The sequence below is a fragment of the Gammaproteobacteria bacterium genome (assembly GCA_013151035.1).
Classification (GTDB): domain Bacteria; phylum Pseudomonadota; class Gammaproteobacteria; order JAADJB01; family JAADJB01; genus JAADJB01.
Genome location: JAADJB010000040.1, coordinates 1 through 57,671, shown reverse-complemented (window position 1 = coordinate 57,671; position 57,671 = coordinate 1). Strand labels below are relative to the sequence as shown.

At 47.5% G+C, this 57,671-nt stretch carries 53 protein-coding genes and 1 pseudogene (1 of these 54 running past the window's edge); 34 read left to right on the top strand and 20 right to left on the bottom strand.

All coding sequences use genetic code 11. From position 1 onward, the window contains the following. The 6 genes from soxB to GXP22_08795 form a co-directional block, all read right to left on the bottom strand. Positions 1 to 814: the 5' end (the start) of a thiosulfohydrolase SoxB gene (soxB, locus tag GXP22_08820; protein ID NOX09572.1), read on the bottom strand. It extends 926 nt beyond the left edge of the window; 814 of the gene's 1,740 nt are visible here — the first part of the coding sequence; it begins with the start codon at positions 812 to 814; the stop codon falls past the left edge of the window. A gap of 84 nt (positions 815 to 898) precedes the next feature. Further along, positions 899 to 1,765, bottom strand: coding sequence for a sulfur oxidation c-type cytochrome SoxA (gene soxA, locus GXP22_08815; protein NOX09571.1), 867 nt, complete (start codon positions 1,763 to 1,765; stop codon positions 899 to 901). A gap of 30 nt (positions 1,766 to 1,795) precedes the next feature. Continuing rightward, on the bottom strand, positions 1,796 to 2,110 hold the full coding sequence (soxZ, locus tag GXP22_08810) for a thiosulfate oxidation carrier complex protein SoxZ (GenBank protein NOX09570.1): 315 nt from the start codon (positions 2,108 to 2,110) through the stop codon (positions 1,796 to 1,798). 49 nt (positions 2,111 to 2,159) lie between these two features. Continuing rightward, on the bottom strand, positions 2,160 to 2,627 hold the full coding sequence (gene soxY / locus GXP22_08805) for a thiosulfate oxidation carrier protein SoxY (protein NOX09569.1): 468 nt from the start codon (positions 2,625 to 2,627) through the stop codon (positions 2,160 to 2,162). Between the two features lie 45 nt (positions 2,628 to 2,672). Next, positions 2,673 to 3,047, bottom strand: coding sequence for a sulfur oxidation c-type cytochrome SoxX (gene soxX / locus GXP22_08800; GenBank protein NOX09568.1), 375 nt, complete (start codon positions 3,045 to 3,047; stop codon positions 2,673 to 2,675). A gap of 201 nt (positions 3,048 to 3,248) precedes the next feature. Then, a complete protein-coding gene (locus tag GXP22_08795; protein NOX09567.1) occupies positions 3,249 to 4,700 on the bottom strand; it encodes a M48 family metallopeptidase in 1,452 nt (483 codons plus the stop codon). Between the two features lie 204 nt (positions 4,701 to 4,904). Between GXP22_08795 and GXP22_08790 the strand changes: the two genes are divergently transcribed. From GXP22_08790 to GXP22_08760, 7 genes are all read left to right on the top strand, one after another. Then, entirely contained in the window at positions 4,905 to 5,240 is a 336-nt protein-coding gene (locus GXP22_08790; protein NOX09566.1) for a rhodanese-like domain-containing protein, read from the top strand. Positions 5,241 to 5,374: 134 nt separating this feature from the next. Then, complete coding sequence (locus tag GXP22_08785; protein ID NOX09565.1) at positions 5,375 to 5,605, top strand: sulfurtransferase TusA family protein; 231 nt, start codon at positions 5,375 to 5,377, stop codon at positions 5,603 to 5,605. Positions 5,606 to 6,006: 401 nt separating this feature from the next. Then, positions 6,007 to 7,518, top strand: a complete 1,512-nt coding sequence (locus tag GXP22_08780; protein NOX09564.1) for a long-chain fatty acid transporter — start codon at positions 6,007 to 6,009, stop codon at positions 7,516 to 7,518. A gap of 187 nt (positions 7,519 to 7,705) precedes the next feature. Continuing rightward, positions 7,706 to 8,896, top strand: a complete 1,191-nt coding sequence (locus tag GXP22_08775; GenBank protein ID NOX09563.1) for a methyl-accepting chemotaxis protein — start codon at positions 7,706 to 7,708, stop codon at positions 8,894 to 8,896. Between the two features lie 144 nt (positions 8,897 to 9,040). Then, entirely contained in the window at positions 9,041 to 9,952 is a 912-nt protein-coding gene (locus GXP22_08770) for a LysR family transcriptional regulator (GenBank protein NOX09562.1), read from the top strand. A 12-nt stretch (positions 9,953 to 9,964) separates the two neighbouring features. Continuing rightward, positions 9,965 to 10,363: a Crp/Fnr family transcriptional regulator gene (locus GXP22_08765; GenBank protein ID NOX09561.1), complete on the top strand. Its 399-nt coding sequence runs from the start codon at positions 9,965 to 9,967 to the stop codon at positions 10,361 to 10,363. A gap of 2 nt (positions 10,364 to 10,365) precedes the next feature. Then, on the top strand, positions 10,366 to 11,439 hold the full coding sequence (locus GXP22_08760) for an AI-2E family transporter (GenBank protein NOX09560.1): 1,074 nt from the start codon (positions 10,366 to 10,368) through the stop codon (positions 11,437 to 11,439). Between the two features lie 135 nt (positions 11,440 to 11,574). Here the strand turns inward: GXP22_08760 and GXP22_08755 are convergent, their stop codons facing one another. Further along, positions 11,575 to 12,057 (bottom strand): peroxiredoxin, encoded by a 483-nt coding sequence (locus tag GXP22_08755; GenBank protein ID NOX09559.1) that lies wholly within the window; start codon positions 12,055 to 12,057, stop codon positions 11,575 to 11,577. A gap of 16 nt (positions 12,058 to 12,073) precedes the next feature. Next, positions 12,074 to 12,604 (bottom strand): glycine cleavage system protein R, encoded by a 531-nt coding sequence (locus GXP22_08750; GenBank protein NOX09558.1) that lies wholly within the window; start codon positions 12,602 to 12,604, stop codon positions 12,074 to 12,076. A 152-nt stretch (positions 12,605 to 12,756) separates the two neighbouring features. Here GXP22_08750 and GXP22_08745 point away from each other — a divergent pair, with 152 nt between their 5' ends. The 25 genes from GXP22_08745 (at position 12,757) to GXP22_08625 (ending at position 40,963) form a co-directional block, all read left to right on the top strand. Beyond that, complete coding sequence (locus GXP22_08745) at positions 12,757 to 13,638, top strand: 4-hydroxy-tetrahydrodipicolinate synthase (protein NOX09557.1); 882 nt, start codon at positions 12,757 to 12,759, stop codon at positions 13,636 to 13,638. Positions 13,639 to 13,669: 31 nt separating this feature from the next. Further along, positions 13,670 to 14,785, top strand: a complete 1,116-nt coding sequence (bamC, locus tag GXP22_08740; GenBank protein ID NOX09556.1) for an outer membrane protein assembly factor BamC — start codon at positions 13,670 to 13,672, stop codon at positions 14,783 to 14,785. A gap of 6 nt (positions 14,786 to 14,791) precedes the next feature. Then, positions 14,792 to 15,559, top strand: a complete 768-nt coding sequence (locus tag GXP22_08735; GenBank protein ID NOX09555.1) for an MBL fold metallo-hydrolase — start codon at positions 14,792 to 14,794, stop codon at positions 15,557 to 15,559. A gap of 314 nt (positions 15,560 to 15,873) precedes the next feature. Beyond that, entirely contained in the window at positions 15,874 to 19,761 is a 3,888-nt protein-coding gene (gene purL / locus GXP22_08730) for a phosphoribosylformylglycinamidine synthase (protein NOX09554.1), read from the top strand. Positions 19,762 to 19,992: 231 nt separating this feature from the next. Further along, positions 19,993 to 20,286 (top strand): STAS domain-containing protein, encoded by a 294-nt coding sequence (locus tag GXP22_08725; protein NOX09553.1) that lies wholly within the window; start codon positions 19,993 to 19,995, stop codon positions 20,284 to 20,286. 33 nt (positions 20,287 to 20,319) lie between these two features. Further along, a complete protein-coding gene (locus GXP22_08720; protein NOX09552.1) occupies positions 20,320 to 20,682 on the top strand; it encodes a response regulator in 363 nt (120 codons plus the stop codon). A gap of 6 nt (positions 20,683 to 20,688) precedes the next feature. Continuing rightward, positions 20,689 to 22,740 carry a chemotaxis protein CheA gene (locus GXP22_08715; protein NOX09551.1) on the top strand — a complete coding sequence of 684 codons (2,052 nt, stop codon included), beginning with the start codon at positions 20,689 to 20,691 and terminating at the stop codon, positions 22,738 to 22,740. 12 nt (positions 22,741 to 22,752) lie between these two features. Further along, the gene (locus tag GXP22_08710; protein ID NOX09550.1) at positions 22,753 to 23,268 is read left to right on the top strand and encodes a purine-binding chemotaxis protein CheW; all 516 of its coding nucleotides are present in this window, start codon (positions 22,753 to 22,755) and stop codon (positions 23,266 to 23,268) included. A 123-nt stretch (positions 23,269 to 23,391) separates the two neighbouring features. Next, positions 23,392 to 25,758: a PAS domain S-box protein gene (locus GXP22_08705; protein NOX09549.1), complete on the top strand. Its 2,367-nt coding sequence runs from the start codon at positions 23,392 to 23,394 to the stop codon at positions 25,756 to 25,758. Positions 25,759 to 25,857: 99 nt separating this feature from the next. Then, entirely contained in the window at positions 25,858 to 26,673 is an 816-nt protein-coding gene (locus GXP22_08700) for a protein-glutamate O-methyltransferase CheR (protein ID NOX09548.1), read from the top strand. Between the two features lie 7 nt (positions 26,674 to 26,680). After that, positions 26,681 to 27,331, top strand: coding sequence for a chemoreceptor glutamine deamidase CheD (gene cheD / locus GXP22_08695; GenBank protein ID NOX09547.1), 651 nt, complete (start codon positions 26,681 to 26,683; stop codon positions 27,329 to 27,331). Positions 27,332 to 27,344: 13 nt separating this feature from the next. Further along, on the top strand, positions 27,345 to 28,415 hold the full coding sequence (locus tag GXP22_08690) for a chemotaxis response regulator protein-glutamate methylesterase (protein ID NOX09546.1): 1,071 nt from the start codon (positions 27,345 to 27,347) through the stop codon (positions 28,413 to 28,415). Between the two features lie 70 nt (positions 28,416 to 28,485). Beyond that, a complete protein-coding gene (locus GXP22_08685; GenBank protein NOX09545.1) occupies positions 28,486 to 28,791 on the top strand; it encodes an STAS domain-containing protein in 306 nt (101 codons plus the stop codon). A gap of 11 nt (positions 28,792 to 28,802) precedes the next feature. Further along, positions 28,803 to 30,521 (top strand): SpoIIE family protein phosphatase, encoded by a 1,719-nt coding sequence (locus GXP22_08680; GenBank protein ID NOX09544.1) that lies wholly within the window; start codon positions 28,803 to 28,805, stop codon positions 30,519 to 30,521. A 183-nt stretch (positions 30,522 to 30,704) separates the two neighbouring features. After that, a complete protein-coding gene (locus GXP22_08675) occupies positions 30,705 to 31,961 on the top strand; it encodes a serine hydroxymethyltransferase (GenBank protein ID NOX09543.1) in 1,257 nt (418 codons plus the stop codon). Positions 31,962 to 32,018: 57 nt separating this feature from the next. Continuing rightward, entirely contained in the window at positions 32,019 to 32,534 is a 516-nt protein-coding gene (gene nrdR, locus GXP22_08670) for a transcriptional regulator NrdR (protein ID NOX09542.1), read from the top strand. 22 nt (positions 32,535 to 32,556) lie between these two features. Further along, a complete protein-coding gene (ribD, locus tag GXP22_08665; protein NOX09541.1) occupies positions 32,557 to 33,636 on the top strand; it encodes a bifunctional diaminohydroxyphosphoribosylaminopyrimidine deaminase/5-amino-6-(5-phosphoribosylamino)uracil reductase RibD in 1,080 nt (359 codons plus the stop codon). Between the two features lie 15 nt (positions 33,637 to 33,651). Continuing rightward, a complete protein-coding gene (locus GXP22_08660) occupies positions 33,652 to 34,308 on the top strand; it encodes a riboflavin synthase (GenBank protein NOX09540.1) in 657 nt (218 codons plus the stop codon). Positions 34,309 to 34,517: 209 nt separating this feature from the next. Then, the gene (gene ribB / locus GXP22_08655; GenBank protein NOX09539.1) at positions 34,518 to 35,621 is read left to right on the top strand and encodes a 3,4-dihydroxy-2-butanone-4-phosphate synthase; all 1,104 of its coding nucleotides are present in this window, start codon (positions 34,518 to 34,520) and stop codon (positions 35,619 to 35,621) included. Between the two features lie 8 nt (positions 35,622 to 35,629). Next, positions 35,630 to 35,776, top strand: coding sequence for a hypothetical protein (locus tag GXP22_08650; GenBank protein ID NOX09538.1), 147 nt, complete (start codon positions 35,630 to 35,632; stop codon positions 35,774 to 35,776). A 21-nt stretch (positions 35,777 to 35,797) separates the two neighbouring features. Then, positions 35,798 to 36,268, top strand: coding sequence for a 6,7-dimethyl-8-ribityllumazine synthase (gene ribE / locus GXP22_08645; protein ID NOX09537.1), 471 nt, complete (start codon positions 35,798 to 35,800; stop codon positions 36,266 to 36,268). Between the two features lie 5 nt (positions 36,269 to 36,273). Beyond that, a complete protein-coding gene (nusB, locus tag GXP22_08640) occupies positions 36,274 to 36,702 on the top strand; it encodes a transcription antitermination factor NusB (protein NOX09536.1) in 429 nt (142 codons plus the stop codon). Next, positions 36,659 to 37,666: a thiamine-phosphate kinase gene (gene thiL / locus GXP22_08635; GenBank protein ID NOX09535.1), complete on the top strand. Its 1,008-nt coding sequence runs from the start codon at positions 36,659 to 36,661 to the stop codon at positions 37,664 to 37,666. Before nusB ends, thiL begins: the two co-directional genes overlap by 44 nt. 187 nt (positions 37,667 to 37,853) lie before the next feature. Next, positions 37,854 to 38,321, top strand: coding sequence for a phosphatidylglycerophosphatase A (locus GXP22_08630; protein ID NOX09534.1), 468 nt, complete (start codon positions 37,854 to 37,856; stop codon positions 38,319 to 38,321). A gap of 23 nt (positions 38,322 to 38,344) precedes the next feature. Beyond that, positions 38,345 to 40,963 carry a tetratricopeptide repeat protein gene (locus GXP22_08625; protein ID NOX09533.1) on the top strand — a complete coding sequence of 873 codons (2,619 nt, stop codon included), beginning with the start codon at positions 38,345 to 38,347 and terminating at the stop codon, positions 40,961 to 40,963. 39 nt (positions 40,964 to 41,002) lie between these two features. Here the strand turns inward: GXP22_08625 and GXP22_08620 are convergent, their stop codons facing one another. The 11 genes from GXP22_08620 to GXP22_08570 all read right to left on the bottom strand — a co-directional run bounded on the left by GXP22_08620 (position 41,003) and on the right by GXP22_08570 (position 55,183). Then, the gene (locus tag GXP22_08620) at positions 41,003 to 41,800 is read right to left on the bottom strand and encodes a GTP cyclohydrolase I FolE2 (GenBank protein NOX09532.1); all 798 of its coding nucleotides are present in this window, start codon (positions 41,798 to 41,800) and stop codon (positions 41,003 to 41,005) included. A gap of 3 nt (positions 41,801 to 41,803) precedes the next feature. Then, complete coding sequence (gene queD, locus GXP22_08615; GenBank protein ID NOX09531.1) at positions 41,804 to 42,184, bottom strand: 6-carboxytetrahydropterin synthase QueD; 381 nt, start codon at positions 42,182 to 42,184, stop codon at positions 41,804 to 41,806. A gap of 23 nt (positions 42,185 to 42,207) precedes the next feature. Next, complete coding sequence (gene dxs, locus GXP22_08610) at positions 42,208 to 44,094, bottom strand: 1-deoxy-D-xylulose-5-phosphate synthase (protein ID NOX09530.1); 1,887 nt, start codon at positions 44,092 to 44,094, stop codon at positions 42,208 to 42,210. A 77-nt stretch (positions 44,095 to 44,171) separates the two neighbouring features. Beyond that, on the bottom strand, positions 44,172 to 45,416 hold the full coding sequence (locus GXP22_08605) for a hypothetical protein (GenBank protein NOX09529.1): 1,245 nt from the start codon (positions 45,414 to 45,416) through the stop codon (positions 44,172 to 44,174). Positions 45,417 to 45,515: 99 nt separating this feature from the next. Beyond that, the gene (locus GXP22_08600; GenBank protein NOX09528.1) at positions 45,516 to 47,318 is read right to left on the bottom strand and encodes a long-chain fatty acid--CoA ligase; all 1,803 of its coding nucleotides are present in this window, start codon (positions 47,316 to 47,318) and stop codon (positions 45,516 to 45,518) included. Beyond that, positions 47,311 to 49,407, bottom strand: coding sequence for a crotonase (locus tag GXP22_08595; GenBank protein ID NOX09527.1), 2,097 nt, complete (start codon positions 49,405 to 49,407; stop codon positions 47,311 to 47,313). Before GXP22_08595 ends, GXP22_08600 begins: the two co-directional genes overlap by 8 nt. Next, positions 49,404 to 50,714, bottom strand: coding sequence for an acetyl-CoA C-acetyltransferase (locus GXP22_08590; GenBank protein NOX09526.1), 1,311 nt, complete (start codon positions 50,712 to 50,714; stop codon positions 49,404 to 49,406). Before GXP22_08590 ends, GXP22_08595 begins: the two co-directional genes overlap by 4 nt. Before the next feature lie 17 nt (positions 50,715 to 50,731). Next, the gene (locus GXP22_08585) at positions 50,732 to 52,990 is read right to left on the bottom strand and encodes an acyl-CoA dehydrogenase (protein ID NOX09525.1); all 2,259 of its coding nucleotides are present in this window, start codon (positions 52,988 to 52,990) and stop codon (positions 50,732 to 50,734) included. Continuing rightward, positions 52,987 to 53,931, bottom strand: coding sequence for a hypothetical protein (locus GXP22_08580; protein NOX09524.1), 945 nt, complete (start codon positions 53,929 to 53,931; stop codon positions 52,987 to 52,989). The genes GXP22_08585 and GXP22_08580 overlap by 4 nt, the downstream gene beginning before the upstream one ends. Positions 53,932 to 54,035: 104 nt before the next feature. After that, positions 54,036 to 54,935, bottom strand: a complete 900-nt coding sequence (ispA, locus tag GXP22_08575; GenBank protein NOX09523.1) for a (2E,6E)-farnesyl diphosphate synthase — start codon at positions 54,933 to 54,935, stop codon at positions 54,036 to 54,038. Between the two features lie 8 nt (positions 54,936 to 54,943). Then, entirely contained in the window at positions 54,944 to 55,183 is a 240-nt protein-coding gene (locus tag GXP22_08570; GenBank protein NOX09522.1) for an exodeoxyribonuclease VII small subunit, read from the bottom strand. A gap of 190 nt (positions 55,184 to 55,373) precedes the next feature. Between GXP22_08570 and GXP22_08565 the strand changes: the two are divergent. Together GXP22_08565 and GXP22_08560 are read left to right on the top strand one after the other, a co-directional pair. Beyond that, a pseudogene (locus tag GXP22_08565) lies at positions 55,374 to 55,665 on the top strand (hypothetical protein). 396 nt (positions 55,666 to 56,061) lie between these two features. Continuing rightward, positions 56,062 to 57,459, top strand: coding sequence for an Ig-like domain-containing protein (locus tag GXP22_08560; protein ID NOX09521.1), 1,398 nt, complete (start codon positions 56,062 to 56,064; stop codon positions 57,457 to 57,459). A gap of 84 nt (positions 57,460 to 57,543) precedes the next feature. Here the strand turns inward: GXP22_08560 and GXP22_08555 are convergent, their stop codons facing one another. Beyond that, entirely contained in the window at positions 57,544 to 57,636 is a 93-nt protein-coding gene (locus GXP22_08555; GenBank protein ID NOX09520.1) for a hypothetical protein, read from the bottom strand. Between the last annotated feature and the right edge of the window lie 35 nt (positions 57,637 to 57,671).

Sequence of the window (57,671 nt, the reverse complement as noted above, 5' to 3'; positions counted from 1 at the left end):
CTTTGTTAACCATCGCCTGCATATTTTCATCCTGTATACCAAAACTCCAGTCCGGAATCATATAGCGGGGATTGGCAATCGGGGTGTAGGGGAATGCTTGTCCAATAATGGCGGTAGGGATGCCGTTAATATTACGAATAACATAGGGCTTGAATATGGGGTCACCCCAGTTATTATCAACGACATTTTGTGCTACAAAATCGATTTTCCCCTTAAAATCATTATTAATGATTTCCTGCACACGTTCGGCACCAAAGGTCATCTCCCAGTGCGATGTCATTATATCCACGCCGAGTAACAGTTGTGCATCAACCATATCCTGTGCGTTGGTCCATAATGCTGTGGCTGACCCCTGCCAGGTATCACCACCATCCAATAACAGGCTGTTTGGACGTTGTGCGCGAATTTTTTTCACCAGGCTGGATAGATGAGCAAAGCCACCAACCTTACCAAATTTCTTCGATGCCTCAGTGAAATCAATATAAGTCAGGGCATTGGCCTCGGCAGAGCCTGGCCGGATGCCATAGTGTTTGAGCAGGTTTTCTCCCACTAGATGTGGCGGTTGTCCACGCATACTGCCAATGCCCAGATTAATATTGGGTTCACGAAAGTGAATCGGCATTAATTGCGCATGGCAATCGGTGTAATGCATTATCGAGACATTGCCAAATGCGGGTAATTCATACAGATCGGCGGGATTGTTTCCGCTCGTCATAAAACGATTACCATTGTTTGTGCTACAGCCTTCGAGTTGTAAGGTGGATACGCCTGCAACAGCAAGCATCTGGATAAATTCTCGACGTGAAATATTCATAAACTTCTACTTGTTAATTATTGCCCTGTTGAAAAAAAACCCGACTCATAGAGCCGGGTTTTTTATTGCTCGGCATGCTTGTGATTACTGGCGCATACCCGGTCCATTAACCTCAATACCATTACTCATGTAAGTAAGATAATACTCTAAAGCTTTGTATTCATCACTCTGAGCCTTAAGAGGTTTGAATCGAACCTGTTTGTTACAGCCACCAAAGCGACGATGTACGGTACCAAAACCGCCCAGATCACCCTTGCCTTTGGATTCCCATTTTTTACGATAAACAGGGAAATGACTCAGGTTGCCTAGAGCAGGACTTAGCAGATTACCGCGAGCCATGTTACCGGCATTATACATATGGCAATCGGCACAGGACATGTTGAGCTGACCACGTTTGGCAAAGAAATTCTGTTTGCCTCGTTCCAGTATAGCCAATGCCCGAGGGTCGTTAGGCACCTTGATAGCCAGTTTATTACCCCTTGAGGTATAGGACATATAGGCAGAGATCGCGGCTATCTTGTTTTTCTTCCACTTCAGTGGTTTCTCACCATTGTGGCTGCGACAAGCGTTGATATCCTGTTCCAGGGTGCGTACGGTACCGGACTTGGCATCAAAGTAGGGATAGTTTTGACGAATACCAATGCCTCCATTTGGAAAACAGCTGGCATAAGTCTTACCATTAGCGAAAGGCTTTTCGAATAAGTCTTTGCCGATATCCAGCCCGATCTCATAAGGGGCAAACTCCTCGATGGACTCCCATTCAACACGTCTTACCTTATCAATGCCATAGATGCCATTGCTGAAATCCTGGAATGTAGTATCTGGAAAGCGCTGTTGATAATAGGATTGAAAGGCCTTCATTTCAGCCTCGGGTGATGCCTGTAACGCCCCTGAGTTGATGCTCAGAAAGGTTAGTGCGGCTGCAAATAATGCGGTTTTTTTCATGTTCATTGCTCCACTAGAGAGTTGTATGTTTATGATTTAGCGGATTGCAGCTTCTGCTGATGCGCTTTCGCCTTTATTATCCACCCAGCTTAGTTTCAGTATGTCGCCCTTGGCTACATTCTTGAGTTCGAAGGCGAGATAAGGATTCTTGGAGACAGCCGGCCCCCATTGTGCGGTAAAGACGGTATTGCCCTTCACATCACAAACAACTTCCTGGATGAAATGAGCGGGGATCTTCTTACCTGTTTTTTTGTTTTTGCGAAACCCGGTTTCCATCGGGTGACTGATGAGTGCTTTTACCTTGGTGACATCGCCACTCAGTTTTGCACGAATCTTGATTGATTTTGCCATGTTGTACTTCCTCTAGAATTAATGTAAACGATCAGCTTGTGTTGCGAGACTAACCGCCACAACCACCAATCGTTACCTTGACCTCTTTCTGAGTGCTATATAGCTTGCCATTCGACTTAACCACAGCAATCACATTTGAGGTCTTACCCAATTTGATACGGGTGGCTACAAAAGGATTTGAGTGCTCAGTCAGTTGAAAGGATGCCGCCATTGGGTTGACATTCTTTTCAGCAATAATACTGATGGCATCGACGTGGTGATCCATATCAGCAGAGACGGTGATCTGCACGACGGCACCATTTTCAGCAATGTCCGGAGCCTTGAGGTGGATCTTGCTACTGCTGTCACGTTTGTCTGTGGCATACATGGCATTTAAGGCATCACCAACTGAGGTGGCACTAAAGGCACTTTTAGGCCAGGCAGCCAATACGCTGCGTGGGGTGAGTAATCCTGCGCTGATACCTGTGCCAATAACACCCATGGCCAGTGTACCTTTCAAAATTGTTCTACGTTTCATGCTAGTCACATGTATTCTCCTGGGAAATCTCTTTAGTTCTTCAGTTTATAGCGAGTATATGTAGGCGGTAATCTTGTCGATATCGCTATTACTCAGAATTTTATGCCGTCCAAATGGAGGCATCATACTGTTGGGGTTGTTGGCCGTTGAATCCCAGATCTGGGCACGAAGCCTGGATTTATCAGGGTAACGATCTTTCATTGCAATTAATGCGGGACCAATATTACCCGGTAATTTTCCACCAGCAATGGCATGACAGGCCAGACAGTTTCCTTTTTTTCGATTAAAGGCCAGTTTCTTGCCTTCAGCAATGACTGACGCTTCTGATGCTGAGGCAACGCTTACTGGGATCATTGTAAGGCCGGTGAGTATACTGGCTATTGATATAGCAGTAATGGTTTTAAACGCGGATTTCCGCATTGCACTCTCCTTAAAAATCTAAAGTTCGTAGTAGTGTTAAAACGATAACATCATCCCTGAATATCACAAGCATTTTAATGTGGTATTAGTCTCAATCCAGATTTGATGACCTAGACTATAACTCCGAGTTTTTGTTTCGTCAAAGGGGAATTGATATATGCATGCTACATTAGTATATTAGAGTTTTCTGTGACTTGGTTTTTATTCATTGCTATGAGGGCGATTTCTTTTTAGCTCAGAAAGTCGAGCGGTAATTCGCTCCCGGTCAGTGATGTGTAAATTACTGGATTCCAGTGCCTGTTTTAGTTGACCGATTGCAGCTGCAACGTTTCCACTGAGTAAAAAATATTCAGCCATGGACTCTTTGGCGATGGCGGTATTACCGGATTGATATAACGTATCAGCAAACAGGTACCAGGCATCAGATTGATAAGCGGATGTCTGTTGAGTTAATGGCTTCAATAAGGACAATGCTTTGGTGAATTGTCTTTGTTGTGATAGCAGGCGACTATAATCAAGGATCAACACAGGGTTGTTAAAAAAGGTGTCGTATGCGGCCTGATAATAAGCAAGAGCTTGTTGGGAGTTGCTGGCATCATTTTCTACACGCGCTAATGCCAGTATGAATTGTATCTCGTCCGGATGTTTTTTGACCAATGAAGATAAGATGTTACGTGCTTGTGAATAGCGCCCCGTTTTTTGTAGGATCAGGGCCTGGCCGTAACGGGCTGCATCTTTAACCAACGGGTTATTACTATCTTGCTTGCTGAGTTGAAATAGGGTTTGTTGTGGGTCTGTGGTGTAGCGGGTTAGTAATTTAATTCGAGCAAGGTGGAAACCTAATGAATCCCGTCGCCCCTGCCCCTTTTGATGTCGGTTTCGATCCTGGGCATTGGCGATACGTTCATCGGTAACAGGATGGGTGCTCAGGAAAGGTGGGATTTGATTTCCGGAATAACGGCTTTGTTGTTGCAGGCGGAGAAAGAAATCAGACATGCCGGTGGCATCAATGTTGGCTTGATGCAAGATTTGCATGCCGATAGAATCGGCTTCGCGTTCATGGCTACGGGAATAATTTAACTGGTTTTGTATTGAACCGGCTTGCACACCAATGATGGCTGCCTGCGCTGCTGCCGGGCTTTGGCTGCCGATTAATATGGCTGCCAGCATGGCTGCCGCTGTGGGCAGGCTGAGTTTTTGTGCCAAGGCATAATTGCGTGCCGCATGGCGTTGGGATATGTGCGCCATCTCATGTGCCACCACGCTGGCAAGTTCACTTTCAGTTTGGCTGGCGAGAATAAGTCCGGTATGTAAGGCAATAATGCCACCGGGTGCGGCAAAGGCATTGATTGAGGGATCATCAATAATGTAGAAGGACAAAGGGTAGGGGGTTTTTACCCAGCCGAGTAGTTGGTTAGTGAGTGAGTCCAGATAACTGCGCAGATCGGGGTCTTGTACTAATAGTCCGTTGTGCTGCAGGTAGGCAACTAGTGCCTGACCCATTTCTCTTTCTTGTTGTAGTGGTAGTGCCTGTTGTGAGGGATCGCCGAGTTCAGGCAATGTACTCAGTTCATTGCGTTCGTCATTGGCATCGCCTGGGTTTGAAATTAATAATCCGATGCTTATTAGTAGGGGGGTAAAGAAGGTTTTCATGTGCTGTTGTTATTTCCACGTTTTGCGCGTTCCACGTTTTGCATGCCATCCTCGCGCATGCGGGGATCTGGTTTTGGTAGGGTGCGTATTACGCACCTTTCATACTCGACCACTGTAGAATAAAAAGGTTTCCCGCGCCATTGAATAATTTTGTGCGCCAGTATATAATTAAATGCTTATATACGATAGGGTTTAAGATGAGCAATGGATGCGGTTAAAGATATTAGTGTCAATGATCTGGCTGATCTACTGAAGACCTCTGAGGTTCCTGTGCAGTTACTGGATGTTCGTACGGTTGCTGAAATGTCACAGGGTATTATTCCCGGCGCTTTATTGGCATCACCGGCTAACATGGGGTTAGCAATAGAATATACGGGTATTACCGTTATTTACTGCCGTTCGGGTATTCGCTCTGCACATGTTTGCCGCTTATTGACGCAGCAGGGGTGCGGTCATGTGCTGAATTTACGACATGGTATTATCGCCTGGGCAGGTGCAGGTTTATCTATTACGAGACCCGATGAAGGTTTTTTTTCCTGATTTATATGCTATTTTTTTGCACAAAACTTGCCTTTTCACTGTATTTGCCTTATAAAGTGGGTCTCGGGATTGTGGCTCTTTAGGTTCCATGACCGTTTAACCCAGAATTATTTTAAGATTGAGGAATTTAAGCAATGGCTAATTTTGATGACGAACTGGATGCATCCGGTTTAAACTGTCCCCTACCAATCCTGCGTGCCAAGAAGTCTTTGTCGGCACTGGAATCAGGTAAGGTTCTGCATATTATCGCTACTGATCCGGGTTCTATTAAGGATTTTGAGGCCTTTGCCAAGCAGACCGGCAATGAGCTGATTGAATCTCGTGAAGAGGGTGGTAAATACCACTATCTGATCAAAAAATCTTGATTAAATATTAATGAGACCTTTACACGATAGATTCACAAGTAAAAATGGCTTAAATTTCGCTGCTTTTCGTTAGAAAACTTGTCAATATCTAGATATTAACTGCGTTTCCTGCCTCAATCAGAAAAATTTTAGCATATTTTTCTTTTGCGCCTCTATCGTGCAAAGGTCTCATAATTAAGATTGATGAAAAGCCCCGGTTTACCGGGGCTTTTTTGTGCGCGTGGTAAAAAAACAGCAAAAAGTTCATTTATTTTCTAAAGTAATTTGATATCGGGGCGATAGTAATCCGAATTTATTAAAAAATGCAGAAAAATCAGCAAGTACGCTGGTATTGATGATAATCAACAAAACGTGTTGCATTTTAACAACAAATATAGATCCTGCTGGAGGAGATAAATAGTATGAAATACTCATTTAAATTGAGCTTGGCTACCGTGGCTGTCAGTGCATTACTGACTGCACCTGTTGTACAGGCAACTAATGGTTACTTTTCGATTGGTTACGGTGCTAAGGCGCGTGGCATGGGTGGTGTGGGTGTTGCTCTGCCACAGGATGCTATCGCAGGTGCAACTAATCCGGCGGGTATTGCCTTTACCGGTAATCGTATTGATGTGGGTCTTGAATTATTTCAACCCTTTCGTAGTTCGACTCTGGATGCCAGAGGCTTGGATGTGAATGCCGCAACTGCGGGTGCGGTTCCTGGTCAGGGTATGCGCTCTACCGTTAAGAGTGGAGCGAATCTATTTGCGGTACCTAACTTTGGTGCAGTAATGAGGGCTGGTAAGGTGTTGACCTTTGGTTTGAGTGCTGTGGGTGCAGGTGGTATGAACACGCGTTATTCAACCAATCCTTACTCGTCTGCTCTGGCTCCCGTTATTGGTGATACCAGCAGTAATAATTTCGGAGTGGGTGGGCAATCTGGTTTTGCTGGTATGTATGAGCTTATGGGCGGGAATGTTGCTGCGATAGATGCTAATCTTGCTATGTTGTATAACGATCCTACGGTTGGTTCAACCGCAGGTGTGAATCTGGCGCAGTTGATTGTGGCACCAACCGTTGCCTACAGTATCAACAAGAAGAATAGTGTTGGTGCTTCACTGCTATTGGGTTATCAGCGTTTCCGTGCCTATGGTCTGGGTCTGTTCCGTGCCTTTTCTGCTGATCAGGCCAATCTGACTAACGTCGGTGATGATCAGGCCTTTGGTTTAGGTGTTCGTGTGGGTTGGACGGGTAAGGTCACCAATGAACTGACCTTGGGTGCAACGGCTGCTTCCAAAATCTATATGCAGAAGTTCAAGAAGTATTCGGGTCTGTTTGCCGAGGGTGGTGCTTTTGATATCCCGGCTAACTTTGCTCTGGGTCTGGCTTATAAGGCAAGTGATAAAGTGACACTGGCCTTTGATGTGGAGCGTATCCTGTACACCGGTGTGGCCGCTATTTCTAATCCTGGTCCAACGGCTGATGAGTTTTTTAATGGTTTAACAGGTGCGTTGACGGGGCCAAGTTCATGTGGTGCGGGAGGTAATGAAGCCTGTGTTACTAAAGGCATGGGTAACTCCAATGGCTTTGGTTTTGGCTGGGATGATATGACGGTCTACAAGCTGGGTGTGGATTATGTCTACAGCAAACAGTGGACCTTCCGTGGCGGCTTTAACTACGGTAAGAGCCCGATTGCTAATAAAGAAAACCTGTTTAATATTCTTGCCCCTGGTGTTGTAGAGAGACAGATGACTCTGGGCTTTACTTATAGTCCAAGTCGGAATAACGAGATCACTGTGGGTTATATGCATGCCTTCCGTAAGGATCAGTCAAATGTATACGCAGGCACAGGCGGTTTTACTGGGTTTAATTACCAGGCTGACATCGGTATGTCACAGAACTCCCTTGATGTCAGTTACGCATGGAAGTTTTAATATCTGAGCAAGGCTTGTATCAAGTATTGTAATGAAATAAACAGGCTGCATCTTTAATAGGTGTGGCTTGTTTTATTTGCATGTTACCTTAATAAGTAGTGTGAATATACTCGCAACGGCGATCAAGTTTCCGAGCACTTGGTCGACTTAATGAGACGCGCATCACAGTATGGATGAATAAATTATTATGAATAAAATTAGTTTCAAACCCAGTATTACACGAACCCTGCTTATGGCCTCTGTTGTATTCTGGATTGTGGCAGGTTTTGTATTCCCTGTGTTTGCTGAGCTTTATATGAGTTGGCAGCCCGGTATTTTAGTCTGGGGTGTTATCTGTATCGTTTTGGGCGCTGCCTTGGGTTTTACTAATTACTTGATGGTGGATGTTATTCTGCTACAGAAGTTGAAGGTAATCTCCATTATGGCGCAGGCGATGAGTGAGAATGATATCAATCAACACTGTGACCTGAAGAGTGATGACCTTATTGGTGAAATTGCAGACGGGTTTAATCACATGGCGGATAATCTGCGTAATATTGTCGGTGAGATCAGTGGTGCGACCAGCCAGTTGGCATCGGCTGCGGAAGAGATGTCTGCCATTACCGATGAGGCGGGTAATTCTGTTGCACATCAGCAAAGTGAGATTGAGCATGTGGCGACATCGATGAATGAGATGATGTCGACAGTGCATGAAGTGGCCAAACATGCGACTGAGGCAGCGGCCTCGGCACAACAGGCGGATGCGGCGGCGAGTTCGGGTGCCTTGGTGGCAGTGAATGCTATGGGTGGTATTGATGCGCTAGCCAATCAGGTGGAAGAAGCGGCACAGGTGATTCATAAGTTGGAACAAGAATCTGAGAGCATTGGTATGGTGCTGGATGTGATTCGTGGCATTGCCGAGCAGACCAATCTGTTGGCACTGAATGCCGCCATTGAGGCGGCGCGTGCGGGTGAGCAGGGCCGTGGTTTTGCTGTGGTGGCTGATGAGGTGCGTACCCTGGCTAGCAGAACGCAGGCATCGACTGAGGAGATTCAGAAGATGATTCAGCGTCTACAAATAGGGGCCGGTAATGCGGTACAGGTGATGGATGCCGCACGTACCAGTGCTAAGGATGGTATGGAACAGGTTGAGCAGGCAGCTGAGGCATTAGGTGAGATTGCCGGTGAAGTGGCCGCAATTACCGATATGAATACACAGATTGCCAGTGCGGCTGAAGAACAGAGTGCCGTTACCGAAGAGATTAATCAGAATGTAGCCAATATCAAGGAAGTGGCTGATCAGACCTCGGCAGGTGCACAACAAACCGCCTCTGCCAGTGCTGAATTGGCACGTCTATCGGCTCAGTTACAGAGCTTGATGGGACAGTTCAAGATGTAGTGTGTTAGAGCATTGCGGTTATATAACCCCGCCCTTGTGGCGGGTTTTTTATTGGTGCGTACCACGCACCATAAAATTTTATTTGTATATTAAGCTGATTAATAGGTACTATTAGTTAAATGAATCTCCTTTGAGAATATAAATATGGCAGATCGTAGATTACAGGTGTTTTATACCGTGGCTCAGATGTTGAGTTTTACCAAGGCAGCGGATAACTTGCATATGACGCAGCCTGCAGTAACTTTTCAGGTGCGGCAACTGGAAGAATATTTTAATACGCGTTTATTTGATCGTACTCACAACCGGATTAGTTTGACGGATGCAGGGAAACGGGTTTTTGAGTACGGAGAACAGATATTCACCTTGTATGCGGAGATGGAAAACGCAGTGCGTGAAGTTACCGGTGACGTTAGTGGTGCCCTGATTATTGGTGCCAGCACCACCATTGCTGAGTATATGCTGCCATCCCTGTTGGGGGATTTTAAGCACAAGTACCCGGAGGTTAACTTGCAACTCAAGGTGTCGAATACCGATGGTATTGTCTCTATGGTGGAGAATAATGTGATTGATCTGGGGGTGGTCGAGGCTCCGGTGATGAACAAAAATCTGGTGGTAGAGGTCTGTCGTAATGACAAATTGGTCGCCATTGTATCGCCTAATCACCCGTTGGCAGGTGAGGTTGAGGTGGATATCGCACGTTTGCTTGAGTATCCGTATATTTGCCGTGAAGAGGGCTCGGGTACGCGCGAGGTTATCAATGAGTATATGAATGCAGCTAATGTGGATCTAAGCGGTTTGCATATCTCGATGGAATTAGGGAGTCCGGAGGCGGTTAAGGGCACCGTTGAGGCGGGTATGGGGGTGTCGATTGTATCCGGTGCAACGATTAATAAAGAGCTGGAGTTAGGCACCCTAGTGGCGCTAAATTTAAATCCACCGCTGGAAAGGCCATTTTCCTTTGTGCATCAAAAACAGAAGTTCAGGCATCGGGTAATGGATGAATTGCTGGAATTTGCGCGTAACCACTGTAAGGAACACCTGAATGATGAAATTTAATAAACAGGAGAAATGTTTGTGACGGCATGGGAAGAAGGGTTATTGAAGATTTGTAGCACTCTATCGGTACAAGATCGTGGCACCTTGTTGTCATTTGCTGGTTTTCTGGTACAGCAGGGTCGGGGTGTCGATATGGAACTACCATCGGCTTTGCCTGTTGTGCAGGAAAAACCCGTATTGGCTAAGCCGGAGAATATAGCAAGACCTGATGATGAGTCGACAGTTGCTGCACTCAAGCGTCTGTCGGCAATCTATCCGATGTTGGATAAGAATATCCTGCTGGATCAGACTTCTTCGTTGATGATTAGTCACATTATGCAGGGTAAGGATAAGAAAGGGGTTATTGATGAACTGGAGCAGATATTCAAGGATGAGTATGCGCGGTTAGAAGAACAGATGGAAAGCGAGTAGATATGAACGTGTTGCGTGCCTGGTTTGATCGTTATTTTTCTGATCCACAGGTGGTTATACTGAGTTCGGTATTGCTATTTGGTCTGTTTGTCGTGTTGATTATGGGCAATATGCTGGCACCGGTGCTGGCGGCAATCGTGATCGCCTATTTATTAGGCGGCCTGGTTAATATTCTGGTGCGTAAGGGGATGCCAAATTTGTTTGCTGTCATCCTGGTATTTGTTTTGTTTCTGTTTTTTTTGTTATTTGCCTTCTTTGGTTTGATACCTAGCCTTTCCAATCAGATTACACAGTTGATTCAGCAGTTTCCTGCTATGGTGGGCAAGGGGCATGAGGTGATGACACGCTTACTGGAGACCTATCCAAACGCTGTGTCCGAACAGCAGTTGAATGAGTTGATGACGGGTATTCGTGCCGAAATCGCTTCCTTTGGACAACGTATGCTGAGCCTGTCACTGGCCTCTATTATGGGGTTGGTTACCCTGTTGGTGTATCTTCTGCTGGTTCCTTTATTGGTGTTTTTCTTTCTCAAGGACAAGAGATTGATTATTGAATGGTGTGCTAGTTTTTTACCGAAGGAACGTGGGCTGTCTACTCAAGTCTGGTCTGATGTGAATCAACAGATTGGCAATTATGTCCGTGGCAAGGCATGGGAAGTGGTGATTGTTGGTCTGGTGACCTATGTTGCCTTTTACTGGATGGGTTTGGAATACGCCGTGTTATTGTCTACCCTGGTGGGGCTTTCCGTTATTGTGCCTTATATTGGCGCGGCAGTTGTTACCATTCCGGTCTTTGTTATTGCTTATTTTCAGTGGGGCTGGGAAGCCGATCTAGCTTATCTGATGTTGATTCATGGTGTGATTCAAGCCGTGGATGGCAACGTGTTGGTACCTTTATTATTTTCCGAGGTGGTTAATCTGCATCCGGTTGCCATTATTGTTGCAGTATTGGTCTTTGGCGGTCTGTGGGGGTTTTGGGGCGTGTTCTTTGCGATTCCATTGGCAACCCTGGTGCAGGCGGTGTTGAAGGCGTGGCCTTGTAGTCGTTCTGATTCAGAGGCGGTAGAGGGTTCTTGAGTCAGGGTATGCGTTCCCACGCAGAGCATGGGAACGAGAGCTATTACGCATGTGTCTGGTTCCCACGCAGAGCATGGGAACGAGAGCTATTACGCATGTGTCTGGTTCCCATGCTCCTGCGTGGGAACGGGGTGGTCACTCTCCATTTCGATTGATCTCACGAATACGTTGCAGAACTTCGTCGATATGTCCCTTGACCTTAACCTTGCGCCATTCTTCCCGTAAGATACCTTTTTGATCGATAAGAAAGGTGCTGCGTTCAATACCCATGACCTTCTTTCCATACATATTCTTTTCCTTGATGACATCATACAAGCCACATAGAACTTCATCCTGATCGGACAGAAGTTCGAAGGGAAAGCCCTGTTTTTCCTTGAAACGCTGATGGGAGGTAACGCTATCTCTGGAAACGCCAAACACCACGGTCTTGTTACGCTTGAATTTATTGTATTGATCGCGAAAGTCCTGCCCTTCCTGGGTACAGCCTGGCGTGTTGTCTCTGGGGTAAAAATATAACACAATGTTTTTACCAATATAGTCGGACAGGGTGATATTCTGCTCGCCCGTGGCGGCAATGGTGAAGTCCGGTGCTTTTTTGTTGAGTGTTGGTGTGCTCATGGTCAAAATAGTCCTGTTAGTCTTTGATCGGTTCAATCACTGCATCCAGGTTGAGTTGGTCACAGAACTCCATGAACTCTTCACGTAGACTGGCGATGCGGATATCGGCAGGGATGTTGACGGTAATATGGGCAGAAAACATGGGTGACCCGGTGTGTGCGGCAGCATAGGCGGTGGTTGACAGTTCCTGGATATTAATCTCGCGCGAGGAGAAAAAACTGGCAAGATTATGCACGATGCCGGGGTGATCCAGGGCAATGACATCAACACCATAGGACAAGGTGTGAGCGACATATTGGGGCGGCTCGGTAGCCTTGACTGTGATGCGCATATTCAGCTGTTCTTCCAATGCGGGAAGCTGGCCTTCCAGTTTAGCAATAGTGTTCCATGCACCGGATACCAGCAGGATAATGGCGAATTCCCCGCCAAGTACGATCATGCGGCTATCCTCGATATTGCATCCACTTTCCAGTATGTGCTGTGATAGCTCATTAACAATACCGGATCGATCACTGCTAAGTGCCGAGATTACGAGTTTTTTATCCATGATGTCCTTTCTTGCATAGTAATACCGTACATAATAGCAAGATCACCTGTTTATGTGGATAATTTATTGAATTAACGTGACTATGACTTGTCAGTTTGAGGGGGGCGAAGTAGTATACTGCGATTAAATAGGGTTCCCTGCGGAGGGTAGATATGTTTCACGGTAGTATAGTTGCATTAGTTACGCCGATGCAGGATGACGGTGCGCTGGATGAGGCTGCTTTACAGTCATTGCTGGAGTTTCACATCGATCATGGAACAGATGCGATTGTGACCATGGGTACCACAGGAGAATCGGCTACACTGGATGAGAAAGAGCATTGTTATGTGATTCGCCGGGTGGTTGAAATGGTGGCAGCAAGAATCCCGGTGATTGCCGGTACTGGCGCTAACTCGACCACGGAGGCGGTACGTCTGACACAGTGTGCGCTGGATGCCGGGGCTGATGCCGCCTTGTTAGTGACGCCCTATTACAATAAGCCGGGCCAGGAAGGTCTGTATCAACATTACAAGGCAGTGGCTGCTGCCGTGCCTATTCCGCAGATACTCTACAATGTGCCGGGGCGTACGGCCTGTGACCTGTTGCCGGAGACGGTAGAGCGATTGTCGACAATATCCAATATTATCGGGATTAAGGAAGCAACGGGTGATCTGGGTCGTGTTGTTGATATTAGGCGGCGTTGTGGTGAGGGTTTTGCCTTATACAGTGGTGATGATGCCAGTTCGATGGAGTTTATGCGTTTGGGTGGTCATGGCGTTATCTCGGTAACAGCTAATGTGGCGCCTGGAATGATGCATGATCTTTGTGCTGCGGTGCGTGCCGGTGATCTGGAACAGGCAGGCAGGATTAATAGTGAACTGGATGCTTTGCATAACGATTTGTTTGTTGAGGCTAATCCTATTCCAGTGAAATGGGCGTTGTGTGAGATGGGTTTGATTGGTAAGGGGATTCGTTTACCGCTGACCTGGTTGGCGGATGAAAATCATGCGCGGGTGCGGCAGGCATTGAGTCAGGTTGGGCTGGTTTCCAGCTAAGTAAATTTTAGAATAATTCAGGATTGGTGTAATGCAATTAAACAGGTTATTTTCACACGTTTTTACCTATGTACTGCTGGTTGTTTTGGCAGGCTGTAGCACTCTAGATAAAATAATGCCGCAGGAGAAGGCTGATTATCGAAAGAGTACAACTTTGCCACAGTTGGAGGTGCCGCCAGGTATGTCATCGCCTACATTGGCGGGTGGGCAGGCGCTTCCTGTCAGTACCACCAGTTATAGTGAATATATACAGGATAAAGAAAGTAAGGTTTCAACATCCTCTCAGGTATTACCCGCTGTTGATGGTATTGTGGTCAGGGGTGAAGGCGATAAACGCTGGTTGCTTGTTAATATTCAACTGGATGATCTATGGGATAAGGTGCGTTCATTCTGGCTGCAGTCCGGGTTTGAATTAGTGATGGAGAATCCGGCGTTGGGTATTATGGAGACCGATTGGGCCGAGAATCGCGCTGATATTGCCGATGGTCCGGTACGTCGATTATTTGGTTCGGTTATGGATGGCATGTATTCGGCGGCTACTCGGGATAGTTTCCGTGTACGCCTGGATTTTAATCGTGATAATAATCAAACCGAGATATTTATCGTTCATCGTGGTATGGAAGAGGTCGTTGAAGGGCCTGCGGATGAAACAACAGGCACCAAGTGGCGTCAACGTGATAATGATCCTGAGTTAGAGATTGAGATGCTCAGACGTTTAATGGTTTATCTGGGTGCGGGTGAGAAGCAGGCGCAGAGCAGTCTGGCTCAGAAACAAGAGTCAACAATTCATGCCCAGTTGATACATAAGGAAGGACAGTTGAGTCTGGTGGTTGCGGATACCTTTGCACGTACCTGGCGACGTACCGGGATTGCACTGGATCGCATAGGCTTTGCGGTCGAGGATCGGGATCGAAGTAAAGGAAGCTATTTTGTTCGTTATATGGATCCATTCAAGGATACCAATAAAGGCTTCCTTGATAAATGGTTGCCATGGCGTGATGAAAAGGAAGGCAAACAACATTATCAGATTCGTTTGCTAACCGGAACCAATAACACGCACATTGAGATATTGAATAAACAGGGTCAGGTTGATTATTCGGGTACTGCTGTCAGAATCCTGAAGCTGCTGGAAGAACAGCTTCGATAAGTAGTGATGCGTTTTGCCTCGTTAGGTAGTGGTAGTCGTGGTAATGCCACCTTGATTGAGAGTGGCGATACCCTGCTTATTCTGGATTGTGGCTTCTCGGTTAAGGAGACGCAACGCCGTCTGGCGCGACTGGATATCGAGCTGGATCAGTTAACAGCTATCCTGGTTACCCATGAGCATGGGGATCATATCAACGGGGTTGCTCGTCTAGCGCGTAAGTGTCAGATCCCGGTGTGGGTGAGTAGTGGTACCCGTGTCTGCCTGCCTGATCAAAATATACCTATTATTCGTGAGTTTAATAGCCATGAGTCCTTTGTTATCGGGGGCTTGCAGATCCAGCCCTTTCCAGTACCGCATGATGCGCGTGAACCCTGTCAGTTTGTCTTTAGTGATGATGTCCTGCGCTTGGGGGTGTTGACGGATGTGGGTGAGATTACCCGTCATATCTGTGATTGTCTGGACGGTTGTCATGGTTTGCTGCTGGAGTGTAATTATGACCCCGAGATGTTGCGTACTGGAGAGTATCCGCCCAGTCTGAAAAAGCGAGTGGCGGGTCGATTCGGGCATCTGAGTAATGAACAGGCAGCGGGCCTATTGCAGCAGATTGACCTGCAACAGTTGCAACATCTGGTTATTGCTCATATTAGTGAAAAGAATAATACCCCGGAGTTGGCACATCAGGCACTGGAGTCAATGATGACGGGTATGCTGGAGAAGATTACCGTAATTCATCAGGATGAGGGCCTGGGCTGGCATCAGTTAAGTCGAGGGTGATGTTTTCTGGTAAGTTCGAGGCATGAATTGCTCTTCTTTATCAGAGACACGCCGTGAATACGTCCATGTAGGCTCGATGCCCGCATCCCTGCGGGCAACGGTCTCCGCTAAAGAAGAGCGATCCCTGTCTCTTGAGTGAATTTCTACGGCACAGGCCGGGGACATAGCAGGCTTTATCTGCTGTGTCCCCTCGAAGAGTTCCACGAGCCTCAACTGCGACAAACCCCCATCATAAATAGAATAATACGCTTGAAGATAGTAGAATCCCCTTCCATATAACACATTCCTTAAATTAACAATTCCAGGATCAATCAATGCTCTATCTACGCGGTCAATCTGCTCTATCTTCATTTCGTAATGAAAAGTTATTGTCGAGGCTACAGGCCATTGATCCGGCGATTAAACGACTCTCGGCAGACTATATATTCTTTGTTGATATCGAATCGAATCTGGACGAGTACAATCGGGATGTATTGCAGCAATTGCTCGATGCGAAGCTGACGGATGTGGGTTTTTATCAACCAGATCGTATGCTTACGGTGGTTCCTCGCATGGGTACTATATCGCCCTGGTCGAGTAAGGCGACGGATATTGTGCATCTGTGTGGTCTACAAGTGGTGCACAGGGTTGAACGCGGGGTGATCTATACCCTGGATCGGGATTTGACTGATGAGCTCAGGCAATCACTGGAAGAGGCCTTGCATGATCGTATGACCGAGAGTGTGCTGGAGGACGTGCAGGAGGCTGTTGCCTTATTTAGTCACATGACCCCTGTGCCCTTGAGTGTGGTGGATATTATACAAGGTGGACGTGCGGCACTGAAATTGGCGAATAAGTCGCTGGGTTTGGCCTTGTCGGAAGATGAACTGGACTATCTGGTTGAGAATTTTACTGCTCTACAACGTAACCCCACCGATGTCGAATTGATGATGTTTGCCCAGGCCAATTCGGAACACTGTCGTCACAAGATATTCAATGCCAGTTGGCATATTGATAATGAGGCTAGGGATAAGTCACTGTTTGATATGATTCGAGACAGTTACAAGGCGAATCCTGATGGGATACTGTCGGCCTATTCGGATAATTCTTCGGTGATCGAGGGCAGTAATGGCCATCGCTTTTTTCCGGTGGCAGGGAGTGCTGAGTATCAGGAACATGAAGAACCTATTCATATCCTGATGAAGGTTGAGACCCATAATCATCCGACTGCGATCTCTCCTTTTCCTGGGGCAGCAACGGGTTCAGGTGGTGAGATTCGTGATGAGGGAGCCACCGGGCGTGGTAGTAAACCCAAGGCAGGTCTATGTGGTTTTTCTGTCTCCAATCTACGCATCCCTGGTTTTGAACAGCCCTGGGAGACGGATTTTGGTCGTCCTGAGCGTATTGTCTCGGCATTGGATATTATGGTGGAGGGGCCTTTAGGTGCTGCTGCCTTTAATAATGAATTTGGTCGTCCTAATCTGTGTGGTTATTTCCGTACCTATGAAGAGAAGGTGCCGGGTCCTGATGGTGATGAGCTGCGTGGTTATCACAAGCCAATCATGATTGCGGGTGGTTTGGGTAATATCCGTGCCGGGCACGTCGAGAAGGGTGATATCCCGCCCGGTTCACAGATTATTGTGCTGGGTGGTCCAGCGATGTTGATTGGTTTGGGTGGAGGGGCTGCCTCTTCGGTCTCCAGTGGTAGTAGTGATGCGGAACTGGATTTCGCTTCGGTACAGCGCGGTAATCCGGAGATGGAACGTCGTGCGCAGGAGGTTATTGATCGCTGTTGGGCGATGGGTGAAGATAATCCTGTACTGTCGATACATGATGTCGGTGCCGGTGGTTTATCTAATGCCCTACCCGAACTGGTTAATGATTGTGGACGTGGTGCGCGTTTTGAGATTCGTGCGGTACCGAATGATGAGCCGGGGATGTCGCCCATGCAAATTTGGTCGAATGAGTCGCAGGAACGTTATGTGCTGGCGGTGGCACCGGAACGGTTGGAAGAATTTCAGGCGATTTGTGATCGTGAGCGTTGTCTCTATGCCGTATTGGGTGAGGCGCTGGAAGAACAGCAATTATTGTTGGGTGATGCCGAACTGGGGGCAACGCCGGTTGATTTGTCGATGTCTTTATTGTTGGATAAGCCACCCAAGATGTTGCGTGATGTGCATCATAGAACCTTTACCAAGCCCGAATTTTCCACTGTAGACATTGATATCAATGAGGCTGTTATGCGGGTATTGCGCCTGCCAGCAGTGGCATCGAAGAAATTCCTGATTACCATTGGTGATCGTTCGGTGACGGGCATGGTTGCACGCGATCAAATGGTGGGGCGTTGGCAGGTGCCGGTGGCGGATGTTGCCGTTTCCTGCAGTGATTATGTTTCACATAGCGGTGAAGCGATGGCGATGGGTGAGCGTAGTCCGATTGCATTGGTGAATGCCGTCGCCTCCGGGCGTATGGCAGTCGGTGAGGCGATTACCAATATTGCTGCCTCCAGTATTCGTAACTTGAAGCAGATTCGATTATCGGCTAACTGGATGGCAGCAGCCGGGCATGAGGGTGAGGATGCCGCCTTGTTTGATACCGTGCGTGCGGTGGGTGAACAATTATGTCCTGCCCTGGGTATTGCTATTCCGGTGGGTAAGGATTCCCTGTCAATGAAGAGTATTTGGCAGGAGGATGGTGAAGACAGGGCGATGACCTCACCGTTATCACTGGTTATTACAGCCTTTGCTCCGGTGCTGGATGTGCGCCGTACCCTTACTCCTGAATTAAGACTGGATCAGGGTGATAGTGATTTGATCCTGATTGATCTGGGTAAAGGTGAAAATCGTCTGGCGGCCTCGGCACTGGCACAGGTTTACAAGCAAGTGGGACATCATACCCCGGATCTAGATGATCCCGCCCTGTTACGTTCATTCTTTGAGGTGATTCAGTCATTGAATCAGGATAATCTGTTACTGGCCTACCATGATCGTGCCGATGGTGGTCTATTGGCACTGATCTGTGAGATGGCCTTTGCTGCTCACTGTGGTGTCGATGTTGTGCTGGATGATTTAGGTGATGATGTCTTAGCCGCGTTGTTTAGTGAAGAACTGGGTGCTGTGATACAGGTGCGCCATTGTGATACGGATACCGTGTTGGAGATATTGCGTGGAGCCGGACTGGCCCAGGTCTCGCATGTGATTGCGGCACCGAATGAAACGGATCAGTTACGCTTCAGTTATCAGAACAAGAATATTATTGTTGAGGATCGTGCTGTATTGCATCAGGTCTGGGCTGAGACCAGTTATCGTATGCAGGCATTAAGGGATAACCCGGACTGTGCGCAACAGGAATTTGATGCCTTGCAGAATAATGAGGACAGTGGCCTGTTTGTTCGTTTGGATTTTGATGAACAGGAGGATATTGCGGCACCTTATATTAGTAAGGGTGTACGCCCTCGAATCGCTGTCCTGCGGGAACAGGGTGTGAATGGTCAGACCGAGATGGCGGCGGCATTTCATCGTGCCGGTTTTAGTTGTCAGGATGTCCATATGAGCGATATTCTGGCAGGACGGGTGACGCTTGATGATTTCAAGGGGTTGGTCGCCTGTGGCGGTTTCTCCTACGGTGATGTGTTGGGTGCAGGGGAGGGTTGGGCGAAGACGATTCTGTTCCAGCAGCGTGCGCGTGATGAATTTGAACGTTTCTTTAATCGTCAGGATAGCTTTGCCCTGGGGGTTTGTAATGGCTGTCAGATGTTGTCGAATCTGGCAGAATTAATCCCGGGAGCCGAATACTGGCCACATTTTGAAGGTAATCTCTCTGAACAGTTTGAGGCACGTTTCTCCCAGGTGGAAATTGTTGAGTCTGCCTCTATTCTGTTGTCAGGCATGCAGGGTTCCAGTATGCCAATTGCCGTGGCTCATGGTGAGGGTCGTGCGGTCTTTGCTAGTGAGGAAGGCAGGCAACAAGCTGTTGATCAGGGTTTATTAGCCATGCGTTATGTGGATTATAAGGGGCAGCCGACGACGGCTTATCCGGCTAATCCTAATGGTTCGGTTGAAGGTATTACCGGTCTATGTAACCAGGATGGTCGCGTTACCATTATGATGCCGCATCCTGAACGTGTGTTTCGTACATTACAGAACTCCTGGTATCCCGATGAATGGGCTGAGGATGCTCCCTGGATGCGTATGTTCCGAAATGCCCGTCACTGGCTGGGCTAAACACAAAACCAGGGTGCGTGGTACGCACCCTACCCTTGTCATTTCCGTACAGGGGGATCTAAAAACATAGGTAAGGTGGGTTTTTTATCGCTCAAAGCGAATATAAAAGCACATGCATATCAGTTTGTTACAAGTATTTTTCTATATTCTTGTTTTTTTTCTAAAGTTTCCTCATAAATTGCCGAATGGCTGAACTAGATTAATAAGCTAAAAAGGTATTGAGGAGTATCTGTGACAACAGTCTCAAAGGAAGAGGGTCGAGTCGATCTGGGTGCCGATTGTGGCATGCCCAATGTAGCCTTACTTTACCATCAACTCAGTGATTTATTGACGGGTGATCAAGCGGTAACGATTGATGCCAGTCGGGTTACGCGTGTTGATGCCTCTATTATTCAACTTTTGTGTTCTTTTATTAAGGCGATGGTCGATGCTGACAAGGCTTTTTGCTGGGGCGATGTCTCGGATGCCTTTCGTGATGCTGTTGTTCAGTTGGGTCTGCAGGAAGCAATGGGCTTACCCGCGTAATTATATTAATTATTTTGTTGGAGAGAGTTTGATATGCAAACGATTTTAGCTGTTGATGATTCGGCATCAATGCGTCAGATGGTGACCTTTACCTTAAAGGGTGCGGGTTATGAGGTGATTGATGCCGTGGATGGTGTTGATGCCCTGGAGAAGGCGAAAAAGGCAACAGTGGATCTGGTGTTGTCGGATATTAATATGCCCAATATGGATGGCATTAGTCTGATCAAGGAGCTACGTGCTTTGCCTGCCTACAAGTTTGTGCCTATGCTGATGTTAACCACCGAGAGTGATACCAGTAAGAAGCAGGAGGGTAAGGCCGCGGGTGCGACGGGCTGGATCGTCAAACCCTTTAACCCGGAACAGCTGTTATCCACCATCAAACGCGTATTGGGGTAGTCTGCCATGAGCATCGATATTAGCCAGTTTCATCAAATCTTTTTTGAAGAAAGTTTTGAAGGGCTGGAGGGTATGGAAAATGCCTTGTTGGCAGTCAATGATGGTGATGATGATCCTGAATTAATTAATACTATTTTTCGTGCCGCCCATTCTATCAAGGGCGGTAGCGCAACCTTCGGTTTTACCCAGGTGGCAGGTTTTACTCATGTCATGGAGACCTTGCTGGATCAGGTGCGCGAGGGTGAACGTGAGATTACCTCACAGGCGATTGATCTGTTTCTGGCATCGGTCGATCTGTTGCGTGAGATGTTGGCTTCGGCTCAGGATGGCGAGGATCTTGAGCAGGAACGTGTGTCTGCGGTTCAGGGGCAATTGGAACAAATGATGGGTGAGGATGGTTCTCCATCTGAGGCTGTGGCCAGTGTTGTGGCTGTGGACGACAATGAGGTCACAGTAACCGGTTGGAAGGTTGGTTTTAAGCCGCATCTGGATATGATGCGTACCGGTAACGATCCGGTCAGGATATTGCGTGAGGTATCGAGTCTGGGCGAGGTTAAGGTGCAGGTTGATATCGAGAAGCTTCCCGTTTTTATAGACCTTGATCCAGAGGAGTGTTACCTGGCCTGGGAACTAGAGGTACGGGGTGATGTCTCGCATCAGCAGATTGAAGAGATCTTCGAGTGGGTTGATGAAGATTGTGATCTACAGATTGAAGCATTAGCCGCTGCTGTTGATGCACCTGTACAGGAGGTTTCTTATCCTGATGAAAAGAGAGAAGATAAAAAGGATAGACGGCAATCAACGGATCGTCGTTCAGTGGGTGTGGATCGCCGGGGTAAAAAGGCAGCGGTAGAGAGTACCTCTATTCGTGTGGATACTGACAAGATTGATGCCTTGATCAATATGGTGGGTGAGCTGGTAATTACTCAGTCCATGTTGGGGCAGATTGGTGAGTCGATGGATGATTATGATCCTGCTCATCTTGAAAAACTACGCACAGGACTGGCTAGTCTGGAACGCAATACCCGTGAGATGCAGGAAAGCGTCATGCGTATTCGTATGTTACCCATCAGTTTTGTATTTAACCGTTTCCCCCGATTGGTTCATGATCTGAGTGCCAAACTGGGTAAGGAGATCGACCTGCAGATTACCGGTGAGCAGACCGAGCTGGATAAGACAGTGATGGAAAAGATCGGTGATCCGCTGGTGCATATTGTGCGCAACTCCCTTGATCATGGTATTGAATCAGTTGAAGATCGAGTGGCAGCAGGTAAGTCTGAGATGGGTACGGTTAACCTTGATGCCTATCATCAGGGTGGCAATATTGTGATTCGAATTGCCGATGATGGACGTGGTCTGAATAAAGAGAAGCTGCTGGAGAAGGCGATTGAACGCAGTTTGATCAGTGAAGATGACAGCCTTGATGATAGCGAGGTTTATGCGCTGATCTTTCATGCCGGTTTCTCTACTGCAGAGTCGGTTAGTGATCTGTCCGGGCGTGGTGTAGGAATGGATGTGGTACGTCGTAACATTGAAGAGCTGGGTGGTTCGGTTCAGATACAGTCTGAGTTAGGTGTGGGGACGACGATTATTATTCGTCTGCCACTGACGTTGGCAATCTTGGATGGGCAGTTGGTGCGGGTTGGTAAAGAGATTTATATTGTGCCACTGATTGCTATTATTGAATCTCTACAAGTGGGTAAGGATCAATTAAGCAAGATTGCAGGTGATGATGAACTCTATCAGTTGCGGAGTGAATATATCCCTGTGATTCGGGTTGACAGGATGTTGGGTACGGAACCTGATCCTGTTAAAAACTCGGATAATATCCTGGTGGTGGTTGAGGATCAGGGCAAGAAGAGTGCGTTGGCAGTGGATGAATTGCTGGGTCAGCAGCAGGTAGTTATTAAAAATCTCAAAGTTAATTATCAATCGGTAGAAGGTGTGTCAGGTGCCACTATTCTGGGTACCGGCGAGGTTGCGCTGATCCTGGATATTACCGGTATTGTACGTCTCAGTCGCAGTGGTCTGGCGACCAAACTGCGGGTTGCAGGCTAAGGAGTTCGAACAATGAGTCTATCTCAAGATGTAGTAGAAAATGTAGCTAATGGGGATGATGTTGATACCAATCAGTATCTGACCTTTATTCTGGCTGATGAAGAATATGGTGTTGATATCCTGCGTGTGCAGGAGATTAAGGGCTATGACAAGGTAACGGATATACCGAATACCCCTGATTATATGATGGGTGTAATTAATCTGCGTGGCACTATAGTACCGATTATTGACCTGCGACGACGTTTCACTTTGGATCTGCTTGAGTATGGCCCGACCACGGTTGTTATTGTAATGAAGGTGGTAACGGATAACGGTTCTCGTGTTATGGGCATTGTTGTTGATGCCGTATCCGATGTGTATAACGTGGCACAGGATGATCTGCAGCCACCGCCGGATTTTGGTACCGGTATATCGGTCGATTTTGTTCGTGGCCTGGCAACGGTGGGTGACAATATGGTGATCATATTGGATATTGACCGCTTGTTGAGTGACGATGAATTAAAGTCAATGGATCTATTGAGTAAGTAGACTGTTCATAAGATGTCATCCTCGCGGATGCGGGGATCTACTAATAATGAATTGGTGAAAGAGCAGCAGCTTGAATATTTTTTAAGTTAAAGAAGTTTAGATAGAATATCTGGAGAGAGACAAATGAAGACGAATTTACCTGTTACGGATAACGAAGTGCTGTTTGATGATAGCCAGATGATTGTTTCCAAGACGGATCTGAAGGGTATTCTTACCTATATTAATCCGTATTTTATTGAGATTAGTGGGTTTACCAAGGCTGAACTCATTGGTAAGAATCACAATATGGTGCGTCACCCGGATATGCCGCCGGAGGCCTTTGATGATCTATGGGACACAGTAAAGCGAGAGGAACCCTGGGTTGGTCTTGTCAAAAATCGCTGCAAGAATGGTGATTATTACTGGGTGGTCGCCAATGTAACACCGCTACGTGAAAATGGCCGCGTGGCTGAGTATATGTCGGTGCGAACCAAGCCAACACGCGCACAGATTGAAGAGGCTGATGCGCTTTATAAAGAGATCAATGCGGGTCGGGCATCGCTGGCACCTAAAGGTCTTAAGAAGATTGCGGTCTGGTTTGATTCATTAACCATTGGTAAGCGTTTGTTGGGTGTTAGCCTGATTGGTACCCTTTTATTCCTGGTTTCTGCCTTTATGAGCTATGGCGAGATGGTTGCAATGGCGGGTGATATTGATGGCTTTGAGGCCATGTTATTATCAGAGTTGGGTGTTAACGCACTGGTGTTGTTGGCTATATTTGGCGGCATGGCATGGTTGATCAAGAGCAGTGTCCTTAATCCTATGTATGACACTGTTCATCAATTACGACGATTGGGTGAGGGTGATTATAAACAGGATATTAATATCAGACGTGGTGGTGAAGTGGGTGATGTCTTGCGTGCGGTGAAATCAACACAGATCAAACTGGGTTTTGATATTAATGATTCACGCCAACAGGCAAATGCCTCCAAGCGTATTGAGGTGGCACTCGATAATGTCAGTGGCAATATTATGATGGCAGATAATGAGGCGAATATTATCTATCTGAACAAGGCCGTTGTGAATATGATGAAGAATGCAGAGGATGATATTAAGAAACAGTTGCCAAACTTTAATGCCAATGAATTACTGGGTGCCAATATTGATATATTTCATGCCAAGCCGGAGCACCAGCGTCAGATGTTAAAGGCGTTAACCGGGACACATAATGCGCGTATCAAGGTGGGTCCAAGAACCTTTAATCTATCAGCTAACCCTGTGATTAATGATGATGGTCGTCGTCTGGGTACGGTGGTTGAGTGGGCTGATGTAACCGAGCAACTGGATGCCGAGCGTCAGGTGGAAAGTATTATTGCCAACGCGGTGGATGGTGTATTGGATCAACGTATTGATACCTCATCCTATGAGGGCTTTATGCTCAGTATTGGTGATGGTATGAATCGTATTCTGGATACGGTGGTGCGGCCGATTAATGTTGTCAATGAGGTGTTACAAGGTCTTGCCAATGGTGATTTGACCGGGACTATGGAGGGTGATTACTCCGGTGATTTTGCTTCTCTACAGGTATCGATCAATGAATCCTTGAGTAAGTTACAGGAGATGGTTGGCAAGATTCGGACTACCTCGGGTACGATTTCAACCGGAGCCAGTGAGATTGCGCAAGGCAATACCAATCTAAGCCAACGTACTGAAGAGCAGGCGGCCTCTCTGCAAGAAACCGCTTCCAGTATGGAAGAAATGACCTCAACGGTTAAACAGAATGCAGATAATGCCCATCAGGCCAGTCAGCTTGCCATGAGTGCGCGTGAACAGGCTGAGAAGGGGGGGGGTATTGTTAGTAAGGCCATTACAGCAATGGCCGATATTAATAGTTCCAGTAAACAGATTGCAGAGATTATCGGGGTGATTGATGAGATTGCCTTCCAGACTAACTTGTTGGCATTGAATGCAGCGGTTGAGGCGGCACGCGCAGGTGAACAGGGTCGCGGTTTTGCTGTGGTGGCATCCGAAGTGCGTAATCTGGCACAACGCAGTGCCGGTGCTGCCAAGGAGATCAAGGATCTGATTAAGGACAGTGTGGAGAAGGTTGAGCATGGTTCAAGTTTAGTCGATGGATCAGGTAAGGCGCTGGAAGAGATTGTAACCGGGGTTAAGAAGGTGAGCGATATTGTTGCCGAGATTGCCGCAGCTAGTCAGGAGCAGTCATCGGGTATCGAACAGGTCAATCAGGCCATTATGCAGATGGATGATGTGACTCAGCAGAATGCCGCTCTGGTGGAAGAGGCAGCAGCAGCGGGTAATTCATTGGATGAGCAGGCTGCGGGTCTGCGTGAATTAATGAACTTCTTTACCGTTAGTGATATGGGTGACGGCCTGTCACAGGCATCGGTAATGAATACGCGGCGTTCGGCAGCACCTGTTAGACCATCGAAAAAGGTTAATAAGGTCACGGCATCGACAGATAATGATTCTGAGTGGGAAGAATTTTAATGGATTATAATTGTTATTCCCGCGTAGGCGGGAATCTAATGAGCCATTGATACATGGTTGTTGGTCTTGTGTGATGATTAGGTTTGATGAGGTTGTGTAGTGAGCGGACGTGAAAAAGAATTTTATTTTGATGACAGGGACTTTAACCGTATCCGCAAACTGGTTAAGGACAATGCCGGAATTAATCTTAGTGATACAAAGAAGGATATGGTTTATGGACGTCTGGTCAGACGTCTGCGACAATTAAGAATTGCTACGTTTTCAGAATATTGTCAATATCTTGAACAACATAAAGATCAAGAATTTGAATCTTTTATTAATTCAATTACCACTAATCTGACGGCTTTTTTTCGTGAGGCGCATCACTTTGAATATCTTGCCAAGGTATTGAATGAATTTCAGGGTAGAGATATTCGTATCTGGTCAGCCGGTTGTTCAACGGGTGAAGAACCTTATTCTCTGGCGATGACCGTATTGGATACCCTGGGTGCTAATCATCGGGTGCATATTACCGCAACTGATCTGGATACAGCGGTGTTAACAACAGCTGCTAGCGGGGTTTATGCCGAGAGTAGAATTAATGGCATCTCTTCATCCCGTATGAAGAAGTATTTTATGCGCGGTAAAGGTGATCGCTCGGGTTTTGTTAAGGTAAAGCCGGAGTTGGGGCGAATGATCTCATTTCATCAATTAAACCTGATGGAAGAATGGCCCATGCGAGAGCACTTTGATATTATTTTTTGTCGCAATGTGGTGATTTATTTTGATAAAGAGACCCAAGCGGTATTGTTTGATCGTTATGCCAATCAGTTAAATGCAGATGCCTATTTGTTTATTGGTCATTCAGAATCGCTGAACCAGGTGACTGAACGTTTCCAGTTAATCGGTAATACGGTCTATAGAAGATTAAAGTGATAAGTTGATGTCAGTCATTTATTCAAATACCTCAAATGTAGAAATTGAACCCGCCTTGTCCGGTTTTGATGCTATCAAGCGTTATTGGGATCGGCATCAAAATGCTATCGTGGCACGTATCCTGCCCGGTGAGTTTTATGTCACAAAGCATGATGAGGCGGTGACGACAGTACTGGGCTCTTGTGTCTCTGCCTGTGTTCGTGATCGTATCTATAAGATTGGTGGCATGAATCATTTCATGTTGCCAGTGAGTCTGCGTAAGGAAGGTGATAGTTCACCCCGGGGGCCAAGTAATTCTGCCATTTATGGTAACTATGCGATGGAATCTCTAATTAATGCCATTTTGACCAATGGTGGGCGACGCGAAAATCTTGAGGTGAAACTGGTCGGCGGTGGTCGTGTCCTGACCGAGATGAATAATATTGGACGTTTGAATATTGCCTTTATCAGAGATTATGTAGAGACCGAACATCTAAAACTGTTGGCAGAGGATCTGGGGAGTACCTTTCCGCGTAAGGTGGCCTATTTCCCAGCAACGGGTCGGTTACGGGTCAAGAAGATGGCAGGAATGCATCATAAAGAGGTTGTTACACGTGAAGAGACATACAAACATACTATTGAGAAACAGGATGTTAAAACGGATATTGAATTATTTTAAGGTTAGAAACTAAATGACAGTACGTGTTTTAATTGTGGATGATTCAGCACTGGTGCGAGAGATGTTGAGTCGTATTCTGAATGAGGCAGAGGATATCGAGGTTGTCGGTACAGCCCCTGACCCTTTTATTGCCAGAGACAAGATTAAGCGCTTGAATCCGGATGTGTTGACCCTGGATGTTGAGATGCCAAAGATGGATGGTATTACCTTCCTCGGTAATTTGATGCGTCTGCGCCCGATGCCAGTAGTGATGATATCCAGTCTGACTGAGAAAGGGGCGAGTATTACCCTGCAGGCTATGGAATTGGGTGCGGTTGATTTTGTTCCCAAGCCCAAGCTGGATGTTTCCAGGGGGCTGGAAGATTATGCTGAGTTGATTATTGAAAAGGTCAGGGTGGCATCAAAGGCCAGGGTGCGTGCCCTGAGTAGCAGACCGAAGATACAAAAGGCACTGACGGCTGATGCCATATTGGGCAAGACAAACCTGGGTAAACATTACCGGACTACCGATCAGCTGATTGCTGTTGGTGCATCAACGGGTGGTACTGAAGCTATTCGCGAGTTTATGGAAGTGATGCCGCCAAATGCACCGGGTATTGTGATTACACAACATATCCCCGAAGCATTTAGTGCATCCTTTGCCGAGCGTGTGAATAACGCCTGTGCTATGACAGTACAAGAGGCCGTTAATGGTCAGCAGATCTTGCCGGGACATGCTTATATTGCACCGGGTAGTCATCATCTGATGGTGGTGCGTAACGGTGCGCGTTATGAATGTAAGCTAAGTGATGGCCCGCCAGTTAATCGGCATCGACCCAGTGTCGATGTCATGTTTCGCTCGATGGCTACGAATGTGGGTCCAAACGGGATTGCGGTGTTGTTGACCGGCATGGGTGAGGATGGTGCTGCGGGTATGGAAGAGATGAGGGAATCCGGTGCTTATACCTTTGCCCAGGATGAGCAAAGTAGTGTGGTATGGGGTATGCCGGGGGCAGCAGTAGCGCGAGGTTGTGTTGATGAAGAGGTGTCGCTGGATAAGATGGCTGTATCAGTACTAAAGACAGTTAATACAAGGGCGAATTAGGACGTGTGGGGGCAGACCTTAGGTCTGTCCCCTTCCGAGTAATATTATATTAATGGGTTGGAGATGCCTTATGGCAGTTAAATCAAGTATAAGTGATGATGGCAAGATGGTGCTTATTCAGGTGGATGGGAAATTTGATTTTTCATTGCATCGGGATTTTCGTGAGGCGTTTAATGAAACAGTAGGGGCTGGGGTTGTCTATATTGTTGATCTGAGAGCAACGGAATACCTGGATAGTTCAGCATTGGGTATGTTGTTGCTATTGAAGGAGCATGCGGGTGGTGGTGCGGGTAATGTAACGATCAAGAATTGTAATTCAGATGTGTTGAGCATACTTAAGACGGCTAATTTCGACAAGTTATTTGATATTAGCTGACCGGTTGAATAATGAAGAATAAGCCTGATAAGTTGCGTCCATGCCTCTTGATTGCAGATGATGATGCGGCTAGTCGCTTGATGCTAAAGGCTATTCTGGAGCAGGAAGGGTATCGTGTTGTTGCTGTTGAGGATGGAAAAGAGGCCGTTGAGGCTTATCAGCAGATACATCCGGATATGATCCTGTTAGATGTCATGATGCCGGTTATGGATGGGCATGAGGCGGCACGAAGAATCAAACGATTAATGGGCGACAGGTTTGAGCCCATATTATTTTTAACCGCTACTGATAAGGAAACATCTCTCGTTGCCTGTATTGATGCAGGGGGAGATGATTTTGTTACCAAGCCCTATAGTCGCGTTCTGCTGAAGGCAAAGATTGATTCCTTGTTGCGGATGCGAGCCTTGTATTCCACCGTGTTGACGCAACGTGATGAATTGGAATATCACCGGGTTTCTATGGCGCAGGAACATGATACTGCTTGTGCTATTTTTGATAATATTGTCGGGACAGCGGTCAGGGATTATGTTGGCGTTCAGGTCAAGTTAACCCCGAGTGCTCAATTTAGTGGCGATGTGGTGTTATCGGCACGTAGTCCAATCGGTGCGCTGTATCTTTTATTGGGCGATTTTACCGGGCATGGGCTGACAGCGGCAGTGGGTACAGTGCCGGTGGCTGAGATATTTCATTCCATGGTACAAAAGGGATTTTCCATGTCGAATATTCTTTCCGAGGTTAATCAGAAGCTGGCGGGGATGTTGCCTACAGGGTTGTTTTGTGCTGCGGGTGCTGTGGTGGTTGAACCGAGTGGTAATCAATTAATGATCTGGAATGGTGGTTTGCCTGATGCCTTTATCTACAACCAGAATAAGGGAGGCATAAGATACCGTATACCCTCATCACATTTGCCTTTATCGGTATTACCCAGTGATAGTATGAATAGCCACATGACGATGATTGATATAGAGCAGGGTGACAGGCTTTATCTCTATTCCGATGGTGTTATTGAGGCAAATAATACAGCAGGTGAGATGTTTGGTAGCGCTCGTTTGCTGGCATGTATGAATGACTCGGCTCAGGATTCCTGTTTTGATGGTATCAATGATGCGCTGAATCAGTTTTTAGGTGATGAGGTTGCTGATGATGATGTGACTCTGGTTGAGGTTGATCTGGATGTGCAGCGTGAGTTTAAGCAGGATGAAAATTATAAGGCACAGGCAAGCAAGCGAACTGCCAGTTGGCGGTTTTCTATCAATCTGGATGTCAATGTGATTCGTCAGACCGATATTACCCCGCTGGTTTTACAGGCAATATCAGAACTACAGGGTCTACAGGACTTCCGTGGTCAATTATCCATTATCCTGGGGGAGTTAATTAATAATTCGATTGATTATGGCGTGTTGGCGATGGATTCGGGTATGCGGGATACGGCAGATGGTTATATGCAATATTATACCTTGCGTGAAGAACGTATGAATGCCTTGGGTTTTGGTGCTATCCAGATCGATTGTGAGCATACCCCCGCCGACAGTGGTGATGGCGGGGAGCTACGAGTGCGTATTGAGGATAGTGGAGCGGGTTTTGATAGTATCTTGTTGTCGAAACATGCAGCCGATTCACCTGCTTTTCATGGTCGTGGTGTTTATTTAGTGCGTTCTTTAGTTAAATCCCTGGAATATCAATCAGGTGGCAAGGTCGTTGAGTTTGTCTATCAGTGGTCGAATGGCTAAAAATCAAGGGGTCAGAGCTCTTAAACAATTCAAGGGGTCAGAGCTCTTGAAAAGTTGATTAGAGTTGATTAGGGGGCAGACTTAAAGTCGACCCTTTTTTTCAAGAGCTCTGACCCCTTGAATTGATAGCAAAATGCGGTATCATTCCCTGCTTTATGAATGAGTCACAGGGGTGTACTGGATATGTTCGGCAACGATATGACTATTGCTGGTTTTGATGATGAATTATGGGCTGCTATTCAGGGTGAAGAGCAGCGTCAGGAAGATCATATAGAACTAATTGCTTCGGAGAATTATGCCAGTCCACGGGTAATGGAGGCACAGGGCTCGGTGCTGACCAATAAATATGCCGAGGGTTATCCATCCAAGCGCTACTATGGTGGCTGTGAATTCGTTGATATTGCAGAACAATTAGCAATTGATCGTGCCTGTGAGTTGTTTGGTGTGGAGTATGCTAATGTGCAGCCGCACTCGGGTTCACAGGCCAATGCGGCGGTGTATCTTGCTCTGTTGACCCCCGGTGATACCATTCTGGGTATGAGTCTGGCAGATGGTGGACACCTGACTCATGGTTCAAAGGTTAATTTTTCGGGTAAGATATTTAATGCCATTCAGTATGGTCTGGATAATGAGACTGGAGAGATTGATTATGCCCAGGTGGAAGCCCTGGCGAAGGAACATCAGCCAAAGCTGATTGTAGCCGGTTTTTCTGCCTACTCCCGTGTTGTTGACTGGCAGCGATTTCGTGATATTGCCGATAGTATCGGTGCTTACCTGTTTGTTGATATGGCGCATGTGGCTGGTCTGATTGCAACCGGTTTATATCCTAGCCCAGTACAGATTGCCGATGTGACCACCACTACCACGCATAAGACACTGCGTGGCCCGCGTGGTGGTTTGATTCTTGCGCGTCCCAATCCAGAGATTGAAAAGAAGTTGAATTCATTGGTGTTTCCGGGTACCCAGGGTGGCCCCTTGATGCATGTGATTGCTGCCAAGGCGGTTGCTTTTAAAGAGGCCCTACAACCGGATTTCAAAGATTATCAGCAGCGTGTATTGGATAATTCCCGCGCAATGGCTGCAGTGATTATGGAACGGGGTTATAACATTGTATCGGGTGGCAGTGATGACCATCTGTTCCTGGTTGATTTGATTGATAAGGGCATGACGGGTAAGACGGCTGATGCAGCACTGGGTGCCGCTAATATTACAGTGAACAAGAATGCCGTGCCGAATGATCCACAATCGCCTTTTGTTACCAGCGGTATTCGTATTGGTACTCCCGCTGTGACAACGCGTGGTTTTGATGAAAATGATGTGCGTGAACTGGCAGGCTGGATCTGTGACATCCTGGATGATCCTGAGAATCAGCAAGTAATTGCTGAGGTGAAACAAAAGGTTGGGGTTGTTTGTAAACGTCTGCCGGTTTATGAGAAATAACTTAGTCATTCCCGCTTGCGCGAGGATGACATGACCTGAACGTAATGGGATTTTAATATGTATTGTCCTTTTTGTTTGGCAGAAGATACCAAGGTGATTGACTCGCGTCTGGCTGGGGATGGGATGCAGGTGCGCCGTCGACGTGAATGCCTGAGTTGTGGTGAGCGCTTTACTACCTTTGAATTTGCTGAACTGGTGATGCCGCGGATTATTAAGGGTGATAGTGCGCGTGAACCTTATAATGAAGATAAGCTGCGTGCCGGTATGTTGCGCGCGCTGGAAAAAAGACCGGTTGCAACGGAGGCGATTGAGGCGGCGATACAACGGATTCAGAAAAAACTGCGTTCTTGTGGAGAGCATGAGATATCCTCACGCAATCTGGGTGAATGGGTGATGGATGAGTTGCGTGACCTGGATCAGGTGGCCTACGTGCGTTTTGCCTCGGTCTATCGAAGTTTTCAGGATGTGAATGCCTTTCGTGAAGAGATTGAACGACTGGAAAAAAGACCAACAACCCAGCAGAAAAAACAGCCGATTCCCCTGGTTCCGGAAACGGATTCAGGCAAAGGCTAGTGCAGTGACTGATTCACAGTATATGTTACGCGCATTGCAGTTGGCACGGCAGGGGCTTTATCGTTGCCGGCCTAATCCGCAGGTGGGTTGTGTGCTGGTGAAGGAGGGTGAAATTATTGCTGAGGGTTGGCATCAGCGTGCGGGTGAAGGACATGCTGAGGTCAATGCCTTGCAACAGGCGGGTGTTCGGGCAAGAGGTGCGACGGCCTATGTGACACTGGAACCCTGTTGTCATTATGGTCGTACGTCACCTTGTAGTGAGGCATTGATTAATGCGGGTGTTGTGCGTGTGGTGGTGGCAATGCAGGATCCTAATCCTGTGGTAGCCGGTAAAGGTATACAATCTTTGCGTGAGGCGGGGATTGAGGTGAGTGATGGTCTGTTGCAGGATGAAGCTGAGCAACTGAACGAAGGTTTTATTAAACGTATGCGCACAGGGCGACCCTTTGTGCGTGCCAAGCTGGCAATGAGTCTGGATGGACGCAGCGCAATGGCATCCGGTGAAAGCCAGTGGATTACGGGGGGTGCTGCACGGCAGGATGTGCAGCGGCTACGAGCGCGTAGTGGTGCTATTGTCACGGGTATAGGTACGGTGCTTGCGGATGATCCATCCCTGAATGTGCGTGCCGATGATCTATGTGAGCAGATTCCGAATCAGCCGCTACGGGTGGTGATGGATTCAAATCTGCGCATGCCAACAACGGCAAAGATGTTGAGCTTGCCCGGGGATACTTTGGTGGTATCGGCAGTGACAGATATAACGCGTAGTACGGCCTTGCAACAGGCGGGTGCGGAGATTAAAGACTGTGCCTCTACACAGAGTCACGTTGATCTTGAATCAATGCTTGCGTATTTGTCAACGCTGGAGGTCAATGAGGTCTTGTTGGAGGCGGGTGCGATATTGAATGGTGCGATGTTGCAACAGGGCCTGGTTGATGAACTGGTAATTTATATGGCACCACATATTATGGGTGCCAATGCGCGCGGTCTGTTCTTGATATCGGGGCTGGATCTGATGCAGGATCGTATTGCACTGGATATCAAGGATATTCGAGCCGTTGGTGAGGACTGGCGGATCACGGTGCGGCCGCGCTTTAATTAGTGGTAAAGTAGCTATATGTTTACAGGTATTATTGAATCATTAGGCAAGGTGCTTGCTTGCGAACCTCGTGACGGTGATATGCGTTTGCGTATCCACACGGGTAAACTGGACATGGCTGATGTCATACTCGGTGATAGTATTGCTGTTAATGGCGTATGCCTGACGGTAGTTGAGTTACCGGGCGATGGTTTCTGGGCAGATGTATCGGGTGAGACCTTGGCGCATACGATATTGGTTGATATCGTAGCGGGTGCGGAGGTCAATCTGGAGAAGGCACTGACTCCAACGACACGTCTAGGTGGTCATCTAGTGAGTGGGCATGTGGATGGGGTTGGCTCGGTGATTGAACGACACAGTGATGCGCGTTCTGAACAGTTCAGGATCAAGGTGCCAGATTCATTAGCAAGATATATTGCTAAAAAAGGTTCGGTTTGTGTGGATGGTGTGAGTTTGACGGTCAATGCGGTTGATGGTGCTGTGTTTAGCCTGAATATTGTGCCGCATACCCTGCAGGAGACAACGATTGGTAGTTGGCAGGTAGGTCGCAAGGTGAATATTGAGGTGGATGTGATTGCGCGTTATTTGGAACGTTTGGTAATGGGTGATGAAGCGGCTGTTGCGAGTAGTGGTGGTGTGACGGAAGGCTTGTTAAAGGAACATGGGTTTATATGATTGAATAGAGGTTTTTCTGGTAAGGTCGAGACAAGAATTGCTCCTCTTTAGCAGAGACACGCCGTAAATATGTCCATGCGGCTGACGGTCTCTGCTAAAGAGGAACAATTCTTCTCTCTTGAGTTAACAGGACGCGAGTGATGGTGGGAACAATCCCTGTCTCTGGTTATGAGTAGGGTGGTAGTGATAATTAATCAGGATTTAGGTGTATGTCGTTAAATAGTGTAGAAGAGATTATTGAAGACTTGCGTAATGGCAAGATGGTTATCCTGATGGATGATGAGGATCGGGAGAATGAGGGCGATCTCATTATGGCTGCCTCGGAGGTGCGTCCGGAAGATATTAATTTCATGGCTAGTCATGGTCGTGGTTTAATCTGTCTGACCCTGACCAGGGAGCGTTGTAAACAACTGAAGTTGCCTTTGATGGTGAATGATAATGAGGCACAGTTCTCGACTAATTTCACGGTCTCGATTGAGGCGGCTGAGGGTGTTACCACGGGTATCTCGGCCTATGATCGGGCGCATACGGTACGCACAGCAGTGACTCCCTCAGCCAGTCCAAAGGATATCGTGCAGCCGGGTCATATCTTTCCTTTGATGGCGCAATCGGGTGGTGTGTTGGCGCGTGCTGGACATACGGAAGCGGGTTGTGATCTGGCGCGTCTGGCGGGGTTGGAACCGGCAGCGGTTATTGTTGAGATCCTGAACGAGGATGGCAGTATGGCTCGGCGTCCGGATCTTGAGATCTATGCTAAGAAGCATAATCTGAAGATGGGTACCATTGCTGATCTTATTCACTATCGTATCGAGAATGAAAAGAGTGTGGAACGTATTGCAGAATCCGAGGTGATGACGGAGTTTGGTGAGTTCCATCTGGTTGCCTTTGAGGATAGCTTTGATCACGACCTGCATTTTGCCTTTGTGCGTGGTGAAATTGATCCTGAAGACACGACGCTGGTGCGTGTACACATGAAAAATGTGCTGGGTGACCTGATTAATACCCCGATGGAAGGAATGAGTGTGCCCTTGCGTTCTGCCTTGAAGTGTATTGCTGATGAAGGTAAGGGGATTGTAGTTGTGTTGCGTCGACCGGAGTCTAATCGTGATATTGTTGATCGTCTCAAGAACTACTCGGAACACTATAAGGAAGAGATGCATCGAGAGGAAGGCGGCGATCTGCGTACTTATGGTATTGGCGCACAGATTCTGACGGATCTTGGGGTCAGGCGTATGCGGGTGTTGGGTTCGGCGCGTAAGATTCATGCGATTAAGGGGTTTGATCTTGAGGTGGTGGAGTATGTTCATTGTTAGAGTGAGACATGGATTGGTGGCTTTTATCAAAGACACGCTGTGAATACATCCCTGTAAGCTCGACAGCCGCGTCCATGCGGCTGACGGTCTTTGATAAAAGCCACCAACCCATGTCCTTTATGATTGGTGGGATGGCATATAATGTTAGTGAGTGAGTTGAGAGAGTTAATAGTATTATGAGTAAAATTATTGAAGGTGGTCTGGTGGTTCGTGGTGCACGTTTTGCTTTGTTGGTGGCGCGTTTTAACAGCTTTGTGGTGGATAGTCTGCTGGAGGGTGCGAAGGATACACTGTTACGGCATGGTGCTGAGGACAAGAATCTGCATGTCATCAAGGTGCCGGGTGCCTTTGAGATGCCACTAGTGGCGCAGCGTCTGGCTAAGAGTGGTGAGTATGATGCTATTATCGCTTTAGGTGCTGTTATTCGTGGTGGCACGCCTCATTTTGAATATGTTGCGGGTGAATGCACCAAGGGGTTGGCGACGGTCGGTATGCAGCATGATATCCCGGTCTCCTTTGGCGTGCTGACGGTAGATAGCATCGAACAGGCGATTGAACGTGCGGGTACCAAGGCCGGCAATAAAGGTGATGAAGCGGCTTTGTCTGCGATTGAGATGGTTAATTTATTAAACCAGTTGGGTCAATAAAACAGATGATCACAGCTCCGATCTCATTACATGCGCGATCAAGAGCCAGACGGCTTGCGTTACAGGCCTTGTATCAATGGCAATTAACAGCTCTGGATAATGATGAGCTGGTCAGACAATTTCAGGATGCAGAAGGTTTTGACAGGGTTGATCAGGAGTATTTTTATGAACTGCTGAGCCAAACCGTTAATCATATTGAGCCGATTGATGAAGCCTTGGCACCTTGCTTGAGCCGTGTCATTGAGCTGGTCGATCCGGTTGAAAGGGCTATCTTGCGAATGGCAACTTACGAATTGTTGTACCGGCAGGACATTCCGTTCAAGGTGGTTCTGAATGAGGCGGTTACCTTAACTAAGAAGTTTGGTGCGGAAAAGGCGCATGCCTTTGTTAATGGGGTGCTGGATAAGCTTGCACACAAGGTTCGTGCTGACTGAATTTTCGATCATTGAGCAATACTTCAAGGGTGCTACTGGTAAGCGCGATGATGTACGCGTGGGCATTGGTGATGATGGTGCGGTGATGCGAGTTCCTGCCGGCATGGAGCTGGTGGTGGTAATGGATACGCTGGTCTCTGGTATTCATTTCTTTGAGGATTGTAACCCTGCTGATATCGCCTACAAGTCACTGGCGGTTAATCTTAGTGATCTTGCTGCGATGGGTGCACAGCCTGCTTGGGCAACTTTATCTTTAACTCGTCCCACTCTGGATGATATCTGGTTACAATCATTTGTTCATGGGTTTTCATCGCTGGCTAATGAATATAATATTCAGTTAATCGGTGGTGATCTTAGTCGCGGACCGTTGTCGGTCACTGTGCAGATGCATGGTTTTGTGCCGCAAGGTCAGGCTCTGTTGCGTAGTGGTGCAGCGGTGGGGGATGCTGTTTTTGTCACCGGGAGTCTGGGCGATGCAGGGTTAGCTCTGCGACTGATGAAAAATGATAGGTTGGATAAAAAAAACGGGCATCATGTTTATTTGCAACACCGTCTGCAACGGCCAACCGCACAGGTTGATGCCGGAATGGCTCTGCGTCAGATAGCCAGTTCAATGATTGATATATCGGATGGTTTGGTGGCAGACCTTGGGCATGTATTGAGAGCCAGTGCTGTGGGTGCAAGGGTGGATGTTGATTTGCTCCCTGTCTCTATGTCCTATGAAGCTGTTGTGAGTGAATTGTCGGGTACGATAGATCAATATCAGTTGGCATTGAGTGCCGGTGATGATTATGAGCTTTGCTTTACCGTGGCTGAGGATAGGATTGAAGCCCTGGTGCAGTTTTTTTCCGGGGCAGGACTGAGTTATCATCGAATTGGTGTAGTTGAGGAGGGTGATGATCTGCGGTTGTTGTTGCAGGGTAATGATTATGTACTGGAGCATCAAGGATTTCGGCATTTTTAGCTTACAGGATCGTTGGTGCGCAATGCGCACCCTACCCTTGTCATCCTCGCGTATGCGGGGATCCAGACTTGATTGGTGGGGGTAGGGTGCGTACTACGCACCAGGATTTTGATGGGTTCCCGCCTGCGCAGGAATGGTAAGGTTGAGGAAATGCAAATGAGTGAAAATACTTGTGACTAATCAATCTCTGGGATTTGTTGCCTTATTAAAGAATCCAGTGCATCTATTCGCTTTTGGTTTGGGTAGTGGTCTGGCACCTTATGCGCCGGGGACGGCGGGAACGGTAGCTGCGGTGCTGATCTATGCCTTGTTGCCTGAGTTTTCTTTAGAGATCAATCTACTGATTATTTTCGCCAGCTTTTTATTAGGTGTCTATTTATGCGGTAAAACGGCGGTGGATCTTGGTGTGCATGATCATTCGGGTATTGTCTGGGATGAATGGGTGGGTTACTTTATTACGGTAATATGGTTTCCCAAGCAGTGGCCGTGGCTAGTAGCGGGTTTTATATTGTTCCGTTTCTTTGATATTGTTAAACCTTGGCCTATTAGCTGGCTGGATCGCCAGGTTGATGGTGGTTTGGGTATTATGTTGGATGATGTGCTGGCGGGCATATTTGCCGCGCTCGTGTTGCTTTTTATTTCACCCTACTTATAGATATAACAAGACGGGAGTTTGTGTTGAGTATAAAAAATGAATATCGAATTATATCTGTTCGTCGATCAGGGCAACATGCCGTTATAAATTGGCTTTGCCGACAATTGAATGGAAACACCCGGTTTTTTAATGATGTCGATCCTGGGGTGCGATTAGTGGATTTGCTTCAGCGTGAGTCCTCTTTTGACAAGTGCTTTCTGGATGGGGTTGAGTTGGATAGTCAAGTGGGTGACGATAGAATTGATAATCTTGTCTATAACCATGAGGATGTATTGCTGGATGAGATCGGTGATATAGACGGTGCGTTTTTATCGGGGTGTTGTAACGAATCATTTTCAGGTACAACGATTATTGTTGTGCGCGATTTTGCTAATGTTTTTGCCAGTCGCTACTTCTTTGAAATGCAAATGCCGGGTAATGCGAAAAGATGGAAATGGGATGATGTTGATCTATGGATGAACCATGCATCGATGATGAGTAAGTTACAGCAGAAATCCGGTTCTGTTGTAGTGATTAATATGCAGAACTGGACATATAATACAGATTATAGAAAGAAGATTGCTGACCAATTAAGTATTAATTTTACTGATGCGGGATACAATGAAGTAGGACATATAGGCAGTACATTTGATGGCGATGCGCAATCCATGAGGCTTGATGAGCGATGGAAAAAGGTCATTGAAATGCCGGGTTATAGAAGTCTGTTCGATAATGTTGGTGCTGTTAAGCTTAATGATTCAATATTTGGAGTCACGCCCGCTGTTCAATATATTGGCGAGGTGTCTTGTTCGAATAAGGTGGTATGCAAGGAAGACCTGGGTTTATTGTTACAGAATAAAAGATTTCAGGAGGCGCGTAATATCGGTGTGCAACTGATTCATGAAACTCCTGGTGATGGTGAAGTTTGGTTTATGTTGGCTGCAATCAATGCCAGTATGGAGCTTTTTGATGATACGATAGCCTGTTGTAAACGTGTGTTAGAGATATATCCTGCTCATTTCCAGTCAATGTATAATCTTGCGATTGCCCTTCAATACGTGAATGGATATAGTGAGGCGTTGTTTTACTGGGAGAAGTTACGGGAAATAACGCCGCAGGACCCCAATGTTCTGGCAAGTATTACTTTGTGTCTCAATAAGGTTGATCGTTTTGATGAGGCGATTGCTTTGTGTGCTGATGCACTGAAGATCTATCCTCAACACTATCATTTAAACAATAATCTTGGCCTTGCTTTTTTTTCGATAAAATCTTTTTCTTCCGCGATTAAATGTTTTAATCAAGCGGTGTCATCCGGACAGGATAATGGTCAGGCATTATCTAATATAGGATTGTGTCATATTGAGGAAGAGGATTATGAAAGCGCATCCGCTTGTTTTAAATCTGCTCTGAAAAAAAATGCTGATCTACTGGATTCGCGGCTTGGTTTGATCCGTTCTTTTAAGTTTTCTGGTGATTACACAACGGCTAAGAAATACGCGCTTGAATTATTGCATGATAAACCTGATCTGGCTGAAGTGCATGAGGAGCTAGGCATTATACTTGTTGAGATGGACGATCTATTCGGTGCGATTCATTCCTTTCAGAAGGCATTATCACTTGCGCCGGGAAATGTACAATATCTTTCTCATTTGGGAAACACCTTGTTTTTTTCAGGGCAGCATGATCAATCCAGAGAGTGTTATGAGCAAGCCATTTGCTTGTCACCTGAATATGCGCAAGCACATTGGCATTATTCCTGGGTGTTATTGTTGAACGGTGAGTATGAAAAGGGCTGGTGTGAATATGAATGGCGATTTGAGGCGGGTGTTGCACATAGATATCAGCTTACTCAGCCAGAATGGAATGGCGAGGTTATGGAAGGCGGACGTATTTTGCTTTACTGTGAGCAAGGGTTTGGTGATGCTATTCAATTTGTGCGTTATGCTCGACTGGTTAAGGAGAAAGGCTTTTATATTATAATTGAGTGCAGAAAAGAACTGCTTCGCATTTTCGAGAACTGTTCATTTATTGATGAGGTATTGATTGAGGGTGGTGCTCCGCCCTGTTTTGATGTGCATTACCCATTGCTTAGCTTGCCTGCTCTGTTGAAACTTAATGCGCCAGCACAATTGACTTCATCACCCTATATCAGTTGTATCAATTCTCCCTGTATTTTGCCAAAAGTGAAAAATAAAGAGGTTAATTTGCGTATAGGGATAACCTGGCAAGGAAACCCGGGCTTTAAATGGAATCACTGGCGTTCTTGTTCATTGGATATGTTTAAACCCATTATTGAGAATGACCTGGTTCAAACCTACAGTTTGCAGAAAGGGGTGGCAGTAGAACAGTTGCCCGATCATGATTGGGTAGATCAACTCATTGATCTTGGATCAGGTTTTAATGATTTTGCGGATACTGCTGCGGCAATGCAGGCACTTGATATTATTATAACTACGGATACAAGTGTTGCTCATTTAGCGGGTGCATTAGGGTGTGAAACCTGGATCTTACTTTCCACAGTACCGGACTGGCGTTGGTTGAAGACGGGTGAATCTTCTATATGGTACCCTAATGTTCGTTTATTCAGGCAGACGAATGAGGGTGATTGGGATTCTGTGATGCAGGCTGTTTATACGGCTATTCAGGAAAGAATCTATCGCTAACCCAGCCCGCCTATAATCCGATAATCCCTTGTTTACTGACTAGTTCTTGTTACCAATCACCATGGCATAGGCGGAGTGATTATGAATGGATTCAAAATTCTCTGATTCCACTACGTAGGATTTAATGCGTGGGTCGGCATTGAGTCGGGCTGCGACATCACGCACCATATCTTCAACAAACTTGGGGTTGTTATAGGCCCGCTCGGTGACATGTTTTTCATCCGGGCGTTTTAACAGGCCATAGAGTTCGCAGGATGCCTCTTTTTCAACCAGGTCAATGATCTCTTCGATCCAGATGAAATCATTGGTGCGTACATTGACAGTAACGTGAGAGCGTTGGTTGTGTGCGCCGTAAGCAGAGATCTTTTTAGAGCATGGGCACAGGCTGGTAACGGGTACAACTACCTTGATATTGGTATCAATGCCTTGTTTGCCTAGTTCGCCAATTAGAGTGACATCATAATCCATCAGGCTTTGTACACCGGATACTGGTGCCTTTTTATTGATGAAATAGGGGAACTGCATCTCAATGTGCCCGGCCTCGGCCTCCAATACTTCGGTCATCTCCTGTAACATGTCCTTGAAGGATTCCACCGAGATCTCTTTATCGTTGTGATTCAGAATTTCAACGAAGCGGGACATGTGAGTGCCCTTGAAATTATGTGGCAGGTTTACATACATATTGAAATTGGCAATGGTATGTTGAGTACCATCGGAACGATCCCGAACTCCGACAGGATGGCGGATATCCTTGATGCCAACCTTGTCGATAGGGATACATCGGGTATCTTCACTGCTTTGTACGTCAGCAATGGTGTCGTTCTGTGACTTGCTCATTTATTATTCCTCGGTGTAACGAACGCAGGATCGGTCAGTTTCCCAGATAGCGATTGCACTGACCCGGATTCTGGAGTCGTTAACAAGTTGGGATAGTTCCCTATAGATATAGGTCGCCAGATTTTCTGCGGTTGGATTGATTGTTGTAAAGGGTTCCAGGGCATTGATATCCTGATGGTCAAGGCGCTGAATAATTCTGTTGGCGGCCTCTTTGACATCCTTGAAGTCCATTGCCATGCCGATTTTATTTAATGCATTGGCCTGCACCTCAATTTCGACTTTCCAGTTGTGACCATGGACACGCGCACAATCACCGACATAATCACGGAGATGATGTGCGGCGGAGAATTCAGTTAATACCTTAACGGTATATGTGGGTGACATGCGATATACCTGATGCTATGTGCTTAAGTGTCTGGATTTAGTCTGGAAAGACGTTCTTCAATACTACGTATAATACCATTAGTGTCTAGTCCACACTCAATTAATTGCTGTTCCCTGCTCGCGTGTTCAACGAAGATGTCGGGTAAACCGAGGTTTAAAACGGGTATGTTTAGCTGTTTTTTCGCTAGCAACTCGTTGACAGCACTACCTGCCCCTCCAGCGATAACATTATCCTCTAGTGTGACCAGTATTTCATACTCAGTTGCTATGGAAATTAGCAAAGTCTCATCCAGTGGTTTGATAAAACGCATATTGACCACAGTCAAATCCAGCTTATCGGCAGCATCCAGAGCGTTATTAAGTAAACTACCAAAGCTTAGAATAGCGATCTTGCTGTTGCCCTGACGGGTAATAATAGCCTTGCCGATATCGATGTCCTGTAGCTCATCAATAATCTCTGTGCCGGGCCCTTGACCACGAGGGTAACGTACCGCAGCCGGGCCATCCCAGTGATGGGCTGTGGTCAACATCTGGCGACATTCATTCTCATTGGCTGGTGCCATGATTAACAGGTTGGGCACGCAGCGTAGGAAACTAAGATCAAAACTACCGGCATGGGTAGGGCCATCGGCACCGACCAGACCCCCTCGATCAATGGCTAATGTAACAGGCAGGTTGGGCAGGGCAATATCGTGGATGAGCTGATCATAGGCACGCTGCAAAAAGGTTGAGTAGATGGCAACGACTGGACGCATCCCCTCACAGGCCATGCCGGCAGCCATGGTTAGACAATGTTGTTCAGCGATACCCACGTCAAAGTAGCGTTCAGGAAATTGTTCAGAGAAGTTAACCAGGCCCGACCCCTCTCGCATCGCCGGGGTGATGGCTATGAGGTTTTCGTCCTGTTGCCCCTGATCACAGATCCAGTCACTGAAGACCTGGGTATAAGTCAGGCTGGAACAGGGGGCCTGTTTATTTTTGCCGGTTGCCTGGTTGAATGATGCAACCCCGTGAAAGCGGCAGGGATCCTGCTCGGCATGGTGATAGCCCTTACCCTTGCGCGTGATGATATGCAGGAGTTGAGGGCCATTGAGTGAACGTAGGTTACGCAGGGTATTGACCAGGGTATCTATATCATGACCATCAATCGGGCCGATATAGTTAAAACCCATTTCTTCAAACAGGGTGCCAGGGCCGGGTATGACCATGCCCTTCATGTGTTCTTCGGCGCGCCGAGCCAGTTCATGCACCGTAGGGATCGTCTTGAGTACGTTCTTACTGCTTTGACGCATGGCGGTATAGGTCCGGCTGGACAAAATTCTGGCCAGATAATTGGACATGGCACCGACATTGGGTGAGATCGACATATCATTATCATTGAGGATAACCAGTAAATTTCTGTGTAGATCACCGGCATGATTGAGTGCCTCAAAGGCCTGTCCTGCTGTCATAGCACCATCACCAATAATGGCAATCGCTTTATTATTACGATGTTGTTGGGCGGTAGCAATCGCCATCCCCAGGGCGGCACTAATCGATGTACTGGAGTGCCCAACGGTAAAGGCATCGTAGGGGCTTTCTTCTCTCTTCGGGAAACCGGCAAGCCCACCCGCTTGACGTAGGGTATGCATTTGTTGGCGTCGCCCGGTCAGGATCTTGTGCGGATAGCTTTGGTGACCAACATCCCATATCAGTTTATCGGCCGGGGTATTAAAGACATAGTGCAAGGCAATGGTTAACTCAATGGTACCCAGGCCAGAGGCAAGATGACCGCCAGTATCACTAATGCAATCAATAAGATAGGCGCGCAACTCTGTTGCAAGAAGCCTTAGTTCAGGCACAGCTAACTTGCGTAGGTCTGCCGGCAGGTTGATCTTTTCCAGCAGTGAGTAAGGTGTATCTGTTGTCATTGCGAAGTCATCATGGATAAGGGGGGAATTATCCCCTTCGCAAGGACTTGTTGCAAGAAAATGTTAAATCTTCTTTCTTATGTTTTTTTAATTCGGGCCACCCCGATAAGACCGAATAACCCGGATATAAACAACCAGATGGCTGCGGGTATGGGGACAACACTGGATGGGCCAAAGACCTGACCCCATTGGCTGACATCATCAAATGTAAGCCCTGTGAAGTTTGTTGTCAGGTTAAAGTCATCAACTTGTCCACCACCCAGAAGTACGGCATCGATGCGTTGTTCTTTGGCGTATTTGCTTTGTGCTGAAAAAAGGATGTTTCCACCCCAACCAGCTTCCTGAATAACAAAGGTATGTATGTTATCGATATGAGCATCCGTGTGTGTAATATCAGGTTTACTGCCTCCAAAAATGGTGTAATCGAAGTTTTCAAGACCTGCAAAATCCAGTCTGATATACGGGTTTAGTGATCCCCCTGGTTTGATTGATATTCGATAATCCCATTGACCGAGGGGGTTGCTGGCCTGGTCGCCATGATGCGCCTTAGTATCACGTCCATTATCTGTATTCCAGCTTGTTGCCAAATCGCCGGACACTATTTGATTAAACTCGCTACCCCATAACCAGGTAAGCCCCGCAATTTCATCATCATCAATTATTGACTGGGATGGCATGGTGTAATCAGTGCCGGTATAAAGATTTTCATGCATAACATTATCCTGGAGGCCCTTGGCATCACGTTGAGGAATGTTATTGCCATCGAGAGAATGATCGATAAATTCCTCAGTGTAGGTGAACGGGACATACAAATCGTCGAGCCCAAGTGCATGCCCAAGTTCATGTGTTAAGATCCACTGAAAATTATCAGCATTCCATGCTACATTTGCATCGGGCTGCCCACCAAAAACCATGTTAGTAAAACCTGGATTACTTGTTGCACCATAACCAGTGGTTTCTGCACCTGTTTGGGAGTTGTTAAAATTGAGTCGAATCAGACCTGTATTTGCGGCACCTGAGGTATTGCCAAAGCTTATGTTTGCCCAGGATGCCCACATATTTGTTGCATTCATAAGTCCATTATTGACGATTGCAGTGGTGAGTCCTGTAGGCAGTGAACTGGATGATACGCCAATGTCACCAAAATTATAAATGGATGCAGGGCTACCACCGATTGATTGTGCCGGATACATAATACCCTGAAGATCATAATCAACCGCAAAGTCAGCACGACCATTACCGTATTTATAAAAACCGTATGCGAATGTAAATGATGACCAAAAAGTGAATGTTAGTGATACAAGAACAATAAAGCCCCTCATTTCTATCTCCTCAATATTTTTTATGCTTACACGTTATTGCAACGTGCGATTTATAGCGTTTAAGTGTAGATCTTTTTTTCAAAAAGTCCAGGCTAGTCGTTAATGCCCACTATATAGCGTAGCGATACTGTCCTGATAATGATCTTCAATCGCTTGACGTCTAGACTTCATGGTTGGGGTCATCATGCCATTTTCAATCGTCCAGGGATCTAATATAGCCTTGATGGTGTAGATTTTGGCATAGCCAGGGAAGTGATCCAGTTTTGCCGTGATATGTTGCAGTAATTCCTGTTGAACGCGCTCATCATCAAGGCTGATGGTTTGTTCCGGATCCAGGGCAAGGTGAATTACTAGTTTCCTCCATTTTTCTTTATTCAGAACCACAATGGCAGATAGGAAGGGTCGACCCTCACCGATGATGATGATCTGCTCGAACAGGGGGTCTGTACTAATGGCGAGTTCCATATCAGCAGGTGGAACCTTTTCACCATTGGAGAGTACAATGATGTCCTTGATGCGGCCAGTAATATAGATGCGTCCGCTATGAATCTCGGCGATATCACCAGTATGTAACCAGCCCTCTGCATCAATAATCTCACCAGTGGAAATCTCATCCTGGTAGTAGCCCAGCATTACACCGGGGCCACGCACCAGTAATTCACCGTTATCATCAATGTGAGTTTCCACCTCGGGCAGGGGTTGACCGACGCTGAACGGGTCATTGTCATCCAGTCGATTAGTGGAGACTACCGGGCTGAGTTCGGTCATGCCATAGCCCTGACTGATGGTGATGCCAAGACCAATGAAGGTGCGGGCAATAGCGTTGGATAAGGGGGCGCCACCGCTAACTGCCAGACGCAGTTGTCCACCCAGTTTGGCACGAATTTTTTTTGCCACCAGGGTGTTGAGCAAAGGCCATAGTAATTGAGATGCTGACCAACTCGCTCTGCCCTGTGAGATCAGAAATCGTCTCCAGCCCACGTTTACTGTTTGCTCGAATAGTCTGCGGGCAAACGGCGGTTTTTCGGTTAGTTGTAATTGAATCTTGTTATAGATCCGTTCAAAGATACGTGGCACGGTGACCAGGATGGTTGGACGAATGATCAGTATGTCTTCGGCAAGTTGTTCGATAGAACGGGAAAAGGATACGCTGGCGCCCACCAGCATAGGCAGGTAATAACCGGCGGTACGCTCAAACATGTGCGATAAGGGCAGGAAGGAGAGAAACATATCGTTGCTATAGAAATGATCGCAGCGTTGGGCGCTATCGGCATTCCACAGGATATTGGCATGACTGAGCATTACGCCCTTGGGGTTACCTGTGGTGCCGGAGGTATAGACGATGGAGGCCAGGGTATCATTGGGTACATTCAGTCGTTCCAGTGCCGCACCATTAGTGGGTAGCCAGTTGGCAAGATCTTTCAGACGTGTGTCGTGTGCGTTATCAATGGGTGTGAGGGTTACGATGCGTTGAATCGTTTGCATACTATTGTAGACAGCGCATAGACATTGCCAGTGTTTATTATGTTCGATCAACAACACTTTGATCCTGGCGTTTTGCAGTATATAGCTGATATTGTCGGGACGGTCATTGGTATACAGAGGCACTACTACCAGTTGCAGAGACAAGGCAGCCTGTTCGAACATGATCCACTGGGGACTGTTACGCACCATGATGGCAACGCGATCGCCGATCTGTAAATTCTCTGCGGCCAGTGCGTTCTTCCAACGGGTAAGCTCGTTGGCAAGCTGTTGCCAACTCAGCTCGCACCATTGATTGTCCTGGCTGTTAAAATAACGATAGGCGAGGCTATCGGGGCTACGTTGTACGCGTTCCAGTAATAGGTTGTGCAGGTTGCCAATACCTTTGGGTGCAATGATATCCTGCTGTGGATTAGTCATTACCGTTTTCCCGGTCTTGTTCAAGTTGACTTTGGTGCGCAGTGCGCACCCTACCGGATAAATATTGCTGCCAACCGCTGGCAGGGGCAAAGCGTTGACCGTGGCGCTGTTGCAGTTGTTGCAGTTCTTCATAGACCGACTGGGCACCACGTTCCTGTAGATAGTGCATGGGGCCGCCACGGAAGGGGGCAAAACCAGTACCAAAGATGATCCCGGCATCAGCCAGATCGGCATCTTCCACGATGCCATCATGCAGGCAGGCAATAAGCTCGTTGATCATGCGCAGGATGAGTCGATCCTGGAGATCGTCAGGTGGGGTATAGCCTTTGTCCGTAGATGGCTTGACCATCTTTCCTTGTTTGAATGTATAGAATCCCTGACCTATTTTTTTACCCAGCTGACCACGTTCAACCCGTGTTCTGAGTATGTCGGGTACTTCGATATTCATATCTTGCGCAAGAATATCGGCTACCTTCAGACAAATATCGAGGCCAACAGTATCGGCCAGTTCAATTGGGCCCATCGGCATACCAAAGTCAGTCGCGGCATCATCAATGACCTTCAATGGGACACCCTCTTCAGCGAGCATCACGGCCTCAATCAAGTAAGGCATCAGTACGCGATTGACCAGAAAGCCGGGGCTGCTAGTGACGGGCAGGGGCAAGCGACTGAGTGATTTGGCAAAGCTGTTGGTACGTTGCAGATTCTCATCGCTGCTATTACTACCACGCACAATCTCAATCAAAGGCATTTTGGCAACCGGGTTAAAGAAGTGTAGACCCACTAACCGTTCCGGTTTTTCCAGTGCCTCGGCCAGTGTCTCTAGCGGGATACTGGAGGTATTAGTGCATAGCAGTGCATCGGCTTTCATCTGCGGTTCGATCTGGCGGAATAATTCACGTTTGACCTCAGCATCCTCAAAGATAGCCTCGATGACTATATCGGCGCGTGCCAGTGCATGTCCGTGTGGGTCGGGCATCAATCGATCCAGCGTACTTGAGATTAAACGCGATATTTTCAAACGTCTTTTATAAAGACTGTGGGCGCGTTTAATAACGTGTCCCAGAGTCTCGGTATCACGATCCTGTAGGCTCACATGGTAGCCTTGTAAGGCACACCAGGCAGCAATATCACCACCCATGACACCGCCGCCGATAACATGTACATATCGGGGTTTGTTATGCTGTTTATGTCCCAACCCCTTAAGTCTCTCTTGCAATTTAAACACCCGGATCAGATTTTGTGCCGTTTTGCCTACCAGTAACCTGGAAACCGATATGGCTTCTTCACGCAGCATCTGTTCACGATCATCGGCATGGTGTTGCCATAGATCAATCAATGCATAGGGAGCCGGGTAGTGTCCGCAAATGGCTTTTTTGGCAACCGTCTTGATCATGTATCTTGCAATCCATGGTCGCAGCAGTTTGTGGTTGAGTAGATTCAGCCACCAGGGTAGAGCTTTCTTTTTTGGCGGTTGACGTAAGATATTACGCGTAGCATTTATCAACTGGCGTTTGGCTACGGCAAAATCAATCAGGCGTATCTTTTTCGCCGCACGCGCTGACAGGCTACGGCCAGTGAGCATGATGTTTAATGCCGCGAGGGGCCCTGTAGCCTCCAGAGAACGTACCGTACCTCCGAAGCCGGGGTGAATCCCGAGCCGTACCTCCGGCAGACCCAAGCGGGTATCGAGGCTATCTTCGGCGATGCGATAGCGGCAGGCAAGAGCCAGCTCCATACCGCCACCAAGACAGTAGCCATTAATCAGTGCAATGGTCGTGCAGTTGAGTGTTTCAATTAGTTTGAATATGCGCTGTCCACGCTGGATGGCTTTCAGGGCGGCATCCTGGGATTCAAAGGCGGTAAATTCACCAATGTCGGCACCGGCAATAAAACCGTTTTCCTTGGCTGAACGAATCACCAGTCCCTGCGGTGGATGCTTGTGTAGATGCAGAAGGATATCTTCCAACTCGCTCAGAACCTCGGCAGAAAGGGTGTTAGTTGAGCTATCCGCCTTGTCCAGAGATAGCCAGGAAAATCCCTCTTCATCCGGTTCAAGTCGCCAGTGTTGGTCTGTTTTGTTATTCATGTCTCGAACCTTTCAATTAGCATCGCACCACCCTGACCACCACCAATGCACAGGCTGGCAATACCCCGCTGTGCCTGTTTACGTTCCAGTACCGAGAGCAGATGCAGGACAATGCGCGCACCACTAGCACCGACCGGGTGACCTAAGCTGATACCACCGCCATCAATATTAAGGCGTTCTTGGTCGATGCTGCCAAGTGCGGTCTCCAGCCCTAGTTCTTTACGGCAGTAATCTTTATCTTCCCAGGCGCGTAGACAGGCAATGATCTGGGCGGCAAAGGCCTCATTGATCTCCCAGTAATCAATATCTTCAAGTTTTAGCTGCTTGTTCTGGAGTAATTGCGTGACGGCGTGTACGGGACCTAACCCCATCTGAGCGGGATCTAGTCCGGCCCATTGACAAGCCTTTATCTCGCCACGTACCTTCAGGTTATATTTTTCTACCGCTGTGGTGCTGGCGAGGATCAGTATGCTTGCCCCATCGGTGATCTGCGCACTGTTGCCAGCAGTGACAGCACCAAAGGGACGATCAAATACCGGCTGTAGATGACCCAATTTTTCTACCGAGGAATCCTCGCGTACACCATCATCGTGGCTATAGACCTTGCCGTGGGTATCGTAGAGCACCTCGATTTCGGATAAATAGCCTTCCTTGATAGCCTGTGTCAGACGTTGGTGACTGCGTACCGCATAGGCATCCATTTCGTCACGATTAATATTAAAACGGTAGGCCAAATTTTCTGCGGTTTGTCCCATGGATAGACCGACAATGGGATCACTTAGACCACACAGTAGACCGATAACGGGTTTGAAAAAGGCAGGGCGTAATTGTCCTAGCACTTGTAGTCGCTGAGGCAGAGTTTTGGCGCTGTTCCATGCCCCCAGCCAGTTCACCATAGCAGTATTGAACAATACCGGTGCATGGCTCATTGCCTCTACACCACCGGCGAGTATCAGATCTGCCTGACCACTACGGATGTTAGCAGCGGCACAATCCAGTGCCTGCATACCCGAGGCGCAGTTACGTTGCACCGTCCAGGCGGGGGTCTGTTCGCCACAACCCAGGCGCAGGGCAATCAGGCGGGCAATATTGACCTCATCCGGGCCAGGCATGACACAGCCCATAATGATCTCATCGAAGGCATCGGGTTCAAAGGGTTGGCGTGTCAGCAGTGGCCGAGCACAAGCGATAGCAAGTTCAGTGGCATGGAAGGGGCCGGGTTTGTTACGCACTTTGAGTTGCGGGGTACGGCTGCCATCAACGATATAGACGGTGCGTTCGTTATTGCTGTTATCCGTTTCCGTCATGTTGGTTTTATATCCCGTTATTGAACTGATTTATTCTGGAAGTCATCGACCTTGATGACGGCTGTGCGTGCGGCATCGGCTGTACGAATGAGTTCGGCATCCTGCTCAGTAATTATAGCTTCTTTAATCCCGGCCTGGAGCATCCCTTCGATGCCATGATAATTGACCTTGTAGTCGTGCAGGCCTTGACGCAGTTTATGTTCAGCATCCTCTGCCTGTATGACCTTGATCAAGGCATCTTCCAGTCGGGAGATTGATTCGTTTCTTGCGCTGGGTAGATAGATGCCATCAGTGAGACGGTCGCGCCCATTAGAGGGGCTTAGTAATTGCTCGGCAAGCTGGTGTCCGAGTCGGTCATCGGGTGGTGAGAAATGTTGTCCTAACGGGAAGATTATCGCGCGCAGTAAAAAGGCGAGTGGGCGGTTAGGCAGGTTTTGCAATAGTCCGTTGATGGCTCGCTGGATCTCTGATAGTGAATATTGGCAGCTCCAGTGTAAAAGAGCCTGATCTGATTCCGGACAGCCTTGATCCTCGAAGTGTTTGAGCGCTGCTGAGGCAAGATACAGGTGGCTAAGTATGTCGCCGAGTCGTGCCGAGAGTAATTCCTTGCGTTTCAGGGTGCCACCCAATGTGATCAATGCGGCATCGGTGAGCAGGGCAAAGGCAGCACTCATGCGGGTGAGGTGCTGGTAGTAGCGGCGACTGGGGTTGGGGGCATGGATAGAGATTAGGTGTGAACCGGTGATGGCATGGAATAGGCTACGGAGGCTGTTTTTTATCACAAAGCGTATGTGGCCGAACAGTGCGCGATCAAATTTTTCCAGTGACAATACAGGGTCTTTTTCATTCAGGGCCTCCATTTCCTTGAATACATAAGGGTGACTGCGAATCGCCCCCTGACCAAAGATGATCATGCTGCGGGTGAGGATGTTGGCACCCTCTACAGTGATGCTGATAGGAATGCCCTGGTAGGCGCGTCCCATGATATTGCGTGGGCCAAGACAGATACCCGCGCCACCAAGGATATCCATGGCATCGTTGACGACCTTGCGCATACGTTCGGTGAGGTGGTATTTGACGATTGCTGAGATCACCGAGGGCTTTTCACCTTGATCCAGTGCGCAAGCCGTGAGGGTGCGTGCGGCATCCATCATATAGGTATAACCAGCAATACGAGCCAATGCCTCTTCAACTCCCTCGAAGCGACCAATAGGCATTTTGAACTGGGTACGAATACGCGCATAGGCACCCATACTACGCGCTGCCAATTTGCCTGCTCCGGTACTCAATGCCGGTAGGGAGATGCCGCGACCATCGGCGAGACATTCCATCAGCATGCGCCAGCCCTGACCAATGCGTTGCTGGCCACCGATAATCCAGTCGAGGGGTACAAAGACATTCTCGCCGCTATTAGGGCCGGTCATGAAGGGGATGTTAAGTGGGTTGTGGCGACGACCAATATTCACCCCCTCAGTATCGGTGGGGATCAGTGCCAGGGTAATGCCACGATCGGTTTCTTCGCTTAACAGCTTATCAGGGTCGTAGAGTTTGAATGCCAACCCCAGCAGGGAGGCAACCGGACCTAAGGTAATATAGCGTTTTTCCCAGGTCAGGCGCATACCGAGCACATCTTTTTCCCCCTGAAAATCCTGTCGATAGACAATGCCGTAATCGGGGATGCCCCCAGCATCACTTCCCGCATGGGGGTTAGTCAGTGCAAAGCAAGGAACCTCCTCACCTGATGCCAGTCGTGGCAGGTAATGATTCTTCTGTTCCTCGGTGCCGTACTCCAGTAGCAACTTGGCTGGCCCCAGTGAGTTGGGTACCATCACGGTGACCGCCGCGGTGATACTACGGGTTGATATCTTCATGACAATGGCAGAATGAGCGAGAGCGGAATAGTCCAGGCCGCCGTAAGACTTAGGGATGATCAGGCTGAAGAAACCATTATTTTTAATAAAGGCCCAGACTTCGGGTGACAGGTCCTCGCGTTGCTCGGTGATTTCCCAGTCGTTGAGCATAGCGCACAGTTGGTCTACCGGGCCATCGAGAAAGGCCTGTTCCTCGGCGCTTAGATGAGGGGATGGCAGTTGACGGAGTTTATCCCAATCGGGTCGACCACTGAATAATTCACCGTCCCACCATACCGAACCAGCGGCCAGTGCCTCACGTTCAGTTTGTGACATATGCGGTGTTATTTTTCGGAACATCTTTAATAGTGGTGCAGATATCCGACGTAGCCGCCAGCTTTGCTGATGTCCGGACTGTGGGCTCATGGTTTCCCCCTGGATGCGTCCGGCTCTGTTGCGGATATTGTGCCAGTTGACTCTAACTCTTCCGAGGGAGTTCTGGATTTAGCGCAGTCTGCTGCCGGGGTGTTGGTGGTTTCGGTGGTGTAGCAGTCATCCGGGTTATTGCAATACAGATCGGCATTGGCCCAAGGTAGATGGCGGTAGAGGGATAGATCGTTGAGGTTGAAAAAAGGGTATTTTATAATATCGAAATAGGGTGAAAAATCAAAGTCGCGTGGTGTTAGCAGGCGTGGATTACGCTGGTACAGGTGAATCTTGTTATCAGCTGTCTTTTCGGCAAAGGGCAGGATAGGGAAACGTACCGTCTGGAAGGCCTCTCCAATCATGGTGGAGCACACAGTACGAGTCTGTAGGCCTGGTTTATGTGAAAATAGGCAAGAACGCCAACGGCGTGGCAGGATATTATAGGGGAGCATGAAACGCGCCAGATCGAGCAAGTGGCGAATATCGTAATCACTGCCCAGTCGGTTGATTGCGTAGCCGACCACTGTGCGCGTATCTTCGGGTGATAGTCCATTGGGTCGGCAGATGCGTATATGTTCCTTGCTGTATTTTTCCAATGGATAAATAACCGTGCCTTCGCCAAGCAGTGCCTCAATAATATAGGGTTTACCCATTTCCAGATGATATTCATTGACCAGTGTTTTCTGTAGAGCAGGATTTTCCAGTTCGTAGAGATGACCAATGTAAAGTGCCGAATGAGTCCAGGGGCTTTGGGTGATGGTCTTGATGACCTCCGAAACACGACTACGTCCCTCGATCAGGATGACATCACCCGGGCGAACTTCATAACATAGACGATCAAAGCTGGAGAGTGGTGCAAGATTTAGATTAGACGTGGATTCATGGTTCAACCAATGGGTGAAGGCGTGTAGCAAACGTTTTTTGATACCAAATGTCACCATGGGCTTTTCTTTATCCTTAAATTAATTAAAGGAAACGTGTTGTTGCCGTAAATTATAGACCATTTTGTTGTATCAAGGTTGTTGGTGCGCAGTGCGCACCCTACCTAATGATCACGTTCGATAATATGGGCAGATAACCAACGCAAAGGATCAGCACGTTGATCCAGTTCTTGCAGGCTGTTGATCGCCTCCTGATGCAATTCCAGAGCTTGCTTGCGCGCCTCGCCCAGACCCAGCAGTGCAGGATAGGTTGCCTTGTTCAATGCATGATCACTGCCAACGGTCTTGCCTAGCACCTGGGTATCACCCTCTTCATCAAGAATATCATCCTGAATCTGGAAGGATAAGCCGATACATTTAGCATAATGATCCAGGCTTTTAATGATTGACTCATCGGCTTCCTGTGGCTGGCAGAGTGCTCCTAACAGGACGCTTGCCCTGATTAGTGCGCCCGTCTTGTGGATGTGCATATTCTCTAGTTCGGTGGCATTAATTTGTTTGCCGGTAGCTTCGAGGTCAATTGCCTGCCCGCCCACCATGCCCCTGGATCCGGCAGCATGCGTCAGAGTTTGTAGCATACGCATGTTGATAGCGGCATCGCTACTATCACCATATTCTCCGGCAAGGATTTGAAAGGCGAGGGTTTGCAGTGCATCGCCGGCAAGTATTGCTGTTGCCTCATTATATTTGATATGACAGGTGGCACGACCGCGACGTAGATCATCATCGTCCATGGCAGGCAAGTCATCGTGGATAAGTGAGTAGGCATGGATGAGTTCAACGGCACAAGCAGGTCTATGTAATCTCTCTTCTGTTACACCGAGGGCGCGACCACTGAGATAGACGAGTAAGGGACGAATCCGTTTACCACCATTGAATACCGAGTAACGCATGGCCTGATGCAAGCTGGATGGATGAATTTTGGGGTCAGGGAGATGTCGTTCCAGTGTCTGATCAACCTGTTGTGCGTAATAGTCTAGTAACGGTTGTAACTGAGGGTTCATAAGTTTTATCAGATGTTTTCCGGATTAAATGCTTCGGCTCTCTGCTGACCATTTTTTTCCAACAGGATCTCAACCTTTTGTTCGGCTGATTGTAGAGTCTGTTGGCAAATACGGGTTAGCTCAATGCCTCGTTCAAAGCTATCCAGAGATTGTTCCAGATTGATCTCGCCACCCTCCATTTTCTCAACCAGGTCAACCAGGACCTCCAGTTCCTTCATTGCCTGTTCAAAATCGAGTTCTTTTTTCATTTTTTTAGCCACAGCGTACCTCTGGAGGTTCCTTAAGGAGCCTTTGATTATTGACCTGTGTAAGTTAACTCAGGGGGGGATTACAGGTCAATGGCTTTATTATGGCAAGGAATGCCAGTGGAAATGTATCAGCGTATATACATTATCATCCTGAACAAACTCTACTTTATCAGATAATTGATAAATATTACGACGACTTTCATTACTACATGGAAAAGTGCGTTATTAATTGAAGACACCGTACAAAGATGGCACAACCCATGTGATATTTGAGCTGGGCGCAACGGCTAAAACGGGTATTCAATATTGACATCGAAACCTGTAGTCAATGTGGTGGAGCGATGAAGGTTATTGCCTGTATAGAAGATCAGGTGGTAATTGATAAGATACTATCTCACTTGAAAGATAAAGAGACGGCTTCAGTAGATACTGTTTGTTTGCCAGAGTCTCGTGCACCGCCACAAAAGAGTTTATTTGATTGATATGGGAATATGATGTGTTGCATGATGCTGCGAACTTAAAATAGTCGGCAGGTTTACCTGTTGGTTTTTGTGTGAGAATGGATAAAAACCGGTTGCAAAGAACGGTTGGAAGGGTAAAGAATTCATTGAGTTTATGAAAAAAGCTGGGGATTTACAGGTTTAGTGAGTTAGTGGGTTGAGATTTGATCTGGACTTTTGGTAAAAGGGTGTTTATTCTTCCTATACTTTTAGGGGCGGTGTTTATACTTCATTGCACTTCAATCAGTGGACTTATACATCGCAATAGGGAGAAATTCAATGATCGCCTGCAGAACAATATCGACAAAATGGAAGTTATGTCTCTGTTTATTTGTACCCATTTTCTTATCAGCATGTAATAAAGATTCAGGAAACAAAGTGGATACAACTCCACCAACCGTCAGCAGCACCTCTCCTGTGGCTGCCGCCACTGCTGTGGCCCGCAATAACATTCTTACCGCAACCTTTGACGAAGATATATTTGCTGTAACGGTCAATGCAGCCAGCTTTTCGCTGGCAAAATCAGGATCGGGTAATATTAGTAGCACCGTTAGCTTTGATGGCGTAAATAATGTGGCGAGTTTAATTCCAAATCGTAAGCTTGCCGTCCTCGCTTCTTATACCGCGACGTTGAGCACCGCGATCACAGATCTTAGTGGTAATGCCCTGGCTGTCAATTACAGTTGGTCTTTTACCACTGCCGATGTTGCTTGGAGTACCGCCGAACTGATTGAAACCAACAATGCAGGGGATGCGGATAGTCCTCGAGTTGCCTTTGATGGCAATGGCAATGCCATCGCGGTGTGGTCTCAATACGATGGTGCCCGCGATAATATTTGGGCCAGTCGCTTTGATGGTACCAGTTGGGATGCCGCCGAACTGATTGAGACCGACAATGCAGGGGATGCATATGGTCATAAAATTGCCTTTGATGGCAACGGTAATGCCATTGTGGTGTGGTCTCAATACGATGGGGTAAGTAATAATATCTGGGCCAACCGCTTTGATGGCACCAGCTGGGGTGCTGCCACGCTGATTGAGACCGACAATGCAGGGGATGCATATAGTCCTGTAATTGCCTTTGATGGCAATGGTAATGCGCTTGCGGCGTGGTTTCAATCTGATGGTGTGCGCAATAACATCTGGGCCAACCGCTTTGATGGCACCAGCTGGGGTGCTGCCACGCTGATTGAGACCGACAATGCAGGTGGGGCATCTGCTCCTAAAATCACCTTTGATGGAAATGGAAATGCCATCGCGGTGTGGCATCAATCTGATGGTGCGCGTAGTAATATTTGGGCTAACCGCTTTGATGGCACCAGTTGGGGTGCTGCCACGCTGATTGAAACCGACAATGCTGGGGAAGCCGTTTTTCCTGACATCGCCTTTGATGGTAACGGCAATGCGCTTGCGGTGTGGAGTCAATCCGATGGTATTCGTGCTAACATCTGGGCTAACCGCTTTGATGGTACTAGCTGGGGTACTGCCACGCTGATTGAAACCGACGATGCTGGGGAAGCAGTTTTTCCTGACATCGCCTTTGATAGTAATGGCAACGCACTTGCAGCCTGGCATCAATCTGATGGTGTGCGTAATAACATCTGGGCCAACCGCTTTGATGGTACTAGCTGGGGTACTGCCACGCTGATTGAAACCGACAATACCGGGGGCGCAGGTTATCCTCAAATAGCCTTCGATGGCAATGGTAATGCCCTCGCGGTATGGTATCAATCTGATGGTGTGCGTAATAACATCTGGGCCAACCGCTTTGAGTAGGCTTACTTGTATCACTCCGAACCGGGGTCTCAGATCCGTTTTTTGGCTCTGACCCCATCGAGCGCGATGGTAGTAGGGTGCGTACTACGCACCAAAGCTAATGTCACCGCCCTCCATTTTTTCAACCAGGACCTCCAGTTCCTTCATTGCCTGTTCAAAATCGAGTTCTTTTTTCATTTTTTTAGCCACAGCGTACCTCTGGAGGTTCCTTA

Bases quoted from the DNA above. Each gene is read 5' to 3' on its own strand.
- soxA (NOX09571.1), bottom strand. From the start codon at position 1,765: ATGAACATGAAAAAAACCGCATTATTTGCAGCCGCACTAACCTTTCTG.
- soxZ (NOX09570.1), bottom strand. From the start codon at position 2,110: ATGGCAAAATCAATCAAGATTCGTGCAAAACTGAGTGGCGATGTCACC.
- soxY (NOX09569.1), bottom strand. From the start codon at position 2,627: ATGAAACGTAGAACAATTTTGAAAGGTACACTGGCCATGGGTGTTATT.
- soxX (NOX09568.1), bottom strand. From the start codon at position 3,047: ATGCGGAAATCCGCGTTTAAAACCATTACTGCTATATCAATAGCCAGT.
- GXP22_08795 (NOX09567.1), bottom strand. From the start codon at position 4,700: ATGAAAACCTTCTTTACCCCCCTACTAATAAGCATCGGATTATTAATT.
- GXP22_08790 (NOX09566.1), top strand. From the start codon at position 4,905: ATGGATGCGGTTAAAGATATTAGTGTCAATGATCTGGCTGATCTACTG.
- GXP22_08785 (NOX09565.1), top strand. From the start codon at position 5,375: ATGGCTAATTTTGATGACGAACTGGATGCATCCGGTTTAAACTGTCCC.
- GXP22_08780 (NOX09564.1), top strand. From the start codon at position 6,007: ATGAAATACTCATTTAAATTGAGCTTGGCTACCGTGGCTGTCAGTGCA.
- GXP22_08775 (NOX09563.1), top strand. From the start codon at position 7,706: ATGAATAAAATTAGTTTCAAACCCAGTATTACACGAACCCTGCTTATG.
- GXP22_08770 (NOX09562.1), top strand. From the start codon at position 9,041: ATGGCAGATCGTAGATTACAGGTGTTTTATACCGTGGCTCAGATGTTG.
- GXP22_08765 (NOX09561.1), top strand. From the start codon at position 9,965: ATGTTTGTGACGGCATGGGAAGAAGGGTTATTGAAGATTTGTAGCACT.
- GXP22_08760 (NOX09560.1), top strand. From the start codon at position 10,366: ATGAACGTGTTGCGTGCCTGGTTTGATCGTTATTTTTCTGATCCACAG.
- GXP22_08755 (NOX09559.1), bottom strand. From the start codon at position 12,057: ATGAGCACACCAACACTCAACAAAAAAGCACCGGACTTCACCATTGCC.
- GXP22_08750 (NOX09558.1), bottom strand. From the start codon at position 12,604: ATGGATAAAAAACTCGTAATCTCGGCACTTAGCAGTGATCGATCCGGT.
- GXP22_08745 (NOX09557.1), top strand. From the start codon at position 12,757: ATGTTTCACGGTAGTATAGTTGCATTAGTTACGCCGATGCAGGATGAC.
- bamC (NOX09556.1), top strand. From the start codon at position 13,670: ATGCAATTAAACAGGTTATTTTCACACGTTTTTACCTATGTACTGCTG.
- GXP22_08735 (NOX09555.1), top strand. From the start codon at position 14,792: ATGCGTTTTGCCTCGTTAGGTAGTGGTAGTCGTGGTAATGCCACCTTG.
- purL (NOX09554.1), top strand. From the start codon at position 15,874: ATGCTCTATCTACGCGGTCAATCTGCTCTATCTTCATTTCGTAATGAA.
- GXP22_08720 (NOX09552.1), top strand. From the start codon at position 20,320: ATGCAAACGATTTTAGCTGTTGATGATTCGGCATCAATGCGTCAGATG.
- GXP22_08715 (NOX09551.1), top strand. From the start codon at position 20,689: ATGAGCATCGATATTAGCCAGTTTCATCAAATCTTTTTTGAAGAAAGT.
- GXP22_08710 (NOX09550.1), top strand. From the start codon at position 22,753: ATGAGTCTATCTCAAGATGTAGTAGAAAATGTAGCTAATGGGGATGAT.
- GXP22_08705 (NOX09549.1), top strand. From the start codon at position 23,392: ATGAAGACGAATTTACCTGTTACGGATAACGAAGTGCTGTTTGATGAT.
- cheD (NOX09547.1), top strand. From the start codon at position 26,681: ATGTCAGTCATTTATTCAAATACCTCAAATGTAGAAATTGAACCCGCC.
- GXP22_08690 (NOX09546.1), top strand. From the start codon at position 27,345: ATGACAGTACGTGTTTTAATTGTGGATGATTCAGCACTGGTGCGAGAG.
- GXP22_08685 (NOX09545.1), top strand. From the start codon at position 28,486: ATGGCAGTTAAATCAAGTATAAGTGATGATGGCAAGATGGTGCTTATT.
- GXP22_08680 (NOX09544.1), top strand. From the start codon at position 28,803: ATGAAGAATAAGCCTGATAAGTTGCGTCCATGCCTCTTGATTGCAGAT.
- GXP22_08675 (NOX09543.1), top strand. From the start codon at position 30,705: ATGTTCGGCAACGATATGACTATTGCTGGTTTTGATGATGAATTATGG.
- nrdR (NOX09542.1), top strand. From the start codon at position 32,019: ATGTATTGTCCTTTTTGTTTGGCAGAAGATACCAAGGTGATTGACTCG.
- ribD (NOX09541.1), top strand. From the start codon at position 32,557: ATGTTACGCGCATTGCAGTTGGCACGGCAGGGGCTTTATCGTTGCCGG.
- GXP22_08660 (NOX09540.1), top strand. From the start codon at position 33,652: ATGTTTACAGGTATTATTGAATCATTAGGCAAGGTGCTTGCTTGCGAA.
- ribB (NOX09539.1), top strand. From the start codon at position 34,518: ATGTCGTTAAATAGTGTAGAAGAGATTATTGAAGACTTGCGTAATGGC.
- GXP22_08650 (NOX09538.1), top strand. From the start codon at position 35,630: ATGGATTGGTGGCTTTTATCAAAGACACGCTGTGAATACATCCCTGTA.
- ribE (NOX09537.1), top strand. From the start codon at position 35,798: ATGAGTAAAATTATTGAAGGTGGTCTGGTGGTTCGTGGTGCACGTTTT.
- nusB (NOX09536.1), top strand. From the start codon at position 36,274: ATGATCACAGCTCCGATCTCATTACATGCGCGATCAAGAGCCAGACGG.
- thiL (NOX09535.1), top strand. From the start codon at position 36,659: ATGGGGTGCTGGATAAGCTTGCACACAAGGTTCGTGCTGACTGAATTT.
- GXP22_08620 (NOX09532.1), bottom strand. From the start codon at position 41,800: ATGAGCAAGTCACAGAACGACACCATTGCTGACGTACAAAGCAGTGAA.
- queD (NOX09531.1), bottom strand. From the start codon at position 42,184: ATGTCACCCACATATACCGTTAAGGTATTAACTGAATTCTCCGCCGCA.
- dxs (NOX09530.1), bottom strand. From the start codon at position 44,094: ATGACAACAGATACACCTTACTCACTGCTGGAAAAGATCAACCTGCCG.
- GXP22_08605 (NOX09529.1), bottom strand. From the start codon at position 45,416: ATGAGGGGCTTTATTGTTCTTGTATCACTAACATTCACTTTTTGGTCA.
- GXP22_08600 (NOX09528.1), bottom strand. From the start codon at position 47,318: ATGACTAATCCACAGCAGGATATCATTGCACCCAAAGGTATTGGCAAC.
- GXP22_08595 (NOX09527.1), bottom strand. From the start codon at position 49,407: ATGAATAACAAAACAGACCAACACTGGCGACTTGAACCGGATGAAGAG.
- GXP22_08590 (NOX09526.1), bottom strand. From the start codon at position 50,714: ATGACGGAAACGGATAACAGCAATAACGAACGCACCGTCTATATCGTT.
- GXP22_08585 (NOX09525.1), bottom strand. From the start codon at position 52,990: ATGAGCCCACAGTCCGGACATCAGCAAAGCTGGCGGCTACGTCGGATA.
- GXP22_08580 (NOX09524.1), bottom strand. From the start codon at position 53,931: ATGGTGACATTTGGTATCAAAAAACGTTTGCTACACGCCTTCACCCAT.
- ispA (NOX09523.1), bottom strand. From the start codon at position 54,935: ATGAACCCTCAGTTACAACCGTTACTAGACTATTACGCACAACAGGTT.
- GXP22_08570 (NOX09522.1), bottom strand. From the start codon at position 55,183: ATGAAAAAAGAACTCGATTTTGAACAGGCAATGAAGGAACTGGAGGTC.
- GXP22_08555 (NOX09520.1), bottom strand. From the start codon at position 57,636: ATGAAAAAAGAACTCGATTTTGAACAGGCAATGAAGGAACTGGAGGTC.